Source organism: Mesorhizobium sp. WSM3224, from assembly GCF_000427725.1.
In the GTDB taxonomy this organism is placed as follows: Bacteria; Pseudomonadota; Alphaproteobacteria; order Rhizobiales; family Rhizobiaceae; genus Mesorhizobium.
This window is the reverse complement of sequence record NZ_ATYO01000035.1, coordinates 1-48,370: the sequence shown is the minus strand read 5'-3', so window position 1 is coordinate 48,370 and position 48,370 is coordinate 1. Positions and strand designations below refer to the sequence as shown.

At 64.5% G+C, this 48,370-nt stretch carries 48 protein-coding genes and 1 pseudogene; 11 read left to right on the top strand and 38 right to left on the bottom strand.

Annotation, left to right across the window (positions count from 1 at the left end):
• The 7 genes and pseudogenes from YU3_RS40965 to rplS form a co-directional block, all read right to left on the bottom strand.
• Nucleotides 1-203: pseudogene (locus tag YU3_RS40965) on the bottom strand (IS110 family transposase); the annotation flags it as partial.
• A gap of 223 nt (nt 204-426) precedes the next feature.
• Nucleotides 427-1,062, bottom strand: a complete 636-nt coding sequence (locus YU3_RS0131205) for a class I SAM-dependent methyltransferase (RefSeq protein ID WP_027169878.1) — start codon at nt 1,060-1,062, stop codon at nt 427-429.
• 58 nt (nt 1,063-1,120) lie between these two features.
• The gene (locus YU3_RS0131200) at nt 1,121-1,933 is read right to left on the bottom strand and encodes an amino acid ABC transporter permease (RefSeq protein WP_027169877.1); all 813 of its coding nucleotides are present in this window, start codon (nt 1,931-1,933) and stop codon (nt 1,121-1,123) included.
• Between the two features lie 99 nt (nt 1,934-2,032).
• The gene (locus YU3_RS0131195) at nt 2,033-2,830 is read right to left on the bottom strand and encodes a transporter substrate-binding domain-containing protein (RefSeq protein ID WP_027169876.1); all 798 of its coding nucleotides are present in this window, start codon (nt 2,828-2,830) and stop codon (nt 2,033-2,035) included.
• Between the two features lie 172 nt (nt 2,831-3,002).
• A complete protein-coding gene (locus tag YU3_RS0131190; RefSeq protein WP_245273713.1) occupies nt 3,003-3,482 on the bottom strand; it encodes a MarR family transcriptional regulator in 480 nt (159 codons plus the stop codon).
• A gap of 17 nt (nt 3,483-3,499) precedes the next feature.
• Entirely contained in the window at nt 3,500-3,919 is a 420-nt protein-coding gene (locus tag YU3_RS0131185; protein WP_027169874.1) for an organic hydroperoxide resistance protein, read from the bottom strand.
• Between the two features lie 361 nt (nt 3,920-4,280).
• Complete coding sequence (gene rplS / locus YU3_RS0131180; RefSeq protein WP_027169873.1) at nt 4,281-4,820, bottom strand: 50S ribosomal protein L19; 540 nt, start codon at nt 4,818-4,820, stop codon at nt 4,281-4,283.
• Between the two features lie 297 nt (nt 4,821-5,117).
• On the opposite strand from rplS, the gene YU3_RS0131175 reads away from it, so the two are divergent.
• A complete protein-coding gene (locus YU3_RS0131175) occupies nt 5,118-5,870 on the top strand; it encodes a sulfite exporter TauE/SafE family protein (protein ID WP_027169872.1) in 753 nt (250 codons plus the stop codon).
• Here YU3_RS0131175 and trmD read toward each other — a convergent pair.
• Nucleotides 5,852-6,550 carry a tRNA (guanosine(37)-N1)-methyltransferase TrmD gene (trmD, locus tag YU3_RS0131170; RefSeq protein WP_027169871.1) on the bottom strand — a complete coding sequence of 233 codons (699 nt, stop codon included), beginning with the start codon at nt 6,548-6,550 and terminating at the stop codon, nt 5,852-5,854. The genes YU3_RS0131175 and trmD overlap by 19 nt on opposite strands.
• On the bottom strand, nt 6,547-7,143 hold the full coding sequence (gene rimM, locus YU3_RS0131165; protein ID WP_027169870.1) for a ribosome maturation factor RimM: 597 nt from the start codon (nt 7,141-7,143) through the stop codon (nt 6,547-6,549). Before rimM ends, trmD begins: the two co-directional genes overlap by 4 nt.
• Nucleotides 7,144-7,241: 98 nt before the next feature.
• Between rimM and YU3_RS0131160 the strand changes: the two genes are divergently transcribed.
• Together YU3_RS0131160 and YU3_RS0131155 are read left to right on the top strand one after the other, a co-directional pair.
• Nucleotides 7,242-8,180 (top strand): tyrosine recombinase XerC, encoded by a 939-nt coding sequence (locus YU3_RS0131160; protein WP_027169869.1) that lies wholly within the window; start codon nt 7,242-7,244, stop codon nt 8,178-8,180.
• 167 nt (nt 8,181-8,347) lie between these two features.
• Nucleotides 8,348-9,412 (top strand): TraB/GumN family protein, encoded by a 1,065-nt coding sequence (locus YU3_RS0131155; RefSeq protein ID WP_027169868.1) that lies wholly within the window; start codon nt 8,348-8,350, stop codon nt 9,410-9,412.
• A 660-nt stretch (nt 9,413-10,072) separates the two neighbouring features.
• Here YU3_RS0131155 and lpdA read toward each other — a convergent pair.
• The 18 genes from lpdA to exbB form a co-directional block, all read right to left on the bottom strand.
• A complete protein-coding gene (gene lpdA, locus YU3_RS0131145; RefSeq protein ID WP_027169867.1) occupies nt 10,073-11,479 on the bottom strand; it encodes a dihydrolipoyl dehydrogenase in 1,407 nt (468 codons plus the stop codon).
• Between the two features lie 24 nt (nt 11,480-11,503).
• Nucleotides 11,504-12,259: an SDR family oxidoreductase gene (locus tag YU3_RS0131140; RefSeq protein WP_027169866.1), complete on the bottom strand. Its 756-nt coding sequence runs from the start codon at nt 12,257-12,259 to the stop codon at nt 11,504-11,506.
• Nucleotides 12,256-12,759, bottom strand: a complete 504-nt coding sequence (locus tag YU3_RS0131135; RefSeq protein ID WP_027169865.1) for a hypothetical protein — start codon at nt 12,757-12,759, stop codon at nt 12,256-12,258. Before YU3_RS0131135 ends, YU3_RS0131140 begins: the two co-directional genes overlap by 4 nt.
• The gene (locus YU3_RS0131130) at nt 12,760-13,365 is read right to left on the bottom strand and encodes a hypothetical protein (RefSeq protein ID WP_245273712.1); all 606 of its coding nucleotides are present in this window, start codon (nt 13,363-13,365) and stop codon (nt 12,760-12,762) included.
• A complete protein-coding gene (locus YU3_RS0131125) occupies nt 13,365-14,147 on the bottom strand; it encodes a DUF4241 domain-containing protein (protein WP_245273711.1) in 783 nt (260 codons plus the stop codon). Before YU3_RS0131125 ends, YU3_RS0131130 begins: the two co-directional genes overlap by 1 nt.
• A 37-nt stretch (nt 14,148-14,184) precedes the next feature.
• Nucleotides 14,185-14,919, bottom strand: coding sequence for a DUF4241 domain-containing protein (locus YU3_RS0131120; protein WP_027169862.1), 735 nt, complete (start codon nt 14,917-14,919; stop codon nt 14,185-14,187).
• A 16-nt stretch (nt 14,920-14,935) separates the two neighbouring features.
• Nucleotides 14,936-16,216: a 2-oxoglutarate dehydrogenase complex dihydrolipoyllysine-residue succinyltransferase gene (gene odhB / locus YU3_RS0131115; RefSeq protein ID WP_027169861.1), complete on the bottom strand. Its 1,281-nt coding sequence runs from the start codon at nt 16,214-16,216 to the stop codon at nt 14,936-14,938.
• 66 nt (nt 16,217-16,282) lie between these two features.
• A complete protein-coding gene (locus tag YU3_RS0131110) occupies nt 16,283-19,270 on the bottom strand; it encodes a 2-oxoglutarate dehydrogenase E1 component (protein WP_027169860.1) in 2,988 nt (995 codons plus the stop codon).
• A gap of 143 nt (nt 19,271-19,413) precedes the next feature.
• On the bottom strand, nt 19,414-20,316 hold the full coding sequence (gene sucD / locus YU3_RS0131105; protein WP_027169859.1) for a succinate--CoA ligase subunit alpha: 903 nt from the start codon (nt 20,314-20,316) through the stop codon (nt 19,414-19,416).
• 27 nt (nt 20,317-20,343) lie between these two features.
• The gene (locus YU3_RS0131100) at nt 20,344-20,754 is read right to left on the bottom strand and encodes a PIN domain-containing protein (protein WP_027169858.1); all 411 of its coding nucleotides are present in this window, start codon (nt 20,752-20,754) and stop codon (nt 20,344-20,346) included.
• Nucleotides 20,690-20,980 (bottom strand): hypothetical protein, encoded by a 291-nt coding sequence (locus YU3_RS40960; RefSeq protein ID WP_156913659.1) that lies wholly within the window; start codon nt 20,978-20,980, stop codon nt 20,690-20,692. The genes YU3_RS0131100 and YU3_RS40960 overlap by 65 nt, the downstream gene beginning before the upstream one ends.
• Before the next feature lie 85 nt (nt 20,981-21,065).
• A complete protein-coding gene (locus tag YU3_RS0131090; RefSeq protein WP_027169857.1) occupies nt 21,066-21,557 on the bottom strand; it encodes a DUF1579 family protein in 492 nt (163 codons plus the stop codon).
• Between the two features lie 2 nt (nt 21,558-21,559).
• On the bottom strand, nt 21,560-21,931 hold the full coding sequence (locus tag YU3_RS0131085; RefSeq protein WP_027169856.1) for a cupin domain-containing protein: 372 nt from the start codon (nt 21,929-21,931) through the stop codon (nt 21,560-21,562).
• A gap of 4 nt (nt 21,932-21,935) precedes the next feature.
• Complete coding sequence (sucC, locus tag YU3_RS0131080; protein ID WP_027169855.1) at nt 21,936-23,129, bottom strand: ADP-forming succinate--CoA ligase subunit beta; 1,194 nt, start codon at nt 23,127-23,129, stop codon at nt 21,936-21,938.
• 42 nt (nt 23,130-23,171) lie between these two features.
• Nucleotides 23,172-24,140 (bottom strand): malate dehydrogenase, encoded by a 969-nt coding sequence (gene mdh, locus YU3_RS0131075; RefSeq protein ID WP_027169854.1) that lies wholly within the window; start codon nt 24,138-24,140, stop codon nt 23,172-23,174.
• A gap of 338 nt (nt 24,141-24,478) precedes the next feature.
• The gene (locus YU3_RS0131070; RefSeq protein WP_027169853.1) at nt 24,479-25,453 is read right to left on the bottom strand and encodes an energy transducer TonB; all 975 of its coding nucleotides are present in this window, start codon (nt 25,451-25,453) and stop codon (nt 24,479-24,481) included.
• Nucleotides 25,450-25,944, bottom strand: a complete 495-nt coding sequence (gene exbD / locus YU3_RS0131065; RefSeq protein ID WP_027169852.1) for a TonB system transport protein ExbD — start codon at nt 25,942-25,944, stop codon at nt 25,450-25,452. Before exbD ends, YU3_RS0131070 begins: the two co-directional genes overlap by 4 nt.
• Nucleotides 25,945-25,949: 5 nt before the next feature.
• Nucleotides 25,950-26,906, bottom strand: a complete 957-nt coding sequence (gene exbB, locus YU3_RS0131060) for a tonB-system energizer ExbB (RefSeq protein ID WP_027169851.1) — start codon at nt 26,904-26,906, stop codon at nt 25,950-25,952.
• A gap of 261 nt (nt 26,907-27,167) precedes the next feature.
• Between exbB and YU3_RS0131055 the strand changes: the two genes are divergently transcribed.
• The 3 genes from YU3_RS0131055 to YU3_RS0131045 all read left to right on the top strand — a co-directional run bounded on the left by YU3_RS0131055 (nt 27,168) and on the right by YU3_RS0131045 (nt 29,298).
• Nucleotides 27,168-27,842, top strand: coding sequence for an isochorismatase family cysteine hydrolase (locus tag YU3_RS0131055; protein ID WP_027169850.1), 675 nt, complete (start codon nt 27,168-27,170; stop codon nt 27,840-27,842).
• 136 nt (nt 27,843-27,978) lie between these two features.
• Nucleotides 27,979-28,293: an antibiotic biosynthesis monooxygenase gene (locus YU3_RS38840; RefSeq protein WP_051334159.1), complete on the top strand. Its 315-nt coding sequence runs from the start codon at nt 27,979-27,981 to the stop codon at nt 28,291-28,293.
• 90 nt (nt 28,294-28,383) lie between these two features.
• Nucleotides 28,384-29,298 (top strand): sigma-70 family RNA polymerase sigma factor, encoded by a 915-nt coding sequence (locus YU3_RS0131045; RefSeq protein ID WP_027169849.1) that lies wholly within the window; start codon nt 28,384-28,386, stop codon nt 29,296-29,298.
• Nucleotides 29,299-29,300: 2 nt separating this feature from the next.
• On the opposite strand, the gene YU3_RS0131040 is transcribed toward YU3_RS0131045, so the two are convergent.
• Nucleotides 29,301-30,254, bottom strand: a complete 954-nt coding sequence (locus YU3_RS0131040; protein WP_027169848.1) for an LLM class flavin-dependent oxidoreductase — start codon at nt 30,252-30,254, stop codon at nt 29,301-29,303.
• A 154-nt stretch (nt 30,255-30,408) separates the two neighbouring features.
• Nucleotides 30,409-30,564, bottom strand: a complete 156-nt coding sequence (locus YU3_RS40955; RefSeq protein ID WP_095816548.1) for a hypothetical protein — start codon at nt 30,562-30,564, stop codon at nt 30,409-30,411.
• A gap of 277 nt (nt 30,565-30,841) precedes the next feature.
• Here YU3_RS40955 and YU3_RS0131030 point away from each other — a divergent pair, with 277 nt between their 5' ends.
• A complete protein-coding gene (locus YU3_RS0131030) occupies nt 30,842-31,609 on the top strand; it encodes an SDR family oxidoreductase (RefSeq protein ID WP_027169847.1) in 768 nt (255 codons plus the stop codon).
• 204 nt (nt 31,610-31,813) lie between these two features.
• Here YU3_RS0131030 and YU3_RS0131025 read toward each other — a convergent pair whose 3' ends face one another.
• The 7 genes from YU3_RS0131025 to YU3_RS0130995 all read right to left on the bottom strand — a co-directional run bounded on the left by YU3_RS0131025 (nt 31,814) and on the right by YU3_RS0130995 (nt 40,387).
• Nucleotides 31,814-32,758, bottom strand: coding sequence for an ABC transporter permease (locus YU3_RS0131025; protein WP_027169846.1), 945 nt, complete (start codon nt 32,756-32,758; stop codon nt 31,814-31,816).
• Nucleotides 32,758-33,810 (bottom strand): ABC transporter permease, encoded by a 1,053-nt coding sequence (locus tag YU3_RS0131020; RefSeq protein WP_027169845.1) that lies wholly within the window; start codon nt 33,808-33,810, stop codon nt 32,758-32,760. The genes YU3_RS0131025 and YU3_RS0131020 overlap by 1 nt, the downstream gene beginning before the upstream one ends.
• Complete coding sequence (locus YU3_RS0131015) at nt 33,810-35,300, bottom strand: ABC transporter ATP-binding protein (protein ID WP_036259965.1); 1,491 nt, start codon at nt 35,298-35,300, stop codon at nt 33,810-33,812. The genes YU3_RS0131020 and YU3_RS0131015 overlap by 1 nt, the downstream gene beginning before the upstream one ends.
• A 275-nt stretch (nt 35,301-35,575) precedes the next feature.
• On the bottom strand, nt 35,576-36,601 hold the full coding sequence (locus tag YU3_RS0131010; RefSeq protein ID WP_027169843.1) for a BMP family protein: 1,026 nt from the start codon (nt 36,599-36,601) through the stop codon (nt 35,576-35,578).
• Nucleotides 36,602-36,947: 346 nt separating this feature from the next.
• Nucleotides 36,948-39,005, bottom strand: a complete 2,058-nt coding sequence (locus YU3_RS0131005) for a 3-hydroxyacyl-CoA dehydrogenase NAD-binding domain-containing protein (protein ID WP_027169842.1) — start codon at nt 39,003-39,005, stop codon at nt 36,948-36,950.
• Nucleotides 39,006-39,144: 139 nt separating this feature from the next.
• Complete coding sequence (locus YU3_RS0131000; RefSeq protein WP_027169841.1) at nt 39,145-39,735, bottom strand: hypothetical protein; 591 nt, start codon at nt 39,733-39,735, stop codon at nt 39,145-39,147.
• A gap of 43 nt (nt 39,736-39,778) precedes the next feature.
• Nucleotides 39,779-40,387, bottom strand: coding sequence for a TetR/AcrR family transcriptional regulator (locus YU3_RS0130995; RefSeq protein ID WP_027169840.1), 609 nt, complete (start codon nt 40,385-40,387; stop codon nt 39,779-39,781).
• A gap of 78 nt (nt 40,388-40,465) precedes the next feature.
• On the opposite strand from YU3_RS0130995, the gene YU3_RS0130990 reads away from it, so the two are divergent.
• Together YU3_RS0130990 and YU3_RS0130985 are read left to right on the top strand one after the other, a co-directional pair.
• Complete coding sequence (locus YU3_RS0130990) at nt 40,466-41,749, top strand: MFS transporter (protein ID WP_027169839.1); 1,284 nt, start codon at nt 40,466-40,468, stop codon at nt 41,747-41,749.
• A 265-nt stretch (nt 41,750-42,014) separates the two neighbouring features.
• Nucleotides 42,015-43,589, top strand: coding sequence for an alkaline phosphatase (locus YU3_RS0130985; RefSeq protein ID WP_027169838.1), 1,575 nt, complete (start codon nt 42,015-42,017; stop codon nt 43,587-43,589).
• Nucleotides 43,590-43,796: 207 nt separating this feature from the next.
• Here the strand turns inward: YU3_RS0130985 and YU3_RS0130980 are convergent, their stop codons facing one another.
• Complete coding sequence (locus tag YU3_RS0130980) at nt 43,797-44,084, bottom strand: hypothetical protein (RefSeq protein ID WP_245273710.1); 288 nt, start codon at nt 44,082-44,084, stop codon at nt 43,797-43,799.
• Nucleotides 44,085-44,277: 193 nt separating this feature from the next.
• Between YU3_RS0130980 and typA the strand changes: the two genes are divergently transcribed.
• Nucleotides 44,278-46,107 (top strand): translational GTPase TypA, encoded by a 1,830-nt coding sequence (typA, locus tag YU3_RS0130975; RefSeq protein WP_027169836.1) that lies wholly within the window; start codon nt 44,278-44,280, stop codon nt 46,105-46,107.
• Between the two features lie 65 nt (nt 46,108-46,172).
• Here typA and YU3_RS0130970 read toward each other — a convergent pair whose 3' ends face one another.
• The gene (locus tag YU3_RS0130970; protein WP_027169835.1) at nt 46,173-46,799 is read right to left on the bottom strand and encodes a DUF1062 domain-containing protein; all 627 of its coding nucleotides are present in this window, start codon (nt 46,797-46,799) and stop codon (nt 46,173-46,175) included.
• Nucleotides 46,800-47,425: 626 nt separating this feature from the next.
• Between YU3_RS0130970 and YU3_RS0130965 the strand changes: the two genes are divergently transcribed.
• Nucleotides 47,426-48,040, top strand: a complete 615-nt coding sequence (locus YU3_RS0130965; RefSeq protein WP_027169834.1) for a LysE family translocator — start codon at nt 47,426-47,428, stop codon at nt 48,038-48,040.
• Nucleotides 48,041-48,370: the final 330 nt, after the last annotated feature.

Sequence of the window (48,370 nt, the reverse complement as noted above, 5' to 3'; positions counted from 1 at the left end):
GCACGCTCCCGCAGCCGCGCAAACAGCGCCAAAAGCCCGCCCACATCGCCCGCGGCAAGCACGTGCCGCGACAACCGCTCGCTGCCCGGCGATTGCACGCTCACCAGCCACTTCGTTGTGCTCAGTTCCAAAGAGGCTGTGACTGCGCCATGATGGCCACGGGTGGCGGCGCTCGATGCGATACTCGATTGGTCATGCGACATCGGTCTTCTCCCTTGTTGCGTGGGTGGAAAACCAATCTTGGCGAAACATCGCGCCGCCATCCACGCCCTCATAGGATCTTGCGGGAGAAGGTGTCGCCGAAGGCGACGGATGAGGGGTGTTCCAGGGAACGCAGCGTCTCACTTCGCTGGAACACCCCTCATCCGTCTCGGCGCTGCGCGCCGATCCACCTTCTCCCTCAAGGGGAGAAGCGAAGGCTGGCGCTCACATCACCTCGAACACAAATGTCTTCACCAGCGCTTCCGGGTCGCCGATCGCGTAGCAGCGGAACCATGGGCTCTGCTCGGCGAGGCGCCATTTCCTCGCCTCGCGGAGTTCGTCGAACACGGCCTGAAACCCACCGCTCTCAAAAACCTGGTCGCGCACGGTGAAGATGGCGTGGCCGCCGCTTTTGGTGATGCGCACCAGTTCGTGCAGGCCAGCGGCCGGCGCGTGGCCGATGGTGAAGACGCCGGTCGAGAAGAAAGCGCGGAAATGCCGGTCGGGCCAGGGCAGCGGCCCGCCGAGCATCGCCTTCTTCAGCTCGCTATAGGCATTGCGGCTGCCGGCAAGCTTCAGCATGTCGTCGGAAAGGTCGAGCCCGGCGATGTCGCCATAACCCAGCGCCTTCAGCGATGGTCCCGACAGGCCCGTGCCGCAGCCGGCGTCGAGCAGCGGACCGTCGCCCGCCGGCACGTGCCGCGCCACCCAGGCGGTGATCAGGAAAGGCAGGAGGTAGCCGAGCGAGGCGGTCTCGCTGTCATAGGTCGCGGCCCACTCGGCATAGGCCTTGGCGAGCCCTTCCGGTGATTCTGCCGTGTAGACGGAGTCCAGCGCCGCATTGGCCGTGTCGAAATTCATGGGGCGTGTCCTGCGCGATATTCAGCTGAGGGATCGTAGCGCGCTCCCGGGCGTCCGGCTATTCCTGATGCTGCCGGCGCAGCCGCTGTTCCAGCGCCCGCAGGGCCAGCGACAGGCCGACGGTCAGGATAAGGTAGATATAAGCGACGATCGAATAGGTCTCGAAGAAACGAAAGGAGCCCGCGGCATAGACCTTTCCCATCTGGGTGATATCGGCGACGCCGAGCACCGAGACCAGCGAGGAATCCTTGACCATGGCGACGAAGTCGTTGCCGAGCGGCGGCAGGATGGTGCGGATCGCCTGCGGGAACACGATCAGCCGGAAGCGCTGCACTCGGCTGAGCCCAAGCGCCTTGGCGGCTTCGATCTGGCCCTTCTCGACCGACTGGATGCCGGCCCGGAACACCTCCGAGATGAAGGCCGAGTAGCCGATGGTCAGCGCCATGATAGCGCGCCAAAGCAGCGACACGTCGCGCACTAGCAGTTCGCCCAGGAGGCCCACGCTCTGCAGCGGCGCGGTCAACGCGTTCCAGGCGGCGACGAAAGCCGGCGCGCCGGCAAAGGCGATCCAGAACAACAGCACCAGGATCGGCACGCCGCGGATGATCTCGACATAGAAGCGCGCGATCTGGCGCAGCCATTGCGATCCAGACAGCGCCATCAGCGCAATGCCGAGGCCGAACGCCGAGGCCAGCGCAAAGGCAACCGCGGTGACGAAGATGGTGATGCCGATGCCCTTGGCGACGGTGGCGAAGACCTGGGCGTAGAGGTCGCTGGATGCGATGGCCAGAGCGGCAGCCAAGGCAAGCACGGCCGCGGCGGCTAGCCACCAGGGGAATTCGGATTTGGGGGTGGATGGGGCAGCGGGCATCAGTTCCCAACGCCGGTGAATAGATGCCTTCGCAAGAGCTGCTGATCTCCCCCGCAAGGGGGGAGATTGGCAGCTTCGCCGGCCGTCGCAACAAATGCGCTACTGCCCCATCTTGTAGTCAAGGAACCACTTCTTGTTGAGCTTGTCGAAAGTGCCGTCGGCCTTGAGCGCGGCGATGGCGGCATTGACCGGCTTCACCAGGTCCGAGCCCTTCGGGAAGATGAAGCCGAAATCCTCGGTGCCGAGCGGCCCGCCGATCAGCTTCAGCTTGCCTTCGGAAGCATCGACATAGCCCTGGCCGGCAGTGCCGTCGGTCAACACCACGTCGACGTCGCCCGATTTCAGCGCCTGCACGGTCGCGCCGAACGTCTCGAACAGTTTTATGCGCGGGTTCTGCTCGTTGCCGTCGAGCACGCTGTACACGGCGGTGTAGAAAGGCGTCGTGCCGGCCTGCGCGCCGATCAGACCGTCCTTGAAGGCGCCGAAGCTCTTGGCGTCGGTGAAGCGGCTTTCGTCGCCGCGCACCAGCATGAACTGCTCGGAGCGCATATAGGGGTCGGAGAAGTCGACCTTCTCCTTGCGGTCGTCCTTGATGGTGATGCCGGTCATGCCGATGTTGTACTGGTTGTCGGAAACCGCCTGGATCATCGCATCCCAGGAGGTATTCTGGTACTCGACCTTGAAGTTCAGCCGCTTGGCCATCTCGTCCATCGCGTCATATTCCCAGCCGATCTGCTTGCCGGTCTTCTTGTCGATGAACTGCAGCGGCGGATAGGCGTTTTCCGTCACCACCACGACCTTCTTGCCGCCGAGATCGGGCAAGTTGTCGGCGAGCGCAGCGATGGGCGCGAGAAGGCACGCCACCATGGCGGCCAGCAGCAGTTTCGACTTGGTCATGACAAACTCCCCGAACGTGATTGGCCGCGCTATGCTCGCGCGCCAGGACAAAAGCCGGCGCCGACTTTAGCTTTCCGCAAGCGCCTTGCAAGCCGGTCCGCGCCGTCGCAGCACGCCAATACGCAATGCAATGCTCTTCAGGGATGGTTTTCGAGGATGGCCGTTGCGGGGATCAGTCTTGATCGGCCGTGGCCTCGCGCAGCCCGGCGACCAGACGGGTAAGCGTGCCGTGCAAAGCCTTGAGCTCGGCCCGCTGCAGCGGCATGCCGCAGGCGAGGCCCTCCTGCACGTCCTTCATCTTCGCGCGCAGCGCCTCGCCCTTGGCGGTCGGCTCGACCAGCACCCGGCGCTCGTCGGCATGATCGCGGCGCCGCGTCACCAGGCCACCCGCCTCCATGCGCTTGATCAGCGGCGTCAGCGTCGCCGAATCGAGACCAAGCGCTGCGCCAAGCTCGCCGATTGTGCTCGGCGAATGCTGCCACAGCGCCAGCATCGCCAGATATTGCGGATAGGTGAGGCCGAGCGGATCGAGCAGCGGCCGGTAGAGTTTTGTCATCAGCCCGCTTGCCGAATAGAGCGCGAAGCAAAGCTGCTGGTCGAGGCGCGGCACGTCAATCGCCCCGGCGTCTTGCACCGGGGCTTGCTTGGTCATCGTTTCGGTTTCCGTCGTCATGCCGCCTTTGCCGAGAGCGCCACGTCGATATTGCCACGGATGGCGTTGGAATAGGGGCAGATCTTGTGCGCTTCCGATACAAGCGCCTCGGCGCCCGCCTGATCAAGCCCCTTGATCTCCGCCGCCAGCGCGACGCCGAGCCTGAAGCCGCCCTGGTCGTTGGGATAGAGGCTGACCGTGGACGCGACCGAGGCGTCCTGCAATGGCAGCTTCTGCTGGCGGGCAACGAAGCGCACCGCGCTCTCGAAGCAAGCGGCGTAGCCGACGGCGAAAAGCTGTTCGGGGTTGGTGGCGCCACCCTTGCCGCCGAGTTCCTTCGGCATCGCCAGATCGACCTTGAGCAGGCCGTCGCTGGTCTCGCCATGACCGTTGCGGCCGCCGGTAACATGGGCATGAGCGGTGTAAAGTGCCGACATCTTCTGTCTCCAATTTGTCTTGTACACGATTAATTAGTGTACAAGATAATTGAGTGTCAACACCGATGTCGTCATCCACGGGCGGAGCGACGCGAAGCGGAGCGGCGCAGACCCGAGGATCAAAGCGCTGCTGCGGTGTAGAAATCCGAAACGCTGGCGGGACAGAAGGGGGCGTGAAGGAACGCTGACCCATCACCGCTCCAGACCTACGCCGTCGTCGCCATTTTGCCTCTTGCCCAAGAGGGGCCGTCCATACATGACGAAAACGCGAAGGCTTCGATCAAATTCCGAACGCTTGCGATAGTGGTACAATGAAAAAGGCGGCCGAAGCCGCCTTTCCAAAAACCTTATCGAGAAAGCCTTATTCGGCCGTGGTCGCTTCCGCGGCCTTGGCTGCCTCGTCGGCGGCCTTCTTCTCGGCGGCTTCCTTGGCGGCCGTCTCGGCGGCCAGAGCCTGGGCGGCGGCGACCTTCTCGGCCTCGATGCGGGCGCGCTCGGCGTTGAGCGCATCACGCTCTTCGTCGTTCAGCTTGCGGGCGCGGACGCCGGTGTTTTCCGAAATGCGGGCCGACTTGCCACGACGGTCACGCAGGTAATAGAGCTTGGCGCGGCGAACCTTGCCGCGACGCACGATCTCGACACCCTCGACCATCGGCGAGTAGACCGGGAAAACGCGCTCGACGCCTTCGCCATAGGAAATCTTGCGGACGGTGAAATTCTCCTGGAAGCCGGAGCCGGCACGGGCGATGACGACGCCCTCATAGGCCTGGACGCGGGTGCGGGTGCCTTCGGTGACGCGCACCTGGACGCGCACGGTGTCGCCCGGCTGGAATTCGGGCAGCTTGCGCTTGGCTTCGATCTTGGCGGCCTGTTCGGCCTCGAGCTGACGGATGAGATCCATCTCAAATATCCACTTCTTGTTCTTCCGACAGTCAGAGCGTCCTGCGCTCGCCTTGCAGTTCCAATGACCGCTCGGCTATGCCCATTGGGCAGGGACGGCTACACCGCACTTGTTGACGGGTCCAGAAGATTGTTCTTCCGGTTCGGGCGGGCACATACAGCTATTTCAGCGCTTTGTCACGCCTTTGCGGCGTATTTTTTGCCCACTATGGCACCATCGTATAAGCGCCGTGCCAGGTTGCGCGCGCCTCGCAAGCTTTTTAAGCGGAGAAATGCGTATCACCCTGGCGGCTTTTCGATGACACCCTTCGATGCCATCCTGCTCTTTCTCGCGGGCTTCGTTTCCGGCGCGGTCAATGCCGTCGCCGGCGGCGGCACCTTCGTCACCTTCGGCGCCATGACCCTGGTCGGCCTGCCGCCGATCGTCGCCAACGCCACCTCCTCGGTCACGCAGTTTCCCGGCTATATCACCTCGACGCTCGCTTATCTCGACGACATCAGGCATTTCTGGCGCCAGGCGCTGCTGCTTTGCGTGATCTCCGCCTTCGGCGCGCTGGCCGGCTCGCTCATCCTGCTTGCGCTCTCCAATCCGTCGTTCCGGGCGCTGGTGCCATGGCTGCTCATCGCCGCCACCGCGCTCTTCGCCGCCGGACCGTGGCTGAAGCCGGAGGCCGGACCGGAGCACCAGGCCTCGGTCGGCTCCCTGACGGGTTCGCTGGCGCAGTTCGTGACCTCCGTCTATGGCGGCTTCTTCGGCGCCGGCATGGGCGTGATGATGCTGGCGACGCTCGGCCTGACGCAGGCCGGCGACTACCACCGCCTCAATGCGTTGAAGAACATGCTGGCCGTGGTCATCGCGGCAATCGCCATCCTGGTCTTCGTCTCGGGCGGCGTCGTCGCCTGGCCGCAGGCGATCGTCATGATTCCCGGCGGTGCGCTGGGCGGCTATGCCGGCGTGTGGATCGCCAAGCGCGTGCCGCAAGGCGTGGTGCGCGGCTTCGTCGTCGCCGTCGGCCTGTTCCTGGCCTTCTATTATTTCGCCAAGGGCTGAATGCCCGGCAAGTCCGGCCGCCGCTCGCGGGTCAGCTTCTCGGCTTCCGCGCGCCGCCACTCAGCGATTTTCTTATGGTTGCCGGAGGTCAGAACGTCCGGAATCGGCCTGCCTTCGAATTCCTGCGGCCGAGTGTAGTGCGGATGCTCGAGCAGCCCGTTCTCGAAACTCTCTTCCTCGCCCGACACGACGTTGCCCATGACGCCAGGCAGGAGCCGCACCACGGCGTCGAGCAGCACGAGCGCGGCGGGCTCGCCGCCCGACAGGATGAAATCGCCGATCGAGACCTCCTCGAGCTGACGCGCCTCGATCAGCCGCTGGTCGACGCCTTCGAAGCGGCCGCACAGGATGACCGCGCCCGGACCGTCGGCCAGCTCACGCACGCGCGCCTGCGTCAGCGGCTTGCCGCGCGGGGTCATCAGCAGGCGCGGGCGCGGATCGCCCGGCGGCGAAGCGTGGTCGATAGCCCTGGCCAGCACATCGGCGCGCATCACCATGCCGGCGCCGCCGCCGGCCGGCGTGTCGTCGACGGTGCGGTGCCTGTCGGTGGCGAAATCGCGGATCTGGATCGCCTCCAGCGACCAGGTGCCGGCTTCGAGCGCGCGTCCCGCCAGCGACAGGCCGAGCGCGCCCGGGAACATCTCCGGGTAGAGCGTCAGCACCGAAGCGGCAAAGCTCACCGGTTGCCCCCGGCATCCTTCGGTCCGCGCGGCCGACCCTTCGGGTCGAAGCCGGGACGGCTCGGCGCTTCGCTGTCCTCGTCATCGACCAGCCCGGCCGCCAGCGGATTGACCTGGACGAAACCGTCGGCGATCGAGACATGCGGCACCGCGGCCTGCGTGAACGGGATCAGCACGCCCTTGCGGCCGGCAAGCGTGACATCGAGGATGTCGCCGCCGCCGAAATTATGCACGGCGACGACCTTGCCGACGACGCCCGTATCGTCCCTGACATCGAGACCGATGAGATCGGCGTGATAGAACTCGTCCTCCTCGCCATCGTCCGGCAGAACCGAGCGGTCGACGAAAAGCTCGGTGCCGGCCAAAGCCTCGGCGGCGCTGCGGTCGCTGATGCCCTTGAAGCGCACGACAACGACGGTACCCGCCGGCCTGATGTCGATGATCTGGAAGGTGCGGCCGTCCTTGGTTTGCAGCGGGCCGTAATCGGCCAGCGCCAGCGGATCGCCGGTGAAGGTCTTCACCCGCAATTCGCCCTTGATGCCGTGCGCGGCACCGATGACGGCCATCTGTACGGGGTTTTCGAGCTTGGACATCGGCGGCGTTTCCTTTGTTCTGCTCTAACGCCGTCCCGTGGCCATTTCAATGACGGCCTCTTCACCGCTTCCTAACCCGCATGCGTCAGGCTGCCGTCATGCAGGAATTCCTCATCCCGGCAAAACCTGACCTTCAGGCGGCACGCGAGACCTGGCTGAAGACGCTGGCGCATGAGCGCCGGCTGTCGCCGGAGACGGTCGAGGCCTATGAACGCGATACGCGCCAGTTCCTGCATTTTTTGACCGGACATCGCGGCGGCCCGCCGGGCATTTCGGACATCGCCGACCTGCGGTCGGCCGATCTGCGCGGCTTCCTCGCCGCGCGCCGCAACGGCGGCGCCGGCGCCCGCACGCTGGGGCGCGGTCTTGCCGGCATCCGTTCGCTGCTGCGCTTTCTCGAACGGCGCGGCCTGGTCAATGCCGCGGGTGCGGCAGCACTGCGCGCGCCGCGCCAGCCGAAGTCGCTGCCCAAGCCGCTGACGGCAAGCGACGCCAGGCAGGTCGTGGCGATGGAGGGCCAACTGGCGGAGGAGCCATGGATCGCCGCCCGCAACGCCGCGGTACTGACGCTGCTCTACGGCTCCGGCCTGCGCATCTCGGAAGCCCTCGGCCTGCGCGGCGCCGATCTCGCTTCCGAGGCCGACACGGTGCTGCGCGTCACCGGCAAGGGCGGCAAGATGCGGCTGGTGCCGGTGCTGCCGGTGGCCTGCAAGGCGGTGGCCGAATACCGCAGGCTCTGTCCTTTCCATATCGATCCCAAGGGCCTGCTGTTCCGCGGCGCCCGTGGCGGGCCGCTCAACCCGGCCATCGTCCAGCGCGAGATGGCCAAGCTGCGCTCGGCTTTGAACCTGCCGGACACGGCGACGCCGCATGCCCTGCGCCATTCGTTCGCCACCCATCTGCTCGGCCGTGGCGGCGACCTGCGCACCATCCAGGAACTGCTTGGCCACGCCAGCCTGTCGACCACCCAGATCTATACCGGCGTCGACACGGCAAGGCTGCTCGAGATCTACGAGCGCGCGCATCCAAGGGCGTAGCCCCCGGGTCATCCTGAGCCCTCCGGACTTCGTCATTCTCGGGTCTGCGCGCGTCGCTTCGCTCCTTGCTCCGCCCGTGGATGACGAAGCGGCAGCTCACCGTACCGCAAACAATTTCGTTCTCCCGATTAACCGTTTTGCCGCTTTTCGGCGCTAAGACGCTTTTTATGAAACGCGTCATCGTCATCGCCGACCGCGCGGCCCTGGTCTCGTTGAAGCTGCTTGCGGCGCTCAACCTGCTGTTTTTCCTGTCTTTCCTCGTCGTTCTGCTGCTTGCCGGCCGGGCGCATGCCGAAGCGCCCAGTTGCGCCGGCAGCGATCTTTTGACCGCGCTGGAAAAAAACGATCCTGCCGCCTTCAAGACGGTCGAGACCGAAGCGGCGGCCGTTCCCAATGGCAAGGGCCTGCTGTGGAAGCTGGAGAAGCCTGGCGAAGAACCGTCCTACCTGTTCGGCACCATGCATATGACCGATACGCGCGTCACCACCCTGCCGGCTGTGGCGCAAAAGGCCTATGACGGCGCCGGCACCATCATCATCGAAACCACCGATGCGCTGGACAAGGCCAAGATGATGGCTGCGATGGCCAGCGAGCCCGGCCTGATGATGTTCACCGACAACACCACGCTGTCGTCGCTGTTGTCGCCACAGGATGCGGCGGTGCTGGACAAGGGGCTCGACGCCCGCGGCATTCCGCCGGCGACGGTCGCCAAGATGAAGCCGTGGATCCTGTCGGCGATGATGGCGCTGCCGGCCTGCGAAGTGGCGCGCCAGTCCGCCGGCGAACCCGTGCTCGACGTCAAGCTCGCCTCTGACGCCAAGGCGTCGGGAAAAGACGTCGAAGGGCTCGAAACCGCTGTCGATCAGTTGCGTGCGATGGCCTCGCTGCCGCTTGAATTCCACATGAAGAGCCTCGTCGAGACGATGAAGCTCGGCGACAAGGTGAACGACGTCAACGAGACGATGATCGTGCTCTACCAGCGTGGCGAGGTCGGCATGTTCTGGCCGCTGTTCGAGGCCGTGTTGCCGGACTCGGCCGACGACAAGGCCGGCTATGCCGCCTTCGAGCAGACCATGATCACCAGTCGCAACAAGGTGATGGCGGCGCATGCCGGGCCGATATTGGCCAAAGGCAACGTTTTCATGGCCGTCGGCGCCATGCATCTGCCCGGCCCGGAAGGACTGGTCGAGGATTTTCGCAAGGCAGGGTATACTGTTACCGCCGTCAACTGAGTCGTCTGGCGGCTGGCGGACCTGAAACGCCGGTTTTTTCAGCGCTTTTTGTCCGTCCGCGTGAAACCCAACACGGGATCAGCGCGTTGATGGCTGCTATTTTGATATCTTTCATTCCACGGAGGACACGTTTCATGGCGAACCCTAACGACCCCTTCACCCCTTCGAGCACGCCTCCCACGTCGGGTGGTGGTGGCAGCGGGTGGCTGATCGCCCTAGTTGTCATTATCCTGGCCATTGTTGCGTATTATGTTTTTGGCAGAAGCGGGGGCGAGCATGCCCCGGCCCCGGCTGAGCCGCCGGCAGCCAGCACGCCGGCTCCGGCGCCTGCAACGCCAGCTCCGGCCCCAGAGCCGGCGCCAGCTCCCGCGCCAGCCCCGGCTCCTGCGCCTACACCCGCGCCGGCCCCTGCGCCAGCTCCGGCTCCGGCCCCTGCGCCGGCCCAGTAACCAGACTGCAGCTTAACGACGAACGGCCCGCCTTTCGGCGGGCCGTTTTGTTTTGGAGCAGCACCACGCCTTCGTCATACTCGGGCTTGACCCGAGTATCCATGCCGTGACTTCTGCCGCAGGCGCAACGGTGCAGATTCTGTAACCGCCGCAATGCCTTAGCGTAGCGGCATGGAAGCGATGGGCGTTGGGTGCCTGGCGCGCGGCTAGCCTAGATATGAATCGGCTTGAAGAACGTCGCCAGCGCCGCTTCCTTCACCGCTTCCGACATCGTCGGATGCGCGTGGCAGGTGCGGGCGAGGTCTTCGGACGAGCCGCCGAACTCCATCAGCACCGCCGCCTCGTGGATCATCTCGCCGGCGCCGAAGCCGACGATATGGACGCCGAGCACGCGGTCGCTGGCCTTGTCGGCCAGGATCTTCACGAAGCCGTCGGTGTGCAGCATGGCGCGCGCGCGGCCATTGGCGCTGAACGGAAACTTGCCGACCTTGTAGTCGATGCCAGCCTTCTTCAGCTCCTCCTCGGTCTTGCCGACCGAAGCGATTTCCGGGGTGGTGTAGACGACACTCGGAATGACGTCATAGTTCACATGGCCGGCCTGGCCGGCGATCGTCTCGGCCACCGCCACGCCCTCATCTTCGGCCTTGTGCGCCAGCATCGGGCCAGCAATGACGTCGCCGATCGCATAGATGCCGGGCACATTGGTCCTCAAATGCCCGTCTGTCTTGACCCGACCGCGCTCGTCGACCTCGACGCCCGCCTCCTTGAGCCCCAGGCTGTCGGCATAAGGGCGGCGACCGGTGGCGACGAGCACGACGTCGGCCTCGATGGTTTCCGCCCCGCCGCCCTTGACCGGCTCGAAAGTAACGGTCGCGCCCTTCTTGGCCTTGGCGACGCCGGTGACCTTGGCGCCGAGCTTGAACTCGAAACCCTGCTTCGACAGCAACCGCTGGAACTGTTTCGAGACCTCGCCGTCCATGCCGCCCAGGATCGTGTCAAGGAACTCGACGACCGTGACCTTGGCGCCCAGCCTCGCCCAGACCGAGCCGAGTTCTAGCCCGATGACGCCGCCGCCGACCACAACGAGGCTGGCGGGCACCTTGGCCAGCGACAGCGCGCCGGTGGAGGACACGATCACCTTCTCGTCGAAATCGACCTTGACGCTCGGGATGCCGGCAACGTCGGAGCCGGTGGCAATGACGATATTCTTCGTCTCGATTTCCTCGACCTTGCCGTCCTCGCCGGTGACTGACACCTTGCCGGCGCCGACCACCTTGCCGGTGCCGCGGAAGCTGTCGATCTTGTTCTTCTTGAACAGGAAGGCGACGCCGTTGACATTCGAGGTCACGGTCGCATCCTTGTGTGCCAGCATCTTCTTCAAATTGAGCTTCGGCGCGCCGACCTCGACGCCGAGCGTATCGAAGGCATGGCCGGCTTCGGCGAACATCTCGGAGGCGTAGAGCAGCGCCTTCGACGGGATGCAGCCGATGTTGAGGCAGGTGCCGCCGAAGGTGGCGTTCTTCTCGACCACCGCCGTCTTCAGGCCGAGCTGAGCCGCCTTGATGGCGCAGACATAGCCGCCCGGTCCCGATCCGATGATTACGACGTCATAAGCCATGATGGTGTCCTTTTAATCTGGCCTTCAGCGGCCGCCGCCCAGTTCCAAATTCGCGCCCACGGCGTAGGACGCTTCGTCCGACAAAAGCCACAGGACCGCATTGGCGATTTCTTTCGTCTTTCCCGGGCGCTGCAGGGGGATGATCCCACGCAGCCTCTCGGCGCGGTCGGGCTGGCCGCCAGACGCATGAATTTCGGTGTCGATGATCCCCGGACTGACGGCGTTGACCCTCACGCCTTCCCCGGCCACCTCGCGTGCCAGGCCAATGGTGAAGGTGTCGATGGCGCCCTTCGAGGCGGCGTAGTCGACATACTCGCCTGGTCCGCCCAGCCGGGCCGCGATCGAAGAGATGTTGACGATGGCGCCGCCCTTGCCGCCATGCCGGGTCGACATGCGCTTGACCGCCTCGCGCGCGCAAAGGAAGGAGCCCACGACATTGACGCGCATCATACGTTCGACCCGCGCGGCGCTCATTTCGTCGACGCGTGCCCTGGCATCGACGATGCCGGCATTGTTGACGAAGGCATCGAGCCTGCCAAAGGCACGGTCGACCGCCTCGAACATCGCCACGACTTGCGTCTCGTTGCCGACGTCGCCCTTAACCGCCAGAGCCTCGCCGCCCGCGGCCTTTATTTCTGCGACCAGCGCCTCGGCGGCAACCTGATTGGAGGCATAATTGATGGCCACCCGATAGCCGGCCCGGCTTGCCTGCCGGCAGATGGCGGCGCCGATGCCACGGCTGCCGCCGGTAACCAGAAGCGCTTTCTTGTCCATGCTCATTCCTGGCATCCCTTCAGAACAAATATGTCCCATGGCACTTTGGAGAAGCCGGCAGGACCGTAAGCCGCCGACATCTCGAGCGACGGCCCGAGATCGGGGAAGATCAGGCTTTTCGGTGCATCGGCGCCCTCGGCCGGCAGCAGTCCGACGGCGCCCTTCTCATCGGCGCTGTAGATGACGCCTTCCCAGACCGTGCAGGCGGCGAGTTCCTCGCCGGTGACGTCGCCGGTAGGGCATTTGTACATCAAGGAGCCGTGCGGCCGCGCGGCGCTGCCCTCCGTCCACATGGCGATGCCGTCGAGCACGACATTGTTGTCGAGGATCATGCGGAAAGTGTTGGTGATCATCGCCGAGGTGCCGGTCGGCGTGAAGTCGATCTCGGCGCCGCTCTGCGCCTCGCCATAGACGGCAAGCTGGATCGGGCAGGCGGCATGGGCGGTGGCCGGAACCGCCGCTACGCCAACGGCTATCGACAGGAGGAAACGGATCGCCACTGTCATCTACCCACCCTGAACGCTTTGATCGAGGATGAAGACCGTCGAAAGAAAATAATCTATCTCGAACGCAACGTTGTCCTTCCCGTCGACCGGAATCGCGTTCACCTCGTATTTGAGGGTCAGGACGCGAGAACTCTCCGCCAGCTCGATATAAACGTCGCGTTCGCGGCCGCCGCCGATTGCCCACTTGAGTTCACTCTTGTTCAGGAACTGCAATGCCTTGGGCAAGGTATATATTTCTATCGGGCTCGTGCCTGCAAAGGTCACGGGATGCCGGCCCACATCGACGTCGAGATGGCCGTACCAAGTCGCCATCATTCCACCCGGCCGCAATCTCCCGAAGACGGGCTCGACGCTAATAGATCTCAGACGAAAATCGGGGCTGAAGAAGAACTCGCAATTGCGGCCATAGATGCACCAGGCCGACTCGGCATCATCGTGGCGATAGTGATTATCCGCCCGCACGTCCTCCGGATCGATCAAACCTCGAACCGTTTCACGGCTGCTTTTGCCAAGTTCGACAGGCCCCGCCCGACCTGTCGTCAGCAGCTCCAACAGATCGATGGGCGCAACTGGGTTAGCTATCCGGGGCGAGGCGGCGCTTGTCATCAGTTGGCCTGGTCGCCTTCGCGGCCATCGGCGTTTTCGAGCACGCCGAAATCGGTCATCAGGACCAGCGGCTCGCCGGACGCGTCCAGTCCCCAGAAGGATGGGTAGAAGCCGTCGCCCCAGCCGCTCCAGAACATCGCGATGTTGACCGGATTGCCGGCGGCCGGATGGTGCATGACGAAGCGGTCCTGGTTGGGCGCGAACTCGGCCGCCAGCACATCGTCATAGTAGTTCTGGTCCGGTTTGAGCTTGTCCTGCGCGGCCGACATCAGGGCCATCGCGGCCTTGTCCATGAACGAGCCGAGGCCGGCATCGACCGGATAGCCGAATATCTCGTCGCCGTTCAGCGTCGAGACGTCCTGGTCGGGCAAGGTTGCGAGCTCCCAGCGTACCGGCACCCCGGAACGGAAGCGCAGGAATGCGGCGGCGACGCGACCCTGCGCCTCGAACAGCGTGACCGGATAGCGCCCGGGCTTGACCTTGCGGGCCAGCGCCGGCCAGTCGTCGGTCGTGATCATGGGGTCGCAGGCGATGATCTCGCCTGTCGGAAGTTCGAGATCGCCGATCGGCGTGACGGTGATCTTGCGCTCCGCCAGTTGCGCGTCGCTGAGCGCGAAGATGCCGAAGTTGCGGCTGGCAGTCGCCGGGTCCCAGTCGGCGGCGATGGCCAGCGACGGAACGGCAGCGGAAAAGCCAAGCAAGAGGATGCTGCGCCGCAAGCCGCGCGCGGCCCGGCCGAGCTTGAACTTTTCCAGCCAGCCGCTCGTGATTCTTAGGGCCAACGATCCGTCCACGGATCCGGTCATGGGCGGGATTTCGTTAGCCATCGGCGGCCTGATTGTTTTCGCGGCCATCCGCGTTCTCGAGCACTTCGAAGTCCGTCATCAGGAGCAGAGGTTCGCCGGCCGCGTCCAGTCCCCAGAAGGACCGATACGAGCCGTCGCCATAGCCAGTATCGAACATAGCGACATTGATCGGGTTGCCTTCTATCGGACTATCGATACAAAACCTGTCGATAGTACAGGCGACGTCGGCGAGATAATCGTCAAGTTCCTGCTGGTCGGACATCAGCGTCAGGACCGACTTGTCCATAAATGACGCAACCGCGTCATCGACGATAAATTCAAGAAATTCGGACTTATAGACCGGTGGGCGATCGGGAACGAAGGTCGCCAATTCCCAGCGTATTGGCAAGCCGGGGCCGAACCGCAAGACCGCTGCGGCAATGCGGCCCTGCGCCTGAAGCAGTATGACCGGATAGCGTCCCGGCTTCACCTTGCGGCTGAAGGCAGGGCGGCTTAGTCCGGTGATGAGCGGGTCGCAGGCAACGATTTCGCCGGTTGGCAGCTCGAGCTCACCGATCGTGATGGCGCTGACCTTCCGTTCCGCCATCTCAGCGTCGCTGAGAGCGAAGACACCCAGATTGCTGCTTTCCGGCGGCGGACCCGATTCAATCGATTTCGCCGGTGAAGCGATGGCAACGGAGGCAGTTGGCCGAAAAGCCCTAAGCGCGCGACCCAGCGCGAACCCGAACCTTTCCAGCCAGCCGCTCACGGCGACACCCGCCCGATCACAGATCGAGCACCAGCCGCTCGGGATCCTCCAGGCTTTCCTTGACCCGCACCAGGAAGGTCACGGCTTCCTTGCCGTCGACGATGCGATGGTCGTAGCTGAGCGCCAGATACATCATCGGACGGATGACGATCTGGCCGCCGACGACCACCGGCCGGTCCTGGATCTTGTGCATGCCGAGGATGCCGGACTGCGGCGCATTCAGGATCGGCGTCGACATCAGCGACCCGTAAACGCCGCCGTTGGAAATCGTAAACGTGCCGCCTTGCATATCCGCGACCGATAGCTTGCCGTCGCGCGCGGCGAGGCCGAGCCGGCCGATCTCCTTCTCGATCTCGGCGATCGACATCTGGTCGGCATCGCGCACCACCGGCACCACAAGGCCCTTTTCGGTGCCGACGGCGACGCCGATATGGGCATAGTTCTTGAAGATGATGTCGGTGGCATCGATCTCGGCGTTGACCGAGGGAATCTCCTTCAGCGCGTGCGTCACCGCCTTGGTGAAGAAGCCCATGAAGCCGAGCTTCACACCATGCTTCTTCTCGAACACGTCCTTGTACTTGGACCGCAGCGCCATCACCGCGCTCATGTCCACCTCGTTGAAGGTGGTGAGCATGGCGGCGGTCGACTGCGCTTCCTTCAAGCGGCGCGCGATGGTCTGGCGCAGCTTGGTCATGCGTACGCGCTCCTCGCGCGGCGCATCCTCGGCCGGGGACGGCGCGCGGGCCACGACCGGCGCCGGAGCCGCCTTCGGCGTCTCGGCCGGCTGCGACGGCGCGCCCCGGGCGATGGCGTCGAGCACGTCGCCCTTCAGCACCTGGCCGCGCTTGCCGGAACCGGAAAGCTGGTCGACGGCGAGATTGTTCTCGGCAATGAGCTTGGCGGCGGCGGGCGCCGGCGGCATGGTGCGCGGCTCGATGGCGCCGCCATTGCCGGCGACCTTGGCGGTCTCGGCGGCGGCCTGCTTGACCGTGGAAGCGGCATCCGGGCTCGAGGCCTGGGACACCGCCTGCGGCTTCGTCGCCGGCGCGGCCGCCGCGCCGCCTGCCGAAATCGAGCCGAGCAGCGCGCCGACATTGACCGTCTCGCCTTCCTTGACGGTGATCTCGGAGAGCGTTCCAGCGCCCGCGGCGGGCACTTCCACCGTCACCTTGTCGGTTTCGAGCTCGACCACGGGCTCGTCGGCGGCGATCGCGTCGCCGACCTTCTTGAACCACTTGCCGACGGTCGCCTCGGTGACGGATTCGCCGAGAGTGGGGACGCGGATTTCGGTAGCCATTGTGCCTGTCCGTTCTCTTCTCTTCTTGGGGTCTGTTTCGTCCGGTCTGCCTATTCGCTCAGTGCCCTATTCACCGAGAGCGTCGTCGAGTAACGCGGCGAGCTGGCTGAGATGCTTCGACATCAAACCGGTCGCCGGCGAGGCCGAGGCCGGCCGGCCGGTGTAGCGCACCCGCTGATGCTTGGCGTCGATATGCGCCAGCACCCATTCGAGATAGGGATCGATGAACGACCAGGCGCCCATGTTCTTGGGCTCCTCCTGGCACCACACCATCTCCGCATTGCGGAAGCGTGACAGCTCGGTGATCAGCGCCTTGGCCGGGAACGGATAAAGCTGCTCGACGCGCAGCAGATAGATGTCGTTGATGCCGCGCTTCTCGCGCTCCTCGTAGAGGTCGTAATAGACCTTGCCCGAGCACAGCACGACGCGGCGGATCTTGGAGTCCTTCACCAGCTTGATCGGCTGGTTGGCCAGCAACTGCGCATCGTCCCACAACAGGCGGTGGAACGAGCTTTCGCCCGACATCTCCGGAAGCGTCGACACCGCCCGCTTGTGGCGCAGCAGCGACTTCGGCGTCATCAGGATCAGCGGCTTGCGGAAGTCGCGCTTCAACTGCCGGCGCAGGATATGGAAATAGTTGGCCGGCGTGGTGACGTTGGCGACCTGCATATTGTCCTCGGCGCAGAGCTGCAGGAAGCGTTCCAGCCGCGCCGACGAGTGCTCCGGCCCCTGGCCTTCATAACCGTGCGGCAACAGGCAGACGAGGCCCGACATTCTGAGCCACTTGCGCTCGCCCGACGAGATGAACTGGTCGAACACCACCTGGGCGCCGTTGGCGAAGTCGCCGAACTGCGCCTCCCAAAGCGTCAGCGCCTTGGGCTCGGCCAGGCTGTAGCCATATTCGAAACCGAGCACCGCCTCTTCCGACAGCATCGAGTTGATGACCTCGTAGCCGGCCTGCGCCGCCGACAGGTTGTTGAGCGGGATGTAGCGGTTCTCGTCGCGCTGGTCATAAAGCACGGAATGGCGCTGCGAGAAGGTGCCGCGTTCGGAATCCTGGCCGGAAAGCCGGATCGGATTGCCGTCGAGCAGGATGGCGCCGAAGGCCAGCGCCTCGGCCGTCGACCAGTCGATGCCTTCGCCGGACTCGATCGCCTGGCGGCGGTTTTCGAGGAAGCGCAGGATGGTCTTGTGCGCCTCGAAATCCTTCGGCACTTCGGTCAGCCTCTTGCCGATCTCCTTCAGCGTGCGCACCGGCACGGCGGTCTTGCCGCGCCGCTGTTCGTCCTGGTTGTCGGCGGTGCGCAGGCCCGACCACGCACCGTCCAGCCAGTCGGCCTTGTTCGGCTTGTAGTGCTGGCCGACTTCCCATTCGGATTCCAGGTGCGCGCGCCAGTCGGCCCGCATCTTGTCGACCTCGGCCTGGGTGACGTGGCCTTCGGCGATCAGCCGGTCGGCATAGACCTGCACCACGGTCTTATGGGTGCGGATGTTGCGGTACATGATCGGCTGGGTGAAGGAAGGCTCGTCGCCCTCATTGTGGCCGAAGCGGCGGTAGCAGAACATGTCCACAACCACCGGCTTGTGGAATTTCATGCGGAACTCGGTCGCCACCTTGGCGGCATGCACCACGGCCTCCGGATCGTCGCCGTTGACGTGGAAGATGGGCGCCTCGATCATCTTGGCCACATCCGACGGATAGGGTGAAGAGCGCGAGAAGCGCGGATTGGTGGTGAAGCCGATCTGGTTGTTGATGATGAAATGCAGCGTGCCGGCGACGCGGTGACCGCGCAGGCCGGACAGGCCGAGGATCTCGGCGATCACGCCCTGGCCGGCAAAGGCCGCGTCGCCATGCAGCAACAGCGGCATCACCTTGGCGCGCTCCGACAGCGGCACGATCTCGCCGCGCTCGCGGCCGGAAAGCTGATCCTGCTTGGCGCGCGCCTTGCCCATCACGACGGGGTCGACGATTTCGAGATGCGAGGGATTGGCGGTCAGCGACAGATGCACCTTGTTGCCGTCGAACTCGCGGTCCGACGAGGCGCCGAGGTGGTACTTCACGTCGCCCGAACCCTCGACCTCGTCGGGCGCGGCCGAGCCGCCCTTGAATTCGTGGAAGATGGCGCGGTGGGGCTTGGCCATCACCTGGGAAAGCACGTTGAGGCGGCCGCGATGCGCCATACCGAGCACGATTTCCTTCAAGCCGAGCTGGCCGCCGCGCTTGACGATCTGCTCCAGCGCCGGGATCAGCGCTTCGCTGCCGTCGAGGCCGAAGCGCTTGGTGCCCTTGTACTTGACGTCGATATACTGCTCGAAGCCCTCGGCCTCGACCAGCTTCGACAGGATCGCCTTCTTGCCCGTGGCTGTGAAGGTGATCTCCTTGTCGGCGCCTTCGATGCGCGCCTGTATCCAGGCTTTCTCTTCCGGATCGGAGATGTGCATGAACTCGACGCCGAGCGTCGAGCAATAGGTGCGGGTGAGGATCTCCAGCATCTGCCGGATGGTGCCGAACTCGAGGCCCAGCACATTGTCGAGGAAGATCGGCCGGTCGTAGTCGGCTTCGGTGAAGCCGTAATTCTCCGGCGACAGCTCGTTGTAATCCTCCAGCGGCTTGGCGATGCCGAGCGGATCGAGATTGGCGTGCAGATGGCCGCGCATGCGGTAGGCGCGGATCATCATGATGGCGCGCACGGAATCGCGCGTCGCCTGGTGCACGTCGGCGTCGGAAAGCACCGCGCCGTTGACGACCGCCTTTTCCTTGACCTTCTTTTCGATCGCTTTTTCGACCAGGCCCCAATTGCCGTCGAGCGCCGACACCAGTTCGCCATTGGCCTGCAACGGCCAGGAGGGCTTGGCCCAGGAGGCGCCCTTGGCGTTCTTGCGGACATCGCCCGCGTCATCCTTCAGCGCGGCGAAGAAGTCCTGCCACTCCGGATCGACGGAAGCCGGATTGTCCTCATAGGCCGCGTAGAGCGCGTCGATATAGTCGGCATTGCCGCCATAGAGGAATGAGGTGAGCGAGAATTGGTCGTTGGCCTGATCTTGTCTTGCCATTTTTTTCGTCTGCGGAGCCTGGCTCCGTCTCCTTTTTCAAGGGGAATAGTGAGTAGTCAGGAGTGAGTAGAAAATGGAAATTTCCCGCTCAGCAACTACTCACCTGTTCTTCCCTTTTTCACTACTCACTAATGACTACTCACTTAACCCTTGATCGCCTCGACCAGCGTCGTGCCCAGTCGCGCCGGCGACGGCGAAACTTTTATCCCGGCCGATTCCATCGCCGCGATCTTGTCTTCCGCGCCGCCCTTGCCGCCAGAGATCACCGCGCCCGCATGGCCCATGGTGCGGCCGGCCGGCGCCGTGCGCCCGGCGATGAAGCCCGCCATCGGTTTCTTGCGGCCGCGCTTGGCTTCGTCCTTGAGGAACTGCGCGGCGTCTTCCTCGGCCGAGCCACCGATCTCGCCGATCATGATGATCGACTTGGTCTCGTCGTCGGCGAGGAACATCTCCAGCACGTCGATGAACTCGGTGCCCTTGACCGGGTCGCCGCCGATACCGACCGCGGTGGTCTGGCCGAGGCCGACATTGGTAGTCTGGAAGACTGCCTCATAGGTAAGCGTTCCCGAGCGGGAAACAACGCCCACCGAGCCCTTGCGGAAGATGTTGCCGGGCATGATGCCGATCTTGCATTCGTCGGGGGTGAGCACGCCCGGGCAGTTCGGGCCGATCAGCCGCGAGGTGGAGCGGTCGAGCCGCGCCTTGACCCTGACCATGTCCATCACCGGGATGCCCTCGGTGATGCAGACGATCAGAGGGATTTCGGCCTCGATCGCCTCGATGATTGCCTCGCCGGCGCCCGCTGGCGGCACATAGATGACGGAGGCGTTGGCGCCGGTCTTTGCCTTGCCCTCGGCGACGGTTGCGAAGATCGGCAGGCTTTCGCCCTTGGAACCGGTCCAGGTCTCGCCGCCCTTCTTGGGATGGATGCCGCCCACCATCTTGGTGCCGTGATAGGCCAGCGCCTGTTCGGTGTGGAACGTGCCGGTCTTGCCGGTCAGCCCCTGCACCAGCACCTTGGTGTTCTTGTCGATGAGAATGGACATGAGTGGGAACGCCTCTGAATTCAGCGATTACAAGAAAGGATTGACGGCCCGGACCGAGCCATAAACCTGGTTGTGGTTGAGATCTTCGGTGTAGAAAATCGGCGCGCCGAGCCGCTCTGCGGCCGCGAGCAGTGCCGCGTCGTAATACTGGATCTGATATCGCTGATGCATCCAGAAGCCTCGCCTGACGATGGCCGCGTCGAGGACCGTGAATGGCATCGAAGACAGATGGTCGATCCAGCGATCAACGGTATCCGCCGGCAGCCCGATCTTGGCCCGCGCCGCTGCATTGACGAACTCTGCAATGGTCTGGGCCGAAACGCCAAAGACCTCGTTGAGGACAAGCGCTCGACAGATAGCCGACTTTCGCCGGTCATCCGGTTTTCTTTCTGCGGCGCGTATCAGAATGTTGGTGTCCAGAAAGCTGGTCGTCGCCACGGCTGCGGCTGAGCTCCTTGAAATTTGTTCCAGGTTCAAATTCGAGCGGTGATTCTTCCATCAACCTGCGTATGCCTTCCCGCGCCCAGGCAATCCGGTCTTCCTGCTCGACCTCATGTTCAAGCAGCGAACGGATAAGGGCGTTGAGCGTCGTCTTGCGACGCCCGGCAAGGCCGCGAGCCTTTTCGAGCAAAGCTTCGTCCATGGCCAGAGTGACGTTCTTCATCGTTTCGTCTCCACATAAACACACAGGGATAATATGTGCGATTATGTGTAACTCTTCAACCGCCTTGCCCGCGATCTCCATCGGCTCAGCCTTGCCCGGAAGGCGAAACGCGCCGGTAAAGGCCGCTCACCATGTCTTGCCAGGCATCGCCGCCGGCGGGCTTGAAATGCAGTCGCATGCGGTAGGCGTCGGCATCGTCGAAAATATACGTCACGCGGGCGGCGCCGCGTGGCGACGACCGCTCCAGGATCAGCTCGCTACCGTTCCACGCGCCCGTGGCAGGTGATGCGGGCACGAAGCCCATCGAATCGAATTGGTGCATGGTGACAGTGCCGTTCTGCTGGTCGAAGCCGAACACATTGTGCGAACCGAACGAGACCGTGCCGTCGCGGCGCTGGCGATAACGCTGCACCACGAACAGGCCGCCGAATTGTGCCTCGGCGAGCACTTCCGCGGTCGCCGATCCGGCATCGGTCCACTGCGTGGCCGCGAGCTCTTCCTCGCCGCGCCATGCGCCGACCAGCGCCTGCAGGCGCTGGTGATCGGCGGAAAGCGAGGAAAAGGACGCCGGGCTCATGGTCAGAGCCGCTTCAAATCGGTGACGGTGAGGTCGCTCTTGGCGTTGCCGGTGTTCAAGGTCGTCGCCGGCTCGAACATCAGAACCACCGGCTCCGTCGTCAACGAGCGCGGCCGGTGCTCGACGCCGCGCGGCACGACGATGAAGTCGCCCTCGCCGAGCTCGACCGGACCGTCGCGGAAATCGATGGCGATACGGCCGCGCAACACGAGGAAGGCTTCGTCCTCATTGTCATGCGCATGCCAGTCGAAGGCCTCGCCGAACTTGGCGACCTTGGCCTGGCTGTCATTGACGTCGCCGGCGACATGCGGATCGAAGACCTTGGTGATCGTCCGGTCCGCCGCTTCGACGAGGTTTATCTTGCGCGGAGGCATCCGCTCAGCCCTTCACCGCCGCCACGATCTTCTTGGCTGCGTCGTCGAGATCATCGGCTGAGACCACATTCAGGCCGCTGTCGTTGATGATCTTCTTGCCGAGCTCGGCATTGGTGCCTTCCAGGCGCACCACCAGAGGCACTTGCAGCCCAACTTCCTTGACCGCGGCGATGACGCCCTCGGCGATGATGTCGCACTTCATGATGCCGCCGAAAATGTTGATCAGGATGCCTTTGACCGCCGGATCCCTGGTGATGATCTTGAACGCTGCCGTCACCTTCTCCTTCGATGCGCCGCCGCCGACATCGAGGAAGTTGGCCGGCTCGGCACCGTAGAGCTTGATGATGTCCATCGTCGCCATGGCAAGGCCGGCGCCATTGACCATGCAGCCGATATTGCCGTCGAGCGCGACATAGGCGAGGTCGTATTTCGACGCCTCGATCTCCTTCTCGTCCTCTTCGGTGGTGTCGCGCAGTTCGAGCACGTCGGGGTGGCGGAACAGAGCGTTGTTGTCGAACGACACTTTGGCGTCGAGTACGCGCAGGCGGCCGTCCTTCATGACGATCAGCGGATTGACCTCGAGCAGGCTCATGTCCTTCTCGACGAACGCCTTGTAGAGGATCGGGAACAGCGTGCCGCCGTCCTTGGCCGCATCGCCGTCGAGCTTCAGCGCGGCGTTGAGCTTCTTCACGTCATCCGCCGTCACGCCCTTTTCCGGATCGACGGCGACGGTGACGATCTTTTCGGGCGTGTCATGCGCGACCGTCTCGATGTCCATGCCGCCCTCGGTCGATACGACGAAGGCGATGCGGCCGACCGAGCGGTCGACGAGGATCGACAGATAGAGCTCGCGCTCGATGTCGGCGCCGTCCTCGATATAGAGGCGGTTGACCTGCTTGCCGGCGGGCCCCGTCTGCTTGGTGACCAGCGTATGGCCGAGCATCTCGTTGGTGTTGGCGACCACTTCGGCCGTCGACTTCGCCAGCCGCACGCCGCCCTTGGCGTCGGGGCCGAGCTCCTTGAACTTGCCCTTGCCGCGGCCGCCGGCATGGATCTGGCTCTTTACGACATAGAGCGGGCCGGGCAGCGCCTTGGCGGCGGCCTCCGCCTCGCTTGCCTTGAACACCGGAACGCCGCTTGCTACCGGCGCGCCGAACGTCTTCAGCAGCGCCTTGGCCTGATACTCATGGATGTTCATGCGCTTGGTCTCCGGGGAGGACGGTTTATTTGCCGGCGAGATTTACTTGCCGGCGAGATGCGGGGCGATCTTGGTGCAGGCCTCGGTCAGGCCCTGAACGGCCGCGACCGAGGAATCGAACATCTTCTGCTCGGCCTTGGAGAGGTCGATCTCGATGACGCGCTCGACGCCGCCAGCGCCGATCACCACAGGGACGCCGACATAGGTGCCCTTGACGCCATACTGGCCGGAGAGGTGCGCGGCGCAGGGCAGCACCCGCTTCTTGTCCTTCAGGTAGGATTCGGCCATGGCGATTGCCGACGCCGCCGGCGCGTAATAGGCGGAGCCGGTCTTGAGCAGACCGACGATCTCGGCGCCGCCGTCGCGGGTGCGCTGCACGATTTGGTCGAGCTTCTCCTTCGAGGTCCAGCCCATCTTGACGAGGTCGGGCAGCGGGATGCCCGAGACGGTCGAATAGCGGATCATCGGCACCATCGAGTCACCGTGGCCGCCGAGCACGAAAGCGGTGACGTCCTCGACCGAGACCTTGAACTCTTCGGCCAGGAAGTAGCGGAAGCGGGCGCTGTCGAGCACGCCGGCCATGCCGACGACATGGCTGGTCGGCAGGCCTGAGAACTTCTGCAGCGCCCACACCATCGCATCGAGCGGATTGGTGATGCAGACGACGAAGGCCTTCGGCGCATATTTCTTCAGGCCCGCGCCGACCTGCTCCATGACCTTGAGGTTGATGCCCAGAAGGTCGTCGCGGCTCATGCCCGGCTTGCGCGGCACGCCGGCGGTCACGATGCAGACATCCGCGCCCTCGATGCCGGCATAGTCGTTGACGCCGGTCAGCCTGGAGTCGAAACCGTCGACCGGCGATGACTGCGCAATGTCGAGGCCCTTGCCCTGCGGAATGCCCTCGGCGATATCGAACAGCACCACGTCGCCGAGATCCTTGAGGCCGATCATATGAGCGAGCGTGCCGCCGATCATGCCCGAGCCGATCAGCGCTATCTTATTGCGTGCCATGTGAGGATGTTTTCCCTTTGTCTGTGACGGTGTCGTGACGGGGCCGGGGAGGCCGAAAAGGATGCGGGAAGCCGCAGGATTTCGCCGCACCCAATAGCGCTGGCCGAGTTGAAATTCAAACGATTATTTTGGACCTAGTGTTTTCAATCGGTTAGATGGTTTGGGAATTACGTAAACGTCAAAGTTTGTGAGCCGACTGAAGAGAATTTACACAATGAACGTGGAAATCAGAAGGCTTCATCCCGGCGATGACGCCCTTGTGATGCAAGCGCCAACTCTCCTCGGAGGGAGATCGGCCGTCGCGCTGGCTTTCGCCAATCTCCAACGATGGAATTGCTCTAATCGCGCAGGCTGAAGACGAAGGGGGCGGTGCGGGTGACGCGGGCGCCGAGTTCCGCCGGCGGTGCCGGTACCGAGGCGCCCTGCAGCGCGCCGAGCGCCGCGCGGTCGAGATCTCCGTCGCCCGAGGATCGCGCTAGCCGGGCCGAGACCACCCTGCCGGAGGTGTCGACCGTGAAGGTCACGCTCGGCGTGCCCTCCGCCCGCCTGGAGCGCGCCGCGCTCGGATAGCGCGTGTGCCGCCTGATCCATGCCGCCAGGCTAGAGTTCCAGCGCGATGGACTGACGCTGGAGCGCGGTGCCGCAGCCGAGGACTGCGGCGCTGCCGCCTTGGAGTCGATGCTGGCGGTTGTCACTGTTTTCGGCGGCGCCGGCCTTTCTTTCTTCGGCCGTTCCTTCGGCCTTTCGACCGGTTTCTTCTCGGTCTTCCTCTTGGGTTCCACCGGCTTTCGCGCTTTCACCTCAGCTTCCACGGGTTTCGGCTCCGGCAGCGGAACGACGACATCGGGCGCGATCGCCTCGACAGGGTCCGGCACGATTTCGTCCAGCGGCGGCTGCTCGCTCAGCGCAGCAACCGCTGCCGGAGGGGCCTGCTCAGCCTCTTGCGTGTCGGCGGCATCGGATGGCTGTTCAGTGACGGGCTCTGCCCGTTCCACCACCGGCGCCGGATCGGTCACCGGTTTCACGTCGGTCGGCTTTTCCGTCTCCTCGGCGGCATCGGGCGGCTCCGGCGTCACCGTGTCCAGCATCGCCGTCTCTCGCGGAACGGCGGGCGCGCTGATCAGCGGCGCCATCTCGATCGCCAGCGCCGGCGGCGATCCGCCATCCTGTGGCTCGGCAAAGCTCAGATCCTGCACCGCATAGGCAACCGCCACATGGGCGGCCAGAACGACCGCCGCGGCACTCGCCCACAGACCGGCTTCACGCACGCCGAAGCGCGGCTGGGAAATCCGGGAAAGGGCAGCGACCGTCATGGCGCCTGGCCTCCACCCGGGGCGGGGTTCGCACCGGCCGCAGGAGGCATGGCCTCGCCCCCAGCACCGTCCGATACCGTTTCGAGCCCAACCAGCGCGACCTTCAGATAGCCTGCGGCACGCAGCAGGTTCATCACCTCCATCAGGTCGCCATAGCCGACTTTTCTGTCGGCGCGCAGGAAGATGCGCGTCTGCTTGTCGCCCCTGGTACGGCCGTCGAGCACGCCGGCAAAGGCTGGACGCGGCACGCTGTCATTGCCGATCGCCAGCGTCAGATCGCTCTTCAGCGTCAGGAACAAAGGTGTCTCGGGCCGCGGCGCGGGCGTCGCCGTCGAACCCGGCAGGTCGACACTGACATCGACGGTGGCAAGCGGCGCCGCGACCATGAAGATGATCAACAGCACCAGGATGACGTCGATGAAAGGCGTGACGTTGATGTCGTGACTTTCCTCGAGATCGTCGCCGGAAGTCTCGCGAATCCGCGCCGCCATCGCCGCTACTCCGCGGCCATGGCCGCCGCTGGCGGCACGTTGCGGAAGTCGAGATCGCGGCTGACCAGCCGCTCGACGCCGGCGGAAGCGTCGGCGAGGATCTGCCTGTAGCCGGCTATCGAGCGCGCGAAGACGTTGTAGATGACGACCGCCGGAATGGCCGCCACCAGACCCATCGCGGTGGCAAGCAGCGCCTCGGCGATGCCAGGCGCGACGACGGCCAGGTTGGTGGTCTGCGCCTGCGAGATGCCGATGAAGGCGTTCATGATGCCCCAGACGGTGCCGAACAGGCCGACGAAGGGCGCCGTCGAGCCGATGGTGGCGAGCAGGCCGGTGCCGCGCGACATGCGCCGTGCCGCCACCGCCTCGATGCGCGAAAGCCTGGAGGCGACGCGCTCCTTGAGGCCGTCGCCGGGAACATGGTCGAGCGCGCCGGCCGAAAGCGCACGTTCTTCCTCTGCCGCGCGCACCAGCAGCGCGCCCGGACCGCCGCTGTGGCCAAGTTCCCGCCCGGCCTGCATCAGCGTCGCGGCGTTGCCGATCGCATCGGCGGCGCGGCGGGCCCTCAGCTTGCCGGCGAAGACCTCCAGCGACTTGGCGAGCCAGATCGTCCAGGTGACCAGGGAAGCGAAGGCCAGCCCGACCATGACCGCCTTCACCACGATGTCGGCGTTCATGAACATGCCCCAGGGCGACAGGTCATGCGGCAGCGTCAGCGAGATGGGTGGTTCCTCACTGACGGCTCCGTTCGGAGCCGGCTGGAGGCCCGGCTCCGCCGGTGCGGTTTCAACCGGCGTTTGCGCGATAGCCGGTGGATTGTTGGTACCTGCGACAGGCGCGGGAGCCTGCGCGGCCGGTGTCGGACTGGTCGTGGGCGGTGTTGTCGGCTGCTGCGCCACGGCTGTCCCAGCCGAAAAAATCATCGATGCGACCAGTGCCGCGAACAGAATGCTCCGGGACAAGTCTCGTCCTCGCTTTATCATGGCACGAACCGGCGGAGTTGTTGGCAGGCTGGTGCGAACTTCGGTCACGGCTTTCCGCCATGGGCTGCTCGACTGAGTATGAAACATGACTTTGGTAGTCAAGATTAAGATGGGAATCCAGCCCAACAAATTCCGGCGAAGCCGCTGTTCAATCGCTCTCGGGCGTACACCGGCCGGCAGCACAGGGCTTCCGCCGCATGCGCGGCAGGCTATGCTCGATATCGCAGAAGGAGACCATCGATGATCAAGGCGATACCGTTCGACTTTCCCTATGACGGCAGGCTGGAGCCGCAACATACCGCCTTGCTGGTCATCGACCTGCAGGAGGATTTCCTGTCGCCGACCGGCTACTTCGCCAGGAAAGGCTATGATCCGTCGCCGCTGCGGGCCATTCTGCCGGCGGTGAACCGGCTGACCGAGGCCGCCCGCGCCGCCGGCCTCACCATCATCCACACCAGGCAAGGCTACCGCGCCGACCTGGCCGACATGACGCCCTACGAGAGATGGCGGCGCGAGCGCGCGGGGCTCGACGGCACCGATGTCCTGCTGCGCTCCGGCCAGGGCTTCCAGATCTCCGCCGACATCGACGTGGCGCCGCAAGACATCATCATCGACAAGACCTGCAACAGCGCCTTCACCTATACGGACCTGGAGCTCGTTTTGCAGGCGCGCGGCATCACGCATCTGATGTTCACCGGCTGTACGACGGATGTGTGCGTGCACACCACATTGCGCGAGGCTTGCGACCGCAACTTCCAGTGCCTGACGATTTCGGACGCCTGCGCCAGCGGCGACCAGTATGCGCACGAGGCCGCCCTGCATATGGTGACGGTCGAGGATGGCGTCTTCGGCGCGTTGGCGGACTCGGTGGCCGTCATTGCCGCGTTGCGGCAGCTCGCGGGCGCGGCGCGCTGAGGGTTTCGAGTTTTAATCGACCGTCAAAAATTTTTCACCCGCGCCGTTCCGTTTTCGGTTCCGGGTTCGTCTGGTGGGTCGTAACAGGTGCGAGAGCCGCGACGGCCTCCGCCATCAGGACAAACGGAGCCAAGCCATGTCGACCACAGTGACCTTGATCAACGTCTTCACCGCCAAGCCGGGCAAGCAGCAGGAACTCGCCGAGATCCTCGCCGAGGGCACGAGAAGCTTCTTCAGCAAGCAGCCGGGCTCGCTGGCGTCGTCCGTGGTCCTCGGCGGCGACGGCGGCAAGGTCGCCAACATCTCGCAATGGCGTTCGGCCGAAGACGTCGCGGCCTTCCGCGGCGATCCCCGCTTCGCCGATTACATGAAGACCATTCTCGAGCTTGGAACGGGCGAGAGCGTCATGGGCCACACCAGCTATTCCCACACGGCTGGCGTGGAGAATTAGAGCAATTCCAGGAAAAGTGTGTGACGGTTAAGTTCGGCGTTTTCGCCGTAACCTTCCGTCCGGAATTGCGTCGAGAAAGAGAGAGGCTGCGTGACCGGTTCGCGGGATCAGTCCGCTGCGGCGACCGAAACCAGGCTTCGTGCCTTCGAGCGCGAGGCCGCTTTGCTGAGAGCCAAGCTGCACCGCTACTCTTCGCGCATGGTCGGATCGGCCATCGACGGCGAAGACATCGTCCAGGAGGCTTTGGCGAAAGGCTTCGTGGCGATCAGGAATGGCGACATGCCGGACAAGACCGAGCCCTGGTTGTTTCGCATCGCGCATAATTCGGCACTGGATTTCCTGCGTAAGCGCGCCCGTTCGCGCGGGCGCGAAAGCGAGGTCGAGCTCGATACGATCGCCGACGAGAATTCGGCGCTGGATGCGCGCATGGCCGCCGAGGCGAGCCTAGCCGAATTGATGCAGCTGCCGCCGGCGCAACGATGCACGGTCGTGCTGAAGGATGTGCTCGGCCACAGCCTGGAAGAGATCGGCGAAATCCTCGAAACCTCCGACACCGCGATCAAGGGCGCGCTGCAGCGGGGTCGCGAGAGCTTGCGCAAGCTCGCCGCCGCGCCGCGCCCGGCATCTGCCCGCCCGGCCCTCAACCAGCAGGACATGCGCCGTCTCGGCGGCTATGTGGCCGCCTTCAACGCCAGGGACTTCGATGCCTTGCGCGGCCTGTTGGCCGAGGACGTCAAGCTTGAGCTGGTCAACCGCTTGCGCGCCGACGGCAAGGAATTTGTCGGCAATTACTTCGGCCGCTATGCCGACGAAACGCATTGGCATTTCACGACCGGACTTGTCGAAGGCCGGCCCGCCATCCTGGTCACCAGCCCCGATCGTCCGGAAGGGTCGCCGCGCTACTTCATCCTCATCAATTGGGAGAACGGCCGGATCGCCGGCATCCGCGACTTCCTGTTCGCGGATTATGTGATGGACGGCCTGGACTACTCCAACACGCCGTGATTTTAGCCGGCGCGGCGTTCCGCAAAGGGCGACGAGGCAAATGCGCCGGGCTGCGGGACCTCTGCGTCGCGGCGCGCAAGCGAATTCGCGACCAGTGTGATCGTCTCGCGCCCGATACGGGCAATCTCGCTCGGACGGTCGATGCCGCTGATCATGAACTCCTCGATGCCCAGCGCCGCATAGGGCAGAAGCGCCAAGGCAAGCCGTGCCGGCGGCCCGGCGATCTCGACCGCCCTGTGATCGGGGGACCTGCGATCGGGGTTAGCCGTCCAGCCGTCCGGATGGATGCGCACCGGAAGCGCGAAGCGCAGCCTGCCGCCGCGGCCGTGCTCGGCGGCGGCGCTGCGCACACGCCCGATCAGCTGCCGCACCTCGTCGGGTGAGCCGGCGGCGAGCTCGAAGACATCGGCATGCTTGCCGGTGACCTTCAGCGCCGTGCCCGATTGGCCGCCGAGGCGGACGGCAAGGTCGGCGCCATGCGGACCCTTGCGCGGCACGAAACCGCCGCGGACGCTATAGAAGGCGCCTTCGTGGTCGAACGGCCTGTCGTTCGACCACAGCCGTTTCAACAGCACCAGATATTCGTCGATGCGCTGCCACACCACGCTGTGGCCGACGGGCCGCGCCTCGGCATCGCTGTCTTCCAGCGGCTCGCTCAGCATGCGAAGCGACAGGCGGCCGCTGCCTCGGCGATCGAGCGCCGCGAGCTGTCTTGCCGCCACCGTCGGCTCGATCACGCCGGCCCAATGCGTCAGCACCACCTCCAGCGAGCCGGTGCGGTCGAGCGTCTGCGCGGCGATGTCCATATTGCTGAGCAGGCCGGCGGGATCGTCGACGACCAGCTTGCGAAAGCCGGCGTCCTCGATCAGCGACAATTTGGTCGCCGTCTCGGCGAAGTCATAGAAGAAGCTGCTATCGGCAGCCTTACCGGGAACATGCGTGAACTCGATCGGCATTGCCATCTCCTCCATCACGTTGGCTTGCCCCGCTGCAAAGTCCTCGAACCAAATCCGAGACACGGGCGCGCGACAGCGCCCCGGCACTCGGCCAGTTTTCACTTTCGACTACTCAACTCAGATTGTTTGACGGCGGGTCTCGGCCCGCCTTGGATCAGGGGATCAGCCCCAGCACCACCGCGCCGGTGAACACGAATGCGAGCGCGAAGACGAGATAGGCGAAGGTACCGCCATAGGCGGGCCTCCAGCTCTGGTCGGCAGTCAGCCTTTGCCCCTTGCGGGCAGTCTGAGCGTTCTGGATATAGGACATATCGGCCTCCGTCTCGGCCGTTAATCTATAAAACTAGTAGACTTTGTCGATTGCTATTTTTCGGCGATTTCTGGATGAATATTCTCAGCCCGGCTGCGATGAGGGTTTTTCATACTAGCCGCGGACCGGAAATCCGTGCGGGAACCGATGCCACGGAGCCGGCAAAAGCTTGGAACTGCATGTTTTTCGGCCGCAGGGGGTTGTCGAAGCGCGCTTGGCTATTCCCGGCGCGACGGGATAGCATCGAAAACACCTCATAGGATCCAGGGAGAAGAAAATGGCTGGAAGGCTGGCGGGCAAGGTCGCCATCATCTCGGGCGGCGCGACGGGCATGGGCGGGGCGGCTTCCGAGCTGTTTGCCGCCGAGGGTGCGAAAGTGGCGATCATCGACCGCAACGGCGAAGCGGCCGCCAAGACCGCAGCGGCGATCCGCGAACGCGGCCATGTCGCCGAGCATTTCGTGGCCGATGTTTCGGACGAGGCGCAGGTCGAAGCCGCGGTGAAGGCTGCGGCCGCAAAGCTCGGCACGGTCACCGTGCTGTTCAACCATGCCGGCACGATCGTCATCAAACCGTTATTGGAAACGACGTTGCAGGAATGGGACTGGCTGCATGCCGTCAACGTGCGCTCGATGTTCCTGATGACGCGCGCGGTGCTGCCCGGCATGATTGCCGCCGGCGGCGGCTCGATCGTCTGCACCTCGTCGATCTCGGCGGTGGCGGCGACGCCGAACGAAGTGCTCTACGACACCACCAAGGGCGCCTGCCACATGTTCGCGCGCGCCATCGCGGTCGAATTCCGCGACCGCAACATCCGCTGCAACGCCGTCTGCCCCGGCTTCATCCGCACGCCGCATGGGCTGCGCGAGGTGGCCGATCTCGGCAGGCTCGGTGTCGATGTCTCGGATGCGGCACTCGCCGCCCAGCAGGGCCGTATCGGCGAGCCGGAGGAAGTGGCGAAGGCCGCGCTGTTCCTGGCGAGCGACGAGGCCAGCTTCGTCAACGGCGCCCATCTGTTTGTGGACAATGGCTTTACCGCGATGTGAGGCCAGCTTGGTGCCCTTCCTCTACCCCGTCGATCGGGGGAGAGGTGTCGAGCGAAGCTCGACGGAGTGGGGGTCGACCCTCGGCGCGGCAGGAAGATTTTTGCGCATCCGTTTGCGACGGTTACAAGGTGGTTCCCCCACTCCGTCGCTGCTTAGCAGCGCCACCTCTCCCCCCTCCGGAGGGAGAGGAAAGGACACCAAATCCTACCGCTCTTCCCTTCGAAATGGCTTCAGTAGCGCTGACGGCGCCACCGCGTTGCGCGACATCACCGCCATGGCGACGATGGTGAAGATGAAGGGCAGCATCAGGAAGGCTTCGTAAGGGATGTGGCCGAGGCCGCTGGCTTGCATCCTGAGTTGCAGCGCGTCGACGAAGGCGAAGAGCAGCGCCGCTCCCGCCGAGCGCCACGGATCCCAACGGCCAAACACGACCAGCGCGATCGCCACCCAGCCCCGCCCGGAGACGACGCCGAAGGTGAAGGCGTTGAACTGCGCCATGGTCAGGAACGCGCCGGCGAGGCCCATCAGCGCGCCGCCAAGGATCACCGCCTGGAAGCGCGTGGCGATCACGCTGACGCCGGCAGAGTCCGCCGCGCGAGGGTTCTCGCCGACCATGCGCACCGAGAGCCCCCATGGCGTGCGGTAGAGCACGAAGGCGGCGAGCGGCACGGCGATGATCGCAAGATAGACCAGCGTGAATTGGCTGAACACTGCCGGGCCAAGCACCGGAATGTCCGACAGCAGCGGGATCGGCACCGGCTTGAAGCCGTCGATGCTGGGCGGGACCGATTGCTGGCCGAAGATCAGCCGGTAGAGGAAATAGGCAAGGCCGGATGAGAAAAGCGTCACGCCGATGCCGCATACATGCTGGCTCAAGCCCAGCGCCACCGTGAACAGCGCATGCAGCGCGCCCATCAGCATGCCGGTCAACACTGCCACCAGCACGCCGAGCCACAGGCTGCCGCTGAGGCTGGCGGCGGTGAAGCCGGCCATTGCCGACAACAGCATGATGCCTTCGATGCCGAGATTGAGCACGCCGGCGCGTTCGGAAAACATCTCGCCGAGCGTCGCGAAGGCCAGAGGCGTGGCGATGCGGATGATGGCGGCGAGGAAGCCGACCTGGAAGATCTGCTCGAACACCGCGCTCATCAAGACGCTCCCACGCGGCGGATGCGATAGGCGGTGAAGAGCAGCGCTACCAGCATGGCAAGCAGCGCCGTGCCCTGGATGACGTCGCTGAGGAAGGCCGGCACGCCGGTCGCGCGCGACATCGCTTCCGCCCCGGTCATGACCGCGGCCAGGAAGATCGCCGCCGGCACCACGCCGAGCGGGTTGAGGCGCGCCAGCATGGCGACGACGATGCCGGAATAGCCGTAGCCCGGCGAGATATCGCTCATCACCTGGAAATGCACGCCGCCGACCTCGCCGACGCCGGCGAGCCCGGCCAGCGCGCCGGAAAGCAGCGCGGTGGAGAGCAGCACCCGCTGCACGTTGATGCCGCCATAGCGCGCCGCTTCCGGATTCTCGCCGGTGACGCGTATCTTGAAGCCGAGCGTGGTGCGCGCGATCAGGAACCAGCACAGCGGTGCGGCGATCAGCGCCACGATGACGCCGAGATGCAGCCGCGTGCCTTCGATCAGCACTGGGAAATTGGCCGAATCCTCGATCGGCGGCGAGATCGGATAGCCGCTGAACGTGTCCTTCCAAGGCCCTTCGATCAGCGCCATCAGCGCGTAATAGATGACCGAGTTGAGCAGCAGCGAGCTTACCACGTCGTCGACCTTGAATTTGACCCGCAACGTCGCCGGCACCAGCGCCACGAGCGCGCCGGCAGCCGCGCCCACAAGCGCCATCAACAGCATGGCGAGATAGCCCGGCATCGGGATCGCGCCGACGGCGCAGCTTGCCACCGCGCCGGCCAGCAGCTGCCCCTCTGCGCCGATGTTCCAGAACTTGGCGCGGAAGGCGATCGCCACGGCAAGGCCGGTGAAGATCATGGGTGCGGCGCGCACCAGCGTCTCGGTGATGGCGTAGCTGTCGCCGAGCGAGGCCGACAGCATGACGCCATAGGCTTCGACGACGCCGGCGCCGGCCACGGCGATGAGACCGCTGCACAACAACAGCGCAATAGCGATTGCCAGCAGCGGCAAGGCGAGATTGAACCAGGCGGGCGTCGAACTGCGGGCTTCGAGACGAAACATCAGGCATGCCCCTCCGCGCCGGTCATCATCAGGCCGAGCCTCGCGACCGTGGCGTCGGTGCTGGAAAGCGTGCCGGCAATGCGGCCCTCATACATCACCGCGATACGGTCCGAGAGCATCAGCAATTCCTCGAGATCCTCGCCGATGACGATGATGCCGCAGGCCTTGGCGCGCATGGCGAGGAATTTCTCGTGGATGAATCGAGCGGCGCCGATGTCGAGGCCGCGCGTCGGCTGCGAGACGATCAGCACCTTCGGGTCGAAGGCGAGCTCGCGCGCCAAGAGCGCCTTCTGCAGATTGCCGCCGGACAACGCGCCGGCGCGGACCGTCGGACCTGGACACCGAATGTCATAGGCCTTGATTTGCGCCTCGGCGAAGGCGCGGATCGCCGCCGGGTTGAGCAGCCCCTTACGGCTGAACGCTTCGGTGCCGATGCGCGGCAGCACCATGGAATCGGCAAGCGGCAGGTTGGTCACCAGGCCGGTCGTCATCCGGTCTTCCGGGATGCGGCCGAGGCCGAGCCCCTGCAACTCGCGCGGCGAAAATTGCGCGACCGCTTTGCCGGCTATCGTCATCGCGCCAGCCCTGGGTCGCAGCATGCCGGAAATGACATCGGCAAGCGCGCGCTGGCCGTTGCCGGAAACGCCGGCGATGCCGAGGATTTCGCCCGAACGGACGAACAGCGAGACATCGCGCAGCGGCGTGCCGCCATGGCCTGAGGTGGAGATGCCGTCGAGCGTCAGCACGGAGGCGCCGGGAGTCGAAGCTTCTTTGGTCGGCGGCACGATCTCATGGCCGCACATCAGCTTCGCCATTTCGGCCGAGGTCGTGCTTGCCGGACGGTCGACGCGGCCGGCGACCTTGCCGAGGCGCAGGACGACGCAGCGGTGGGTGAGGGCCCTCACTTCGTTGAGCTTGTGCGAGATGAAGATGATGCCGAGCCCTTGCGCCGCCATCGAGCGCAGCGCGGCGAACAGGCCATCGACCTCGCTTGGCGCCAGCACCGCCGTCGGCTCGTCGAGGATCAAAAGCCTGGCGCCGCGAAACAGCGCCTTGACGATTTCCAGCCGCTGCTGCTCGCCGACCGACAGCGCCGAGACAGGCAGGTTCGGATCGAGGTTGAGCCCGTGTTGGCGGCCGATCTCCTTCAGCCGCGCCAGCCCGCCGGCACGGTCGATGCGGCCGGATTTGCCGGGAATGCCGATCAGAAGGTTCTCCAGCACCGTGAGCCGCGGCGCCAGATGAAAATGCTGGTGCACCATGCCGATGCCGGCGGCCAAAGCATCGGCCGAACTGTGGATGGCGACCGGCCTGCCCTCGACAAGGATCTCGCCGGCATCCGGCGCATAGGCGCCGAACAGCACGTTCATCAATGTCGTCTTGCCGGCGCCGTTCTCGCCGAGAAGGCCGAGGATTTCGCCCGGCGCGACGCTGAGATCGACGGCCTCGTTCGCCTTGACGGCGCCGAAGCTCTTGGTGATGCCGCGCATTTCGATCAGTGGGGCGGGCGTCACCAAGGGACACTCCTGATAGCAATTGGCCTTGCGATCTAGCTTTGTTTGACAGGGGTGGCGCGAGGCCCCCCTCTCTGTCCTGCCGGACATCTCCCCCTCAAGGGGGGAGATTGGCAGTTCCGTCGACGGCGCTCGATCTTTTCAACGTTGAAAGTTAGCGAAGGCCGCCGTGACATCTGATCTCCCCCCTTGAGGAGGAGATGTCCGGCAGGACAGAGAGGGGGGCCTCGCGCCACTCCCTCAACAAGCCCTCAATCCGAAACCGGCGTGTTCTCATCCACGTCGACGCGGAAATTACCTTCGAGAATCTCGGCTTTCTTCTTCTCGACAAGGTCCTTGACCTCTGCCGGCAGCGTCTTGTCGAACTTGTGGAAGGGCGCCAGATACGAGCCGCCCTTGGCCATCCGCGAGAAGTCGCCATAGTCCTGCGCGGTGAAGACGCCGGCCTTGACCAGCTTTATCGCCTGCTCGACCGTCGGATACATGTCCCACACCGGCCCGGTGATGACCGTGTCGGGGCCGAGGCTCGACTGGTCGGACATGTTGGAGATGGCGTAGATCTTCTTTTCCACCGCCGCCTCGATGACGCCGAAGCGCTCGGCATAGATGACGTCGACGCCGGCATCGATCTGCGCCACCGCCGCTTCCTTGGCCTTGGGCGGATCGAAGAAGGAGCCGATAAAGGCGACCTTCTTCTTGACGTTGGGATTGACCTCCTTGGCGCCGGCAAAGAAGGCGTTGACCAGCCGGTTCACTTCCGGAATGCCCATCGCCGCGACCGCGCCGACCGTGCCCGACTTCGACATTTTTCCCGCGATCATGCCGGAGAGATAGGCCGGCTCGTGGATCCAGTTGTCGAAGACGCCGAAATTGGGTTCGGCCGGGCCGGCGCCGGAGCCGAACAGCCAGGCGGTCTTCGGGAATTGTTTTGCCGTGCGGCGCGACTCGCGCTCGGCGGCGAAGGCGTCGCCCAGCACCAGCTGATAGCCGCCTTGCGCATATTCGCGCATCACGCGGCTGAAGTCGGCGGTCTGCACCTTTTCCGACCATTTGTATTCGATGCCCAGCTCCTTCTGCGCCTTCTGCAGGGCGACATGAATCTGGTTGTCCCAAGGCTCCTCGATCGGCGTGGCGAAGATCGCCGCCACCTTCAGCTTCTTGTCCTTGGCGAAGGCCGCGCCAGGTAGAGCGGCGGCCGCAAGGCCGAGCGCACCGAGTTCCAGCACGTTGCGCCGCGACAGGCCGGCGCGTTGGGTTTTGCTACGTTCGTTTTCCATTGAAGTTCCCCTCTGCTCGACGGCCGTGTCGAGCCGGCCGTTCACAAAAATGTCAGACGAGAGACTATGGAACGGCGCCTGAGTTTTGTCCACATGGTCAAATTTGGCGCGTGGTTGCTGCGAGCAAGCCGAGAAGGTCGGCGGGACAGCACTCCCCTCTGGCCTGCCGGCCATCTCCCCCGCAAGGGGGGAGATCAGCCGTCTTGACGGCCTTCGCTAATCTCGGACCTCGCAAGAGCAGCGAGGCGCCGGAACTGCCAATCTCCCCCCTTGCGGGGGAGATGTCCGGCAGGACAGAGGGGGGTGCGAAGGAACTCCGGCGCTCGCTCCGGATAGCCGTGTGCTATCACTCCCAACTCCCCGTCTCGGCAAATCGCCTCAACACCGGCGCCGGCTCGAAGATTGCTCGGCCGGTCTGCCGGTGCCAATGCTCCAGCCGCTCGACGATCCTGCCCGCCCCTTCGAGCCCGGCCCAGAACATCGGCCCGCCCTTGCCGATCGGGAAGCCGTAGCCGTTGACCCAGACGACATCGATATCGGACGCCCGCGCCGCTATGCCTTCCTCGAGGATACTCGCGCCCTCGTTGACCAGCGGATAGAGCGTGCGCTCGATGATCTCGTCGGCGCCGATATCGCGCAGGGCGATCCCCAGTTCTGCCGCCTTGGCGCGGATCAGCGCCTCGACTTCCGGATCGGCGATCGGCTCGCGCGAGCCACCCTCGTAGCGGTACCAGCCGCGCCCGGTCTTCTGGCCGAAATGGCCCTGCTCGCAAAGCGTATCGGCAATCACCGCCGCCTGGCCGCGCGCCTTGCGGTTGCGCCAGCCGATGTCGAGGCCGGCGAGATCGCCCATCTGGAACGGGCCCATCGGCCAGCCGAAATCGGTGAATGCCTTGTCGACCTGGCTTGGCGTCGCGCCTTCCAGAAGCAGGAATTCGTTCTCGGCGCCTCGCGCGGACAGCATACGGTTGCCGACGAAGCCGTGGCAGACACCGACGACGACCGCCACCTTGCCGATGCGCCGAGCGAGATCGGTGACCGTCGCGAGAACCTCGGGGGCCGTGTTTTCGGCGCGCACGATCTCCAAGAGCTTCATGACATTTGCCGGCGAAAAGAAATGCATGCCGAGCACGTCCCCTGGACGCGAGGTCGAGGCGGCGATCGCATTGACATCGAGATAGGAGGTATTGGTGGCGAGGATGGTGCCGGGCTTGGCGACCGCGTCGAGCCTGCCGAACACCTCCCTCTTCACCGCCATGTCCTCGAACACGGCCTCGACGATCAAATCGCAATCGGCAAGGTCGGCATAGTTGGTGCTGCCTTTGAACAGGCCGAGGCGCTGCTGCTTGACCTCGTCCGTCAATGAGCCGCGGCTGACCGAGACGGCGTAGTTCTTCTCTATCGTCGCCAGCCCGCGCCGCAGCGCCTCCTCGCTCGTCTCCAAAAGGGTTACCGGCAAGCCGCCATTGGCAAAAGCCATGGCGATGCCGCCGCCCATGGTGCCGGCGCCGGTGATGCCGACGCGGTCTATCCGGCGCTTGTGCAGATCCTTGCCCGGTATTTTAGCCGCCTCGCGTTCGGCGAAGAACAAGTGCCGCTGCGCGCGCGACTGGTCGCCGGAAACGAGTTTGAGAAAAAGCTGCCGCTCGGCGGCTAAAGCTTCGTCGAACGGCAAGGTGATCGCATTGCGCACCGCTTCGGCGCAGGCAAGCGGCGCTTCCAGTCCGCGCGCCTTCCTGGCCAGCTCAGCCGCCTGGGCGTCGAAAGCCGCAAGATCGGTCCCGGCAAGGCGGTCATTGCGGTCACGCACCGGCACGAACGGGCCGCCTCGATCGACCATTTCGCTGGCGAAACGAACCGCCTGCGCTACCAGGTCGCCGTCGAGGACCACATCGGCAAGACCGGCCGCCTTGGCCTCGTCGGCCGAGATCGGCGTTCCCGAGACGATCATGCCGAGCGCTTTGCCGGCGCCGACAAGGCGCGGCAGGCGCACCGTGCCGCCGCCGCCGGGCAGCAGGCCGAGCTTCACCTCCGGCAGGCCGAGCCTGGCGCCCCGATCGGCGACGCGGAAATGACAGCCTAGCGCCAGCTCCAGCCCGCCGCCGAGCGCCGTGCCGTGGATGGCGGCGACCGTCGGCTTGGTTATCGTCTCCAGCAAAGCAATGATGGCGCGCAGCTCCGGTTGCTCGACCGGTTTGCCGAATTCGGTGATGTCGGCGCCGGCGACGAAAGTGCGCCCGGCACAGGCGATGACAATGGCCCTGGCGGCGGGGTCGTCGCGCAGCGCGGCGAGCGCCTCACGCAGCGGCTTGCGGACGTGAAAACTCAGCGCGTTGACCGGCGGGTTGTCGATGGTGACCACCGCCACGCCATTCTCGTTCGCGACGCTGACAGAACTGGACAAGCGGAACCTCCCGAGACCGGCTGTGATCGCGCAAGGGTTTACTAGGCCCGCCAGCGAATGGGAACCCGATGCGGCGTTGGCCCAACGAGTTGGAGGCCCGAGGCGCTCGCGTCTTCGTCGAGGACCTACAAGGGAGCGGTTAGTTGTCCACCCGGCCGAAGGGAGGCACGTCGCCGATCACGTCGCGCTTGTCCTTGCCGCAGGCGAAGGTCTTCGCCTTGTCATCGGCGAGCTTGCGCGCCTGGTCGTTGGCCTGCACGTTGCCGGTGGCTAAAACCAGGCCGATGGTGCAGCCTTGGCGCTCTTCCGGCTGCGCGACCTTGGCGACGACCAGCACGTCGATCGACTTCTTCTCGTCCTCGGGGTTGCTCACCGAGCGGCGATGAATGGCGGCGAAGGGGATCGCGACATCGCCATTCGTCTCGATCCGCCATTCCACCTTCGGACCGGATCCGTTGAAGGCGGTGAAACTCTCCCAGATCGAAGTCATGTCGTCCAAGGGAAAGCCGTAATAGACGGATTCACGCGCGTCGTCGTAGCCGATCAGCACCGGGTAGCCGCGATAGCCCGAGCAGGCGAGGTTCGCCCAGTCGCCGTCGCCTTGCGCGGCCTGGGCATAGGTCACGCAGTCCTTCTTCCAGTCGAGATCGGTGTAGGCGCTGGAGATGTCGCCCGCCTCGGCCGCCTGGCAGAGACTGGCGAGGGCAAGCGGGATCAGAAGAGCACGCATCGCGGACAACTCCGTTCGAGTTGCCGAAGCGTAGCGCCAATCGCTATTTCTTCAAGCTGGCTTCGATGAGCAGGTCGGCATTGCGCGCGACGGCCGCCGCCGGTCCGCCCTTGCCGAAGAGCTGGCCGCTGATATAAGCGCCTTCGATGAGAAGCAGCAGACCGTCGCCCAGCGTGTCGGAATCGCTGGCGCCCATCGCGGCCGCCATGGCGCGGAGGCGCCGGCGCAGTTCCTGCTTGTTGTTCTCGCTGACGACGCGTGCCGGATGGCCATGTTCGGGATATTCCACCGCCGCGTTGGTCATGCCGCAGCCGCGATAATCGGGCTTCTGCGTGCGTTTGCCGACACGGGTGAGGAAGGCGATGATCTGGGCGCGCGGATTGCCCGGATGCGCGTCGACGGCCTCGTCGAAGCGCTCCCAGAACTCGAGGTCGTATTTACGCAGATAAGAGGCCGCGAGCTCATCCTTGGACGGGAAGCTGCGGTAGAGGCTCGGCTTGGTGACGCCGGCGCGCCTGACGATCTCGTCGACGCCGATCGCCCTGATGCCCTCGCGATAAAACAGGTCGAACGCCACGTCCAGGATCTTGTCCGCCGCCTTCGGGACCGGGGCGTCGCTCAACGACGCATCAATTTTCTTGTCCGATGACATGCAAACAACTCGCTTGACAATGTTACTGACCGGTACGTATGTATGGTGCCATCCCATTGCAACGTACCGGTCAGTAACATGATAGCCCAGTCCCGTCCGTTTGGCCAGCGCTACGCCTTCGTTGTCGTTGCTGTCATTTTCTTGTGCCTTTTGATCGCGGCCGGGCTTCGCTCGGCGCCCTCGGTGATGATGGTGCCGCTGGAAGAAAGCTTCGGCTGGCGCCGCGATGTGACCTCCTGGGCCGCCAGCGTCGGCATCCTGCTCTACGGCCTCACCGGTCCGTTCGCCGCGGCGCTGATGGAGCGCATCGGGCTCCGCCGCACGCTGCTCGGCTCGTTGCTGGTGATGTCGGGATCGACGGCGCTCAGCCTGTTCATGACCGAACCCTGGCATCTTTTCCTCACCTGGGGCGTGTTCTCCGGCATCGGATCGGGCGCAGTGGCGAGCGTGCTGGGCGCCACGATCGTCAATCGCTGGTTCAAGACCAATCGCGGCCTGATGATGGGCCTGATGTCGGCCTCCAGCGCCACCGGCATGCTGGTGTTCCTGCCGCTCATCGCCTCGCTGGCGCAGAGCGGCGGCTGGAAGCCTGTCGCGATCGCTGTATCGGTGGCCACGGCGGCGCTCATCCCGTTCGTCCTGCTTCTGGTGCCCGAGCGTCCCGCTTCGATCGGCCAGGTGCGCTATGGCGCCGATGCGAACGACGTGCCGCCGGTATCGCCGGCCTCGCAAGGCAATTTCCTGGCGCATACGCTGAACACGCTGCGCCGCGCCGCCGGCACCAGGGTGTTCTGGTATCTGTTCGCCACCTTCTTCGTCTGCGGCTTCACCACCAACGGCCTGGTCGGCACGCATCTCATCGCCTTCTGCGGCGACATGGGCATCGGCGAGGTGCAGGCAGCCGGGCTGCTGTCGATGATGGGTATCTTCGACCTTATCGGCACCACGCTGTCCGGCTGGCTCACCGACCGTTTCGATCCGCGCAAGCTGCTCGGCGTCTACTACGCGATACGCGGCCTGTCGCTGATCTATCTGCCCTATTCCGGCTTCTCGGCAACCAGCCTGGTCATCTTCGCCGTGCTCTACGGGCTCGACTGGATCGCCACCGTGCCGCCGACGCTGAGGCTCGCCAACGAGGCTTTCGGCGACCGCAGCGGGCCGATCGTGTTCGGCTGGATCGTCGCCGGCCACCAAGTGGGCGCGGCGGCGGCCGCCGCCTTTGGCGGCACGATGCGCGAGCTACAGGGCAATTACGAGCTGGCGTTCCTGATTGCCGGCATGACAGGCATTGCGGCGGCCTGTATCTCGCTACTGATCAATACGAGCCGGCCGGCGTTCGATCCGGAGCCGCAGGCGGCTTAGGGCGCGTCGATATTCGGGTGAGGCCGGCCTGCAAACGGCAGTCTCCTGCGCTTCCGGTGCTCACGTACGAAAAGTACGCTTCGCTCCGGTTCTCGGAGACCACCATTTTCGGCTCGCCCTGACCCGAATCTCGACACGCCTTCCGGCGACGATGGTGGCCTTCACTAGTCTGTTCATTGTTATCAAAACTTCATGGTTCCGAGATGTGCCTGAAACATTGAGGCGGGAGCTTGGCGGTCCCGTTCAACGCCATCCGGAGACAGCCATGAACAAGCTCTTGTTGACCCGCCGCGCTTTCGTCACCTCGGCCAGCGCCTTCGGGCTTGTCGGTGCCTCCGGACTGGCATTGCCCTACTATTCCCGCGCCAACCAGCGTCCGGCCTTCACGCATGGCGTCCAGTCCGGCGACGTCGACGCCACGTCCGGCATGGTGTGGACCCGCACGGACCGTCCGGCGCGCGTCATGTATGAGGTGTCGACGACCGAAAGCTTCGCCAATGCGACGAGGCTTGCGCCGCTCGATACCTCGCCGGCCAGCGACTACACGGTGAAGCGGCTGCTCACCGACCTCGCCTCCGACCAGGACATCTTCTATCGCATGGTCGCGGCCGACCTGTCCGACATCAACACCGTCTCCGAGCCGATCGTCGGCCGCTTCCGCACCGCGCCGGCCTCCAAGCGCGACGTGCGCTTTGCCTGGTCGGGCGACACCGCCGGCCAGGGCTGGGGCATCGACGAGACCGGCATGAAGACCTACTCGACCATCGCCAGGCACACGCCGGACTTCTTCCTGCATTCCGGCGACACGATCTATGCCGACGGCGCCTTGAAGGACGAGGTCGATCTGCCCGGCGGCGGCAAGTGGAAGAACGTCGTCATGATCGACGGCAAGCGCAAGGTCGCCGAGACGCTGGACGAATACCGCGACCAGTGGAAGTACAACATGATGGACAATCACGTGCTTGGCCTGTCGGCCATCTGCCCGACCTTCTACCAGTGGGACGACCATGAGGTGCTTAACAATTGGTCGGACTCGAAGGACCTGACCGCCGACAACCGTTACACGGAAAAATCCATCCATGTCCTGGCGGCACGTGCGGCGCGCGCGTTCCATGAGATGACGACCATTCGCTACGAACCGTCGGAGCCCGGCCGCGTCTACCGCAAGATTTCGCATGGGCCGCTGCTCGACGTGTTCTTCCTCGACATGCGCTCCTATCGTGGCCCGAACGGCCCCGATCTGGAGGAAACACTGACGGCGAAGTCGCGCATGATCGGCGAGGAGCAGTCCAAATGGCTGAAGTGGGAGCTGGCGAATTCCAAGGCGACCTGGAAGATCATAGCCGCCGACATGCCGCTCAGCCTTGTCGTCTGGAACGACGCGGCGAAGAAGGTCGGCTTCGAGGCCGTCAGCAACAACGACAATGGCGCGCCGAAGGGCCGCGAGCTCGAATTCGCCGATGTGCTGCGCTTCATCAAGAATGCCGGCATCACCAATACGGTGTGGCTCACCGCCGACGTGCACTACACCGCCGCGCATTACTACAACCCCGACAAGGCGCAGTTCCAGGATTTCAACCCGTTCTGGGAATTCGTCTCCGGCCCGATCCATGCCGGCACGTTCGGCCCCAACGACCTCGACATGACCTTCGGGCCCGAGCTGAAATTCATCAAGGCCCCGACCGCCGAGCAGGGCCAGAACCTGCCGCCGTCGGCCGGCCTGCAGTTCTTCGGCCTCGTCGACATTTCCGGCGTGACCGAGCAGCTCACCGTGCGGCTGATGGACCGCGACGACAACGAACTTTACAAGGTGACGCTGGATCCGGTGCGGTCGGCTTAAGGTCGGCGCGAGGCACCCCCCTCTGTCCTGCCGGACATCTCCCCTGCAAGGGGGGAGATTGGCAGCTTGGGCGCCGCGCGCTTCTTTCGACGTCGACAATTGGCGAAAGCCGAGCAACATCCGATCTCCCCCCTTGCGGGGGAGATGCCCGGCAGGGCAGAGGGGGGTGTGCCGGAGTGCTACCTTGTCAGATAGCCGTCGCGACAATCAATCCGGATAGCAAGCCGCGGGAATTTTCGGCCATACCGCCGTGTCGCAGTTGGCGTCCTTCTGGCGCTGCTTGAAGGCGGCGCTGACCGGGCCGGTGACGATCGGGTCGACACCGTCGGGGGCGTCGGCGAACATCTGCTGCGCGGTTTTGGCTTCAGGCGGCAAGATCGGGTCTACTTCCCTGAGGGCTGCCGCCGACTGCGCGGCGCCTGCCGCGACGAGCACGCCAAGCGCTGCCCACGCGAAAACCGGACGCAATCTGGACATCTGATCGGTCATGAACATCGAACTGTCCGGCCCCTCAAAGGTTCCGCCTTGGTTAACAGAATCATTTCACACCAAGACGTTTAAGAATCAGTGACCATTAATTGGGATCGGGCCTCCCCTTTCGCAATTGCGAAAAACCTTGTATGAGCCGCGCAACCGAAAAAGGCGGCGCCTTCGGGCCTGCTGCCTGCAACACTCCCGAGACCAGACAATGAACATCCGCAATATCGCGATCATCGCGCACGTCGACCATGGAAAGACCACCCTGGTCGACCAGCTTCTGAAACAGTCCGGATCGTTCCGCGACAACCAGCGCGTCGCCGAGCGCGCCATGGATTCCAACGACCTCGAAAAGGAACGCGGCATCACCATCCTCGCCAAGGCGACCTCGGTCGACTGGCACGGCACCCGCATCAACATCGTCGACACGCCCGGACACGCCGATTTCGGCGGCGAGGTCGAGCGCATCCTGTCGATGGTGGATTCGGCGATCGTGCTCGTCGACGCCGCCGAAGGTCCGATGCCGCAGACCAAGTTCGTGGTCGGCAAGGCGCTCAAGGTCGGCCTCAAGCCCATCGTCGTCATCAACAAGATCGACCGTCCCGATGCCCGCCACATCGAGGTGGTCAACGAGGTATTCGACCTCTTCGCCGCGCTCGACGCCACCGACGAGCAGCTCGATTTCCCGATCCTCTACGGTTCCGGTCGCGATGGCTGGGTCTCGGAAAACCCCGAGGGCCCGAAGGACAAGGGTCTGGCGCCGCTGTTCGACCTCGTCGTCAAGCATGTGCCGGCGCCGACGGTGCATCCGGGCCCGTTCCGCATGATCGGCACCATTCTCGAGGCCAATCCGTTCCTCGGCCGCATCATCACCGGCCGTATCGAATCCGGCACGCTGAAGGCCAACCAGGCGGTCAAGGTGCTGCACAATGACGGCGCCCAGATCGAAACCGGCCGCATCTCCAAGATCCTTGCCTTCCGCGGCCTCGAGCGCCAGCCGATCGAAGAAGCCCAGGCGGGCGACATCGTGGCGATCGCCGGCCTGTCGAAAGGCACCGTCGCCGACACGTTCTGCGACCCGGCGGTGAGCGAGCCGCTGCATGCGCAGCCGATCGATCCGCCAACGGTGACCATGTCCTTCCTCGTCAACGACAGCCCGCTTGCCGGCACCGAGGGCGACAAGGTGACCAGCCGCGTCATCCGCGACCGCCTGCTGCGCGAGGCCGAAGGCAATGTCGCGCTGAAGATCGAGGAATCGCCCGACAAGGATTCGTTCTTCGTTTCCGGCCGCGGCGAATTGCAGCTCGCCGTGCTGATCGAGACGATGCGCCGCGAGGGTTTCGAGCTTGCCGTGTCGCGTCCGCGCGTCGTGATGCAGAAGGGCGAGAACGGCGAATTGCTGGAGCCTGTCGAGGAAGTCGTCATCGACGTCGACGAGGAGCATGCCGGCGTCGTCGTGCAGAAGATGTCGGAGCGCAAGGCCGAGATGGTCGAGTTGCGTCCGTCCGGCGGCAACCGCCAGCGCCTTGTCTTCCACGCGCCGACGCGTGGCCTGATCGGCTACCAGTCGGAGCTTTTGACCGACACGCGCGGCACCGCGGTGATGAACCGGCTGTTCTTCGCATATGAGCCGTACAAGGGCGAACTGCCCGGTCGCACCAACGGCGTGCTGATCTCCAACGAGCAGGGCGAGTCCGTTGCCTATGCGATGTGGAACCTCGAAGACCGGGGTCCGATGATCATCGATCCGGGCGTCAAGGTCTACCAGGGCATGATCATCGGCATCCATAGCCGCGACAACGATCTCGAAGTGAACGTGCTGAAGGGCAAGAAGCTCACCAACATCCGCGCCGCCGGCAAGGACGAAGCGGTGAAGCTGACGCCGCCGATCCGCATGACGCTGGAGCGGGCGCTGGCCTGGATCCAGGACGACGAGCTGGTCGAGGTGACGCCGAAGACCATCCGCCTGCGCAAGCTCTATCTCGACCCGAACGAGCGCAAGCGCTTCGAGAAGTCGGCCAAGGTGATGGGCGCGGCTTAAGCGTCTCTTCCTACATTTCTGCCTCGGCAAGGGCGAAGCACAGCCGTGCTTCGCCCTTCTTTCATTCACGCACTGGCTGCCGAGATAATGGCTTGGCGATCCGGTTCGCCGGCCAGATCGATGCGGACCATCGCTCCCCCGCGAACCGGCTTGCGCAGGGCTTTGGCTCCGTCCGGATCAACGACCAGCAGGCGCCGTTCCTCCAGCGCCTGGAGCCGCGAACGCGAGATGCCGAGTTCGTTGGCAAGCAGCCGGTCGAGCCGCAGGGCCGTCGGCAACTCCAGCCCAAGCCGAAGTTCCAGCGCGCTCGCGCCGTCGCTCGTGTCGCCGAGGATACGCTTGTGCACGATGATTTCGGGAAACTCCTCGACGCGCCCTACCACGCCGCGCAGTGCAACGACATCGAAAGCGTGGCGCCGGGCGAGCGCCGGATCGTTGCTTTCGAGCGCCCGCAGCAGGGCGGGTTCGATGTCGCGGCGGTTGCAGCGGTCGAAAATGCCGAAATTCCAGGAATTGTCGCAATCGACGCAGCGATAGATCAGCCACACATCGATGCGCTTGCCATTGGCGTTGACGCGGAATTTTCCACTGCAGCAATAGGCCTTGAGGGTTCCGCAGCGATTGCAGTTGATCAATGGTCGAGGTGCGATTGCGGGCGCGATTGCCCAGTGGATACGCAGGCGGCCGGACATGCCGATAAGCCCTTCCCGTCGGGAAGTTCATCAGGTCGGCGATGTCGGGATGCCCATGCGGGCACGGCGTGGCGAAAGACTGCGTGTTTAAATCAGGCGTCGGCGTGGATGACGCGCGGCTCAGCAATGCCAAACCGGTCTCGAACCGCCGCCTGAAGAACACATGAGATGGAGCAGACGCGCCAATGGCTGCGCCTGCGGTGCATTCGGGGGAGTTGGCGAGACCGGCGGTTACTGAGGCAAAGTGACGCTCGAAAATGGGTAAATGGTCGGCTGCTTCTAGCGGCAGGGTAACGAAGGGGCAAGAGATGTTCGCAACCGGCAAGGTGAACATCCGATGACGGATGTGTCTGCCCGACTGCGACGCTGGCGCTGCCCCTCATTGCCCTGCCGGGCATTTCTCCCCGTATAGTGACGGGGAGAAAGGGGCTGGCCGCAACGCCGGCGCCTATTCCGCGACGCTGGCGATTGGCGAAACCAACGGCGACAGCATCCTTCGCCCCGTTTACGGGGAGAAGATGGCGGCAGCCAGATGAGGGGCGGCGCCGGCGTCAGCGATTGTTCCATCTTTGCCAACGTTGCTTCCGCTGGTTAGTATGGCAGCCAAACCCATCCGAGGCACCGCCATGCACCTCACCTCGCTGCTGATCTTCGCCGCCGCCCTGTTCGTCGCAGCCGGGTCGCCCGGCCCGTCGATCGCGGCGCTGGTCGCCCGCGTCATCTCGAAGGGCTTTCGCGATGTGTTCCCGTTCCTGCTCGCCATGTTGATCGGCGAGGGCATCTGGCTGTCGCTGGCCGTGTTCGGGCTCGCCGTCGTGGCGCAGACCTTCCACTACGCCTTCGTCGTGGTGAAGTGGGTGGGCGTCGCCTATCTCGCCTGGCTGGCGTTCAAGATGTGGACCGCGCCGGTCGAGGCGAAGGAAGGCGAGATGCCGCGCGAGGATTCGCCTCTGAAACTGTTCTTTGCCGGCATGGCGGTGACGCTCGGCAACCCGAAGATCATGATGTTCTATCTGGCGCTGCTGCCGACCATCATCGATCTTGCTTCGGTGAGCGTGGTCGGCTGGGTCGAGCTGACGCTGACCATGGCCCTGGTTCTGGTCGTCATCTACCTCGCCTGGGTGCTGGCCGCTTCCCAGGCGCGCCGGCTCTTGAAGAGCAAGCGCGCCATGAGGATCGCCAACCGCGTCAGCGCCACGACGATGGCCGGCGCTGCAGCGGCAATCGCCGCCCGTTCTTAACGCATATCGCCCAAAAGCGCACCGCGGTTTTGGGGTAACGACATGCATCAAAACAAAGGCTTAGAGCGCGTCGACTGAAACCGTTCACGGTACACGACAGTCAGGGTGAGAACGGGATGATGTGTTTGGATTGAAGATTCCTCAGCAAAGGATCTTCGTCCATGACACTGATTCATTCCGCTCTCATCGAGACGTTAGGTCGGCACTTTTCGCTAAGCAAGAGCCGGCTTGTGACGCTTGCGGTGCTGATCGCCGGACTTGCCCAGTCGCGTAGCGTCAACCTTTCGCATCTGGCCGTGCATCTGTGCGGTCCGGCGCGCCATGCCTCGA

Bases quoted from the DNA above. Each gene is read 5' to 3' on its own strand.
- YU3_RS0131205 (WP_027169878.1), bottom strand. From the start codon at position 1,062: ATGAATTTCGACACGGCCAATGCGGCGCTGGACTCCGTCTACACGGCA.
- YU3_RS0131200 (WP_027169877.1), bottom strand. From the start codon at position 1,933: ATGCCCGCTGCCCCATCCACCCCCAAATCCGAATTCCCCTGGTGGCTA.
- YU3_RS0131195 (WP_027169876.1), bottom strand. From the start codon at position 2,830: ATGACCAAGTCGAAACTGCTGCTGGCCGCCATGGTGGCGTGCCTTCTC.
- YU3_RS0131190 (WP_245273713.1), bottom strand. From the start codon at position 3,482: ATGACCAAGCAAGCCCCGGTGCAAGACGCCGGGGCGATTGACGTGCCG.
- YU3_RS0131185 (WP_027169874.1), bottom strand. From the start codon at position 3,919: ATGTCGGCACTTTACACCGCTCATGCCCATGTTACCGGCGGCCGCAAC.
- rplS (WP_027169873.1), bottom strand. From the start codon at position 4,820: ATGGATCTCATCCGTCAGCTCGAGGCCGAACAGGCCGCCAAGATCGAA.
- YU3_RS0131175 (WP_027169872.1), top strand. From the start codon at position 5,118: ATGACACCCTTCGATGCCATCCTGCTCTTTCTCGCGGGCTTCGTTTCC.
- rimM (WP_027169870.1), bottom strand. From the start codon at position 7,143: ATGTCCAAGCTCGAAAACCCCGTACAGATGGCCGTCATCGGTGCCGCG.
- YU3_RS0131160 (WP_027169869.1), top strand. From the start codon at position 7,242: ATGCAGGAATTCCTCATCCCGGCAAAACCTGACCTTCAGGCGGCACGC.
- YU3_RS0131155 (WP_027169868.1), top strand. From the start codon at position 8,348: ATGAAACGCGTCATCGTCATCGCCGACCGCGCGGCCCTGGTCTCGTTG.
- lpdA (WP_027169867.1), bottom strand. From the start codon at position 11,479: ATGGCTTATGACGTCGTAATCATCGGATCGGGACCGGGCGGCTATGTC.
- YU3_RS0131140 (WP_027169866.1), bottom strand. From the start codon at position 12,259: ATGAGCATGGACAAGAAAGCGCTTCTGGTTACCGGCGGCAGCCGTGGC.
- YU3_RS0131135 (WP_027169865.1), bottom strand. From the start codon at position 12,759: ATGACAGTGGCGATCCGTTTCCTCCTGTCGATAGCCGTTGGCGTAGCG.
- YU3_RS0131130 (WP_245273712.1), bottom strand. From the start codon at position 13,365: ATGACAAGCGCCGCCTCGCCCCGGATAGCTAACCCAGTTGCGCCCATC.
- odhB (WP_027169861.1), bottom strand. From the start codon at position 16,216: ATGGCTACCGAAATCCGCGTCCCCACTCTCGGCGAATCCGTCACCGAG.
- YU3_RS0131110 (WP_027169860.1), bottom strand. From the start codon at position 19,270: ATGGCAAGACAAGATCAGGCCAACGACCAATTCTCGCTCACCTCATTC.
- sucD (WP_027169859.1), bottom strand. From the start codon at position 20,316: ATGTCCATTCTCATCGACAAGAACACCAAGGTGCTGGTGCAGGGGCTG.
- YU3_RS40960 (WP_156913659.1), bottom strand. From the start codon at position 20,980: ATGAAGAACGTCACTCTGGCCATGGACGAAGCTTTGCTCGAAAAGGCT.
- YU3_RS0131090 (WP_027169857.1), bottom strand. From the start codon at position 21,557: ATGAGCCCGGCGTCCTTTTCCTCGCTTTCCGCCGATCACCAGCGCCTG.
- YU3_RS0131085 (WP_027169856.1), bottom strand. From the start codon at position 21,931: ATGCCTCCGCGCAAGATAAACCTCGTCGAAGCGGCGGACCGGACGATC.
- sucC (WP_027169855.1), bottom strand. From the start codon at position 23,129: ATGAACATCCATGAGTATCAGGCCAAGGCGCTGCTGAAGACGTTCGGC.
- mdh (WP_027169854.1), bottom strand. From the start codon at position 24,140: ATGGCACGCAATAAGATAGCGCTGATCGGCTCGGGCATGATCGGCGGC.
- YU3_RS0131070 (WP_027169853.1), bottom strand. From the start codon at position 25,453: ATGACGGTCGCTGCCCTTTCCCGGATTTCCCAGCCGCGCTTCGGCGTG.
- exbD (WP_027169852.1), bottom strand. From the start codon at position 25,944: ATGGCGGCGCGGATTCGCGAGACTTCCGGCGACGATCTCGAGGAAAGT.
- YU3_RS0131055 (WP_027169850.1), top strand. From the start codon at position 27,168: ATGATCAAGGCGATACCGTTCGACTTTCCCTATGACGGCAGGCTGGAG.
- YU3_RS38840 (WP_051334159.1), top strand. From the start codon at position 27,979: ATGTCGACCACAGTGACCTTGATCAACGTCTTCACCGCCAAGCCGGGC.
- YU3_RS0131040 (WP_027169848.1), bottom strand. From the start codon at position 30,254: ATGCCGATCGAGTTCACGCATGTTCCCGGTAAGGCTGCCGATAGCAGC.
- YU3_RS40955 (WP_095816548.1), bottom strand. From the start codon at position 30,564: ATGTCCTATATCCAGAACGCTCAGACTGCCCGCAAGGGGCAAAGGCTG.
- YU3_RS0131030 (WP_027169847.1), top strand. From the start codon at position 30,842: ATGGCTGGAAGGCTGGCGGGCAAGGTCGCCATCATCTCGGGCGGCGCG.
- YU3_RS0131025 (WP_027169846.1), bottom strand. From the start codon at position 32,758: ATGAGCGCGGTGTTCGAGCAGATCTTCCAGGTCGGCTTCCTCGCCGCC.
- YU3_RS0131020 (WP_027169845.1), bottom strand. From the start codon at position 33,810: ATGTTTCGTCTCGAAGCCCGCAGTTCGACGCCCGCCTGGTTCAATCTC.
- YU3_RS0131015 (WP_036259965.1), bottom strand. From the start codon at position 35,300: ATGCGCGGCATCACCAAGAGCTTCGGCGCCGTCAAGGCGAACGAGGCC.
- YU3_RS0131010 (WP_027169843.1), bottom strand. From the start codon at position 36,601: ATGGAAAACGAACGTAGCAAAACCCAACGCGCCGGCCTGTCGCGGCGC.
- YU3_RS0131000 (WP_027169841.1), bottom strand. From the start codon at position 39,735: ATGCGTGCTCTTCTGATCCCGCTTGCCCTCGCCAGTCTCTGCCAGGCG.
- YU3_RS0130995 (WP_027169840.1), bottom strand. From the start codon at position 40,387: ATGTCATCGGACAAGAAAATTGATGCGTCGTTGAGCGACGCCCCGGTC.
- YU3_RS0130990 (WP_027169839.1), top strand. From the start codon at position 40,466: ATGATAGCCCAGTCCCGTCCGTTTGGCCAGCGCTACGCCTTCGTTGTC.
- YU3_RS0130985 (WP_027169838.1), top strand. From the start codon at position 42,015: ATGAACAAGCTCTTGTTGACCCGCCGCGCTTTCGTCACCTCGGCCAGC.
- YU3_RS0130980 (WP_245273710.1), bottom strand. From the start codon at position 44,084: ATGTTCATGACCGATCAGATGTCCAGATTGCGTCCGGTTTTCGCGTGG.
- typA (WP_027169836.1), top strand. From the start codon at position 44,278: ATGAACATCCGCAATATCGCGATCATCGCGCACGTCGACCATGGAAAG.
- YU3_RS0130970 (WP_027169835.1), bottom strand. From the start codon at position 46,799: ATGTCCGGCCGCCTGCGTATCCACTGGGCAATCGCGCCCGCAATCGCA.
- YU3_RS0130965 (WP_027169834.1), top strand. From the start codon at position 47,426: ATGCACCTCACCTCGCTGCTGATCTTCGCCGCCGCCCTGTTCGTCGCA.